We start from the raw sequence: 55,611 nt of genomic DNA on the forward strand, positions 1-55,611 counted from the left end.
AAGATGGGGGCGATCAAACTCTAGCTCGGCCCGGCATTCGCAAGAACGTCGACCTGCCATTTCACGATCCGTCCCCCATCGCCGGAGAAGGATGGCCGTCCTCTCCGGCGCTTCTTTATCTCAACAAAAAGCGTGGAAATCATAAGACAAGCTTTTCCCTGAAAGCTCATATGTCGATTTCGGTCTCCAGCAGCCGTGCGCCTGGCCCCTCCTCGCCGAGCCGATCGAAGGGATTGCGCAACGGACAGCTTTCGATCGACAGGCAGCCGCAGCCGATGCAGCCGGTCAGGCGGTCTCGCAGCAGGCTCAGCCGCCTGATTCGCGCGTCGAGTTCATCCTTCCAGCGCGCCGACAGCGTCTGCCAGTCGGCAACCGTCGGCGTGCGTCCCTGCGGCAGGGAGGCAAATGCCGTCTGGATTTCCGAAAGCGGTATGCCAACACGTTGCGCCACCTTGATGATGCCGAGCCGGCGAAGCACATCGCGTCCGTATCGCCGCTGATTGCCGCGCGTGCGGATACTCGAAATCAGCCCCTTGGCTTCGTAGAAATGCAGTGCCGAGACGGCAAGACCACTGCGTTGCGCCACTTCGCCGACTGTCAGAAGCCTGCCGAGCGGCGTCGCAGAAATCCTATTCATCGCCCATTGACCTCAATATTAGTTGAGGTTTTATAACCCCTGCTCCCCCGGCCGTAAAGCGCGAGGGCGCAGGAAGGAGCGACAGCGAGATCATCTGGTCGATACGAAGCTGAAATGATGGCATCGGCGCTTGTCCGCCCTGGTACCGATCGCCCCTGCCGATACAGCCGCCCGAGAGGCGAGCGCTCGGGTTCCGTTCCCGGCAGGTACGGAACCTCGGAAAACACCCGGACAGGACCTCGTCCGGGTGTTTTTTCATCTGCGCCCCGTCCCGGCCGGCCGGACGGGTTTGTAATTTTGCGGTTGCGGCAACAAAACCCCGATGATAGTTTTCGCCGAATGACAGGGGAGCTCTGTATCGCCGGGGCTGAGATGCGAGGCGCAAGCCTCCGGACCCTTCTAAGCTGATCTGGGTAATGCCAGCGGAGCGAGGTCCAAATGTGTTCCGGCGCGCAAGTGTCACTCTACCCGACGTCCGGCAATTCCGCCGGCATCCCTCTCGATGCCGTCAAGGCAACCGCCCCCAATCGCGGTAGGCTGCGCATCGAGACCGATGTCCTCGACAGGTTTGCGCTAACGGCCAGACGAAAGCCTGAAATCGAACGCCGATGACATCGCCACGACCATCGGATTCGCGCCTTGCGACGCTCTGTCTCGCCGTGTACCGGGCAATGCCCGCCTTGCTCGCAGGCTTTGCCTTTCTGGCGGCATGGGAACTCTATGTGGATCTTTCCGGCATCAAACCGTCCATTCTGCCGGCGCCTTCGCGTATTCTTATCCAGGGCTGGCTGAACCGAGAGGGGCTGATATCAAACACCTGGCCGACGCTCGGCGCGACACTCGGCGGCTTCGCCCTGTCGCTCGCCTTCGCCTTCGCCTCTTCGATCCTGATGGATTTCATGCCCTTCATGCGTCGGGCACTGCTGCCGATCTTCATCGCCAGCCAGACTCTGCCGCTGGTGGCGATCGCACCCCTCGTCGTTCTCTGGTTCGGTTTCGGCCTTTTGCCGAAGATATTGCTGGTGGCGCTCGTCACTTTCTTTCCGCTGCTCGTTGCCCTGCTTCAGGGTTATGAGGCGACCGATCGCGACATCGCCGAGCTCTTGAATTCGATGAAAGCGAGTCGCTGGCGCATTTTCCGCCTGGCGCGGCTTCCCTCGTCGCTGCCCTATTTCTTCGCCGGCCTTCGAATCTCGATCACCTATGCCGTCGTCGGCGCGATCTTTGCCGAATATGCCGGCGCTGCAAGCGGCCTCGGCATTTATATCCTCAACGCCAAGAACAATTTCCGTCCCGATCTCGTGCTCGCCGCCGTGATCGTCAGCGCTGTGTTGACGCTCTGCCTCTTCGCGCTGACGGTGGTTATCCAGCGTTTCGTCATGCCCTGGCAGCCATCCAAGGAACGGCGCCGATGACCGGTCAGATGCTTGAGCTGCGCAACATCTCGAAGTCCTTCGACGGCATGAAGGTCCTGGACGACATTTCGCTCGCGGTCGCAAACGGCGAGTTCGTCTCGATCGTCGGCCCATCCGGCTCGGGAAAATCGACCGTGCTGAGACTGCTGACTCAGGCGCTGCGGCCGGATTCCGGCAACATGCTTTTCAACGGTGCGGCGCTGGAACAGACGCCGCATTCCTTTGCCTTCATGCCGCAACGCGATGCGCTGATGCCCTGGCGCCGGATCATCGACAATGCCGTGCTCGGCCTGGAAGTGAGGGGCATGAATCGGCGGGCCGCCCGCGCCGCTGTCGCGCCCCTCTTCGAGCGGTTTGGCCTGGCCGGCTTCGAGCATCACTACCCCGCCTCTCTTTCCGGCGGCATGCGCCAGCGTGCTGCACTGCTGCGCACCGTCATCCAGAAGCAGGACATGCTGCTGCTCGACGAGCCCTTCGGCGCGCTCGATGCGCTGACTCGCATCCAGATCCAGGAGTGGCTGCAAGACATGTGGACCGAACATCGCTGGACGGCGCTGCTGATAACCCACGATGTTCGCGAGGCCGTTTTCCTCTCCGACCGGATCTACGTGCTGTCTGCCCGCCCGGCCCGCGTCATCCGCGAATTCCGCGTTTCCCTGCCCCGCCCGAGAAGCATCGCTGATCTCGGTTCGCCCGCGGCCCAGGCAATCGAGACTGAAATCCTGCAAACCCTGCTTCATCCGCAAGAACAGGATGATTTCAGGCCGGTCGGCCTGCAATCTGAATCCTGTTCCAATTTAAAGAGTTAGAGCACGATGTCGTCCGAAAACCGCTCACACTTTTCGGGATCCTGCTCTAATAGACCTGAGGAGGTCACCATGCTGCTTCTCACCCGTCGACAGACGATCCTCGCCGCTATCGCAACAAGCCTCGCCGGCCGCGCCGCCTTCGCTCAATCGGCGCCCGCAAAGGTTCGTATCGCGCTCGACTGGACGCCCAACACCAACCACATCGGCATCTATGTCGCCAAGGCGAAAGGCTTCTACACGGCCGCCGGCCTCGATGTTGAGATTCTGCCCTTTACCGACACCAGCGCCGGCACGCTGGTGTCGAACGGGGTCGCCGACTTCGGCATCAGCAGCGAGATCGAGGCTCTCACGCAGCGCGCTGGCGGCGGTGACGTGAAGATGGTCTACGGCGTCGTCCAGACGGAAACCGCACGCCTGATCTTCAAGGGCGGGCGCGACGACATCAAGAGTCCCAGAGATCTCGACGGCAAGACCTATGGCGGCTTCGGCGGCACCTGGGAAAGCGCGCTGGTCTCAGCGATGATCCGCAATGACGGCGGCAAGGGCGACGTCAAGACCGTCACCCTTGGCACCTCCGCCTATGAGGCGCTGGACAATGGCTCGATTGACTTCACGCTGGAGATCTACACCTGGGAAGGCATCGCCGCCGAGCTGGAGAAGCGGAAGATCAGCCGCTTCCACTATTCCGATTACGGCATTCCCGACGAGCAGACGACGGTCATCGTTTCCAGCGACGCCTATCTCTCGGCCACTCGAGAACACGCTCGCGCCTTCATCCAGGCCACACGTCAAGGCTATGTCTACTCCATCGACCATCCCGACGAAGCCTGCGAACTGCTGATATCGGGAAGCAACGGCGCACTGATGAACACGGAACTGGTAAAGGCTTCCCAGAAGGCATTGATCGAGGGCCACTTCCTGAGATCCGAGGCCGGCGTGATCGGCACCCTTGACCCGGCAAAGGCCGATGCCATCGGCGGCTTCCTGCTTGAGAACGGCATCCTGGTTGATGCGAATGGGGTCGTGCTCAGGGAGAAGCCGGACTTTTCCACCTATTACACCAACGAACTCCTCGGCTGATCCCGACCCGCCCTTGCCGACGCGGCCTTCCGCGGCAATGCTTTGAGCTTGGGCGGTTTGAGCCGAATCGAGCGGGGCGGGAACGACATGCGAGCACAGGACAGACTGGTCGGAGCCGACTTTCTGCGCGCGATGGCGTGCTTGTTGGTGCTCGCGCATCATCTCGCGCTCCGGCTGGATATGCGCAGAATTCCGGATGAATTGGCGCCGACGGCCAACGTCCTCCGCTTCGGCAATTTCGGCGTCGCCATCTTCTTCGTGCTCAGCGGCTTTCTGCTTGCCCGCCCTTTCTGGCACGCTCTCGACGCCGGCGGCGCCATGCCGAGCCTCGGGCACTACGCCATCCGCAGGTTGGCGCGCATCACTCCGGGCTTCTGGTTCGCCGCCAGCGTCGGCTTTATCCTCAGCCTGACGCTGCTTGCCCTGCCGCTGACGCCGGAGCTCGTCGTCCGCTATGTCTCGGGGCTGCTGTTCATGAGCCAGTGGCATTGGCGCACGTTCTTTCCCGTCGAAGCCGATGGGCCGCTCTGGTCCATTCCCTTCGAGGTCACCAGCTATGTGCTCCTGCCGGCCGCCTTTTTCCTGCTGTTTCGCTTGCCCCTGCTGCGGCAACGTCCGTTCTTCGCCCGCGCCGTATGGCTCTGCGTCATTGCCGTCGTCCTTCTTGCCCATCTGGTAATCCTGAGGCTCTTTGCGCTCGACGATATTGGGCGCGGCTGGGCATATGGCCTGCAGGGCGGGGCGAAGGAATGGATGCCCAACTATAATCCGATCGGTTTCTTTGCCGTCTTCGCGCTCGGTGCCTTTGCCGCTGGCATCGAAGTGATGTTGTCCGCAAGGCGCTCTTCCTGGTTCGACGCCGCGGCACTCCTGGCCCTTTCGGTTGCCGCTTACCGCCTCCTCATATCACCTGGCGGCTCGGCCGAAGGTTACGGCTGGCTTGACATCCCCTATGGATTTCCAGTCTTTCCACTGGCGGTCGCAACAGCGCTCGTTTCGCTCAGCCGTGCCCAGGGCCTGGGCAGGCTGCTTGATAACGCTCCTGTCCGCTACGTCGCCAAGATCTCCTTCGGCATTTACATCTGGCAGGAGATCATCCTGACATTGATCCAGAGACTCGACCCCGGCTCGTTCGGGGCCTCCTCGGAGAACGTGGTCACCGGTTGGCTGCAATCCTGCACACTGACGGCGGCGCTCGTTTTTCTGGTGGCAAGCCTCAGTTATTATCTGTTGGAACGACCGGTAATCGATTTCGGCAATCACCTCACATCGCGCCGCCTGATCGGGCTACTCCTTTAGAAGTATAATTTCGAACGCCACTCAACTAGAGGCATTAAGGTTAACGCGAAATACTCCCATTTTTGGCGTCTTTATGCTTACCGATTTCTTATTTATAACGATGACAAACCATACGTAAGCATGTATCTGTCTCCCCGCAGTTCAGTATCGCATCTAAACTTCTGGGCTTTGAGTAATGAATGCTTTTACTTCGAAGATAAGTTCACGCTTCGATTCGTCTCAGCGTCAGAACAAAATCCGGACTCTGGTTGTAGCGAACTCCAACATTCGCCAGCCGGACAGCTTTTCTGGTGTCGAAGGCAAGGCGGCTCTGCGATTGGCCGTAAAGCGGCTGATCGACATCGTCATCGCGGCCAGCGCTCTCCTCGTGCTGGCGCCGCTTTTCCTGGCAATCGCTATTTTCATCAAACTCGACGATGGCGGCCCCGTATTCTTCCGTCAGATCCGTTGGGGCCTGAACGGCCGAAAGATCACCGTCTTCAAGTTCCGCTCGATGCACACCGACGCTTGCGATCCCAGCGGCATCCAGCAGACCGTCAAGGGCGACAGGCGGGTGACCGGCATCGGCGCTCTGCTCCGCAGGACAAACATTGACGAGCTGCCGCAACTTCTGAACGTCCTCAGGGGCGACATGTCCCTGGTCGGTCCGCGCTGCCATGCCATCAACATGCGCGCAGCCGGCAGGCTTTACGAAGAATTGGTGCCGAACTACCACCATCGCCACGTCATGCGCCCCGGCATCACCGGCCTCGCGCAGACACGGGGCTGGCGCGGACCGACGGCACGGCCGCTGCAAGCCCGGGCCCGGATCGCCTGCGATATCTATTACGTCAGGAATTTCAGCCTGCTGCTCGACCTGAAAATCCTGTTCAAGACGCTGGTCATCGAGCTACGCGGCGGTACCGGCTTCTAATGAGAGTCTGCCCGGTTCCAAGCCTCGCGCGCACAATGTGCGGCCACGAAGATGCAGTCGTAAAACAAGGAAAGCACGATAGGCGTATCAAGGGCCGCAGCGCTTTTGCGCGCGCTTTGAAGTCGCGCGGCACTGCAAGTGTCGCCTCACCGTCGTAAACCGGCAAAAGCGGCTTTGATCGCCTGCTCTCTCTTCACTTTCGTTGATGCGCTTCGATCGTCGGGCTCAAAGACGGCAGAAACAAGAAAAGCGGCCTCGCGGCCGCCTTTCATTGATGCTGTCGCTGTGATCAATCCTGCTGGACGATGCCGCTAAGATGCGTCAGTTCCAGGATGAAGTGCTCAAGCTTGGACTTGTGCTCATGATGCACGGCATCCTCGAGTTCCTTCTTGGCAGCTTCGATGCGGCGGGTCAGCTCATCCTTGTTGAGCTCTTCAACCGGAACGGCGGACTCGGCAAGCAATGTGCAGCCTGTCGGCAGGATATCGGCAAAACCACCGAACACCACATAGTCCTGCTTTCTGCCGGAGCCGGAGCGGACGCTCACGATACCCGGCTTGATCGTTGTCATGGTCGGCGCATGATGCGCCATAACCGTCATCTCGCCTTCGGTTGCGGGAATGACGACTTCGGTCACCATCTCCGACAGCAGCAGGCGCTCCGGCGAAACGAGCTCAAAGTTGAAATTGTCAGCCATCAGTGACTTACCTTCTCGGCTATGGCTTTTGCAGCTTGCAATTTGGTCCCGCAGAACGGGCAGTGCAGTATCGCCTGATCGAGATATCCGAGGCCTTCCTCGGTCTGAACCAGCCCGACAACCATCATCGTCACGCCGTTATCGGCGCGGTAGACGGTCGGCGCGGCCGGCTCTGGCAGCTCCGCCACGACTCGCTTGAGGGAGTCGCAGCAGAATATCTCGTCCTGAGCGTCGCTCATCAAGCGGCGGCGAGCTTCTTGGCCTTCTCGACGGCTTCATCGATCGAGCCGACCATATAGAAGGCGGCTTCCGGCAGATTGTCGTATTCGCCGTTAACGAGGCCCTTGAAGCCCTTGATCGTGTCTTCGAGAGCAACGAGCTTGCCCGGCGAGCCGGTGAAGACTTCGGCAACGAAGAACGGCTGCGACAGGAAGCGCTCGATCTTGCGGGCACGGGCGACGGCAACCTTGTCCTCTTCGGACAGTTCATCCATGCCCAGAATGGCGATGATGTCCTGCAGGGCCTTGTATCGCTGCAGCGTCGACTGGACCTTACGGGCGACTTCGTAATGCTCTTCGCCGACGACCAACGGGTCGAGCATGCGCGAGGTGGAGTCGAGCGGGTCGACGGCCGGGTAGATGCCCTTTTCAGCAATCGAACGCGACAGAACCGTCGTTGCGTCAAGGTGGGCGAACGAGGTCGCCGGCGCCGGGTCGGTCAAGTCGTCGGCCGGAACGTAGATGGCCTGGACCGAGGTGATCGAGCCCGTGGTCGTGGTGGTGATGCGTTCCTGCATCTGACCCATGTCGGTTGCGAGCGTCGGCTGATAACCCACGGCCGAAGGAATACGGCCGAGCAGAGCCGACACTTCGGAACCCGCCTGCGTGAAACGGAAGATGTTGTCGACGAAGAACAGAACGTCCTGGCCCTGGTCGCGGAAATGTTCTGCGACGGTCAGACCGGTCAGAGCGACGCGAGCACGCGCGCCCGGCGGTTCGTTCATCTGGCCGTAAACGAGCGCAGCCTTCGAGCCCTCGCCACCGCCATGCTTGTTGACGCCTGATTCGATCATTTCGTGGTAGAGGTCGTTGCCTTCGCGGGTACGCTCACCCACGCCTGCGAAGACCGAGTAACCACCGTGCGCCTTGGCGACGTTGTTGATCAGTTCCATGATGAGAACCGTCTTGCCGACGCCGGCGCCGCCGAACAGGCCGATCTTGCCGCCCTTTGCGTAAGGGGCGAGAAGGTCGACGACCTTGATGCCGGTAACGAGGATCTGCGCTTCCGTCGACTGCTCGACGTAAGCCGGCGCGTCCTGGTGGATGGCGCGCTTGTGGGCGGTGTTGAGCGGGCCTGCTTCGTCGACCGGTTCGCCGATGACGTTCATAATGCGGCCAAGCGTCTCATCGCCGACAGGAACCGAGATCGGGGCACCGGTATCGACGACCTGCTGGCCGCGGACGAGACCCTCGCTCGAGTCCATGGCGATGGTACGGACTTCGTTTTCGCCCAGATGCTGAGCGACTTCGAGAACAAGGCGGTTGCCGTTGTTATCGGTTTCGAGCGCGTTCAGGATCGCCGGCAGTTCGCCTTCGAAAGCGACGTCGACGACGGCGCCGATAACCTGGGTGACTTTGCCGACAGAACGGGTAGCTGCCTCAGCCATTTTCTTACCCTCTTTTCCTAACTCAGAGCGCTTCCGCGCCCGAAATGATTTCAATCAGTTCCTTGGTGATCTGCGCCTGACGCTGGCGGTTGTAGCTCAGCGTCAGCTTGTTGATCATCTCACCAGCATTGCGCGTCGCATTGTCCATGGCGCTCATCTTGGCGCCCATTTCGCCCGCGACATTCTCGAGGAGAGCGCGGAAGATCTGGACCGAGATGTTGCGCGGGATCAGATCGTCGAGGATCGACGCCGGATCCGGCTCGTATTCGTAGACGGCGCCAGCATGCTCCTCATCCTCGACGACGGCTTCCGGGGCCTTGGCGGGGATGAGCTGCTGCGCGGTCGGAACCTGGCTTATCACCGACTTGAACTCGGAATAGAACAGCGTGCAGACGTCGAATTCGCCGGCCTCGAACATCTCGATGATGCGCTTGCCGATCTGGTCGGCATTCTCGAAACCGATCTTCTTGACCTCGCGCAATTCCTTGCGCTCGACAATCAGTGACGCGAATTCGCGGCGCAGAATGTCATAACCCTTCTTGCCGATCGTGAAGATCTTCACCGTCTTGCCTTCGGCGACCAATTTGCGGACATGGTCGCGGGCGAAGCGGGCAATCTGCGAGTTGAAACCGCCGCACAGGCCGCGTTCGGCCGTGCAGACCACGAGCAGGTGCACCTGGTCCTCGCCGGTGCCGGTCATCAAGACCGGCGCCCCGTCCGCATCGGTAACGGCCTTGGCGATATTCGCAAGGACCGCGTTCATACGCTGCGAGTAAGGCCGGGCGGCCTCGGCCGCCTCCTGCGCACGCCGAAGCTTCGCCGCGGCGACCATCTTCATCGCCTTGGTGATCTTCTGCGTCGCCTTGACGGAGGCGATCCGATTTTTCAGATCCTTAAGTGAAGGCATCCGTTATCCGTCCTAACCTGGCCCGATTACTGGAAAGACTTGGCGAAGCTGTCGAGAGCAGCGGTGAGCTTGCCCCTGGTGTCGTCGCTGATAGCCTTTTCCGTGCGGATTGCGTCGAGGATGGCGGAGCCTTCCGAACGCAGATAGGACAACAGGCCCTGTTCGAACTTGCCGACCGATGCGACCGGCAGCTTGTCGAGGTAACCATTGACGCCTGCGAAGATCACAGCGACCTGCTCTTCCGTCTTCAGCGGCGAGAACTGCGGCTGCTTCAGGAGCTCGGTCAGGCGAGCGCCACGGTTCAGCAGGCGCTGCGTCGCAGCGTCAAGATCCGAACCGAACTGGGCGAAGGCGGCCATTTCGCGGTACTGGGCGAGCTCGCCCTTGATCGAGCCTGCGACCTGCTTCATCGCCTTGATCTGAGCCGAGGAACCGACGCGGGAAACCGACAGGCCGACGTTCACGGCAGGACGGATACCCTGGTAGAACAGGTCGGTTTCAAGGAAGATCTGGCCGTCGGTGATCGAGATCACGTTGGTCGGAATGAAGGCCGAAACGTCGTTGCCCTGCGTTTCGATGACCGGAAGAGCGGTCAGCGAACCGGCACCCATGTCGTCGTTCATCTTCGCAGCGCGCTCGAGCAGGCGAGAGTGCAGATAGAAAACATCGCCCGGATAGGCTTCGCGGCCCGGCGGGCGACGCAGCAACAGCGACATCTGGCGGTAGGACACGGCCTGCTTCGACAGGTCGTCGTAACCAATCAGCGCATGCATGCCGTTGTCGCGGAAATATTCGCCCATGGCGCAGCCGGCAAACGGGGCCAGGTACTGCATCGGCGCCGGGTCGGAAGCGGTGGCGGCGACGATGATCGAGTATTTCAGCGCGCCGCGCTCTTCGAGCACCTTGACGAACTGGGCGACGGTCGAACGCTTCTGGCCGATAGCGACGTAAACGCAGTAAAGCTTTTCGCCCTCCGGACCATTGTCGTGAATGGCCTTCTGGTTGAGGAAGGCATCGAGAAGGATGGCGGTCTTGCCGGTCTGGCGGTCGCCGATGACGAGTTCGCGCTGGCCGCGGCCGACCGGAATCAGCGCATCGATGGCCTTGAGGCCGGTCGACATCGGCTCATGGACCGACTTGCGCGGGATGATGCCGGGAGCCTTGATGTCGACGCGCGAACGGCGCGTCGCATTGATCGGGCCTTTACCGTCGATCGGGTTGCCGAGCGCGTCGACGACACGGCCGAGCAGTTCGGGACCAACGGGAACGTCGACGATGGCACCGGTCCGCTTGACAGTGTCGCCTTCCTTGATGTCGCGGTCGTTACCGAAAATAACGACGCCGACATTGTCGGATTCAAGGTTCAGGGCCATGCCGCGGATGCCGCCGGGGAACTCGACCATTTCACCAGCCTGGACATTGTCCAGCCCGTAAACGCGAGCGATACCGTCACCGACGGAGAGAACCTGGCCGACTTCCGAGACTTCCGCCTCTTTGCCGAAATTTTTGATCTGGTCTTTGAGAATTGCGGAAATTTCCGCGGCGCGGATATCCATCAGCCAACCTCTTTCAATGCGAGCTTAAGGGTAGAGAGTTTGGTACGAAGAGACGTATCAATCTGACGGGACCCGACCTTCACGATCAGACCACCAAGAATTGACGGATCAACCGTGACGGCCATCGTCACGTCTTTGCCGGTGACGCTCTTGAGTGCCGCCTTCAATTCGGTTTCCTGCGCTTGGGAGAGCGCATGCGCCGAGGTGACCTCGGCGGAGATTTCACCGCGATTATTCGCCGCGATGAGGCGGAAGGCCCTGATCATCCCCGGCAGGGCAAACAGGCGGCGGTTGCGCGCCACGACCTTCAGAAAATTGGCGAAGAAGCCGCTGATGCCGGCTCTCTCGCTGATGGCGACAATCGCCTTCAGCTGATCTTCAGCGGAGAAAACCGGGCTTGCGACGAAGCGCTTCAGTTCAGCGCTCTCATCCAGCATCGCCTGGAAACGGTCAAGATCGGCGGCTACGCTGTCGACGGCGCCGTGTTCGAGCGTCAGCTCGAAAAGCGACGAGGCATAGCGCTCGGCAACACCAGAAGTAAGCTGGGACGTGTCTGCCACTGGCACAAATTTCCCTGATTTCAATCCAAAATCCGGCTCTCGGCGGGCGCCGAACCTATGATCTTGAATTCGTTTTGATTTCCCCCAGAAATCACAAGAGAAGCCTCTTGCTTCTTCCGAAATTCGGGGTCCGTCTAACATAGGATGTTCGGACTCGCAACACGCGTAATGCCCGAATACGCCTTTCGCATGAATTTCTGTTCGCAAAATTGCGCAATGGCCTGAAAGCGGGCCGCGCAAGCCGCCGCCGGCGGCGAAAATCATGTTTGGAAGAAGCCGAAAACATACAGCAGCGGCAGTGCCGCGATAACTGTTTGCACAACCAGAAGTAAATAGTTGAGATAAGTACTCCCCTTATCTGACAGGATGGAGACGATGCGGGCGAACGCGGCCATGGCGAACGCTGCGCCGAATGCCGTATAAATCAGCGGCTGCGCCAGCACGGCGGAACCGAGACCAAAACCGAGATAGAAGCCGCCTGTCGATCGGACCTCGCTGAAACCTTCACGCCGCTCGCCGCGCGGCGCCAGGCCGAAGATCCTCATCGCAAGACCGGGCGCAAACATGATGACGAAGCCGGCGATGGCCGTGAAGGCGGCTGCGCCGAAGGCAAGCTGCTCGCCAAATTCCGTGGGAAACTCAAATTCCATGCCTCGACCCCAAATCATCCGCTGATTCTGCGTTTATGCCATGATCGGCCGCATCCGGAAACGCAGTGTGCGGAACGATCTACAGAAAGCTCTGGGGATCGATGTCGAGCTGCACCTGCACTGATCCGCGCTCCTTCGGCGACTGCGACAGCATCGCCCGCAAAAACGCCTGGATGTCGGAGTTGCGCCGTCCGTGGACCAAAAGGCGGAAGCGGTGGCGGCCGCGCACCAAGGCGAGGGGCGCTTCCGCCGGGCCGAGCACTGAGATGCCGGAGACCTGGGGCGCTGCGTTGCGCATGCCGCGCGCATGGTTCTCGGCGTCGTGGCGCGTTTCTGCCGATACGATGATCGAAGCCAGCCGGCCGAAAGGCGGTAGTGCGGCGCGTTCGCGCTCGGTGATCTCGCGCTCGTAAAAGGCATCGGAATCGCCTGATACAATCGCCTGCATCACGGGATGCTGCGGCTGGTAGGTCTGCAGCAACCCGTGGCTTTTGAGACCGGTGCGTCCGGCGCGGCCCGTCACCTGCGACAGAAGTTGAAACGTGCGCTCGGCCGCGCGCGGGTCGCCATTGGCAAGGCCGAGATCGGCATCGACGATGCCGACCAGCGTCATCAGCGGAAAATTATGCCCCTTGGCGACGAGCTGTGTGCCGATGACGATATCGGCCTCGCCCTTGGCGATTGCATCAAGCTCCAGCCGCAGCCGCTTCACACCGCCCATGATATCCGAGGACAGAACGATTGTCCGCGCCTCTGGGAAATGTCGCTCCACCTCTTCGGCGATGCGTTCGACGCCAGGCCCGCAGGCGACGAGATGGTCGAGCGTGCCGCACTCCGGACAGGCCTCCGGGGTGCGCTCGGCATGGCCGCATTGATGGCACTGCAGCTGCTTGCGGAAGCGATGCTCGACCAGCCAGCTCGAACATTGCGGGCATTGGAAGCGGTGACCGCAGACCCGGCAGAGCGTCAGCGGTGCATAACCGCGCCGATTGAGAAAAAGCAGCGCCTGTTCGCGCCTCTCCACGGTCTTGCCGATCGCCCGGATCAGCACCGGCGACAGGAAGCCACCGCGCTCCGGCGCGTGCCTGCGCATATCGATGAGATGCAGATCGGGCAGCGCCGCGTCGCCGAAACGCGTGGGCAGGTGGACGGTGCTGTAGCGGCCGTTCTGCCCGTTGACCTGGCTTTCGACCGACGGCGTCGCCGACACCAGGATGACGGGAAAATCACCGATGCGGCCGCGCACCACGGCCATGTCGCGGGCATTATAGAAGACCCGATCTTCCTGCTTGTAGGCAGGATCATGCTCCTCGTCGACGATGATGAGACCAAGGTCTTCGAAAGGCAGGAAGAGCGCCGATCGGGCGCCGGCCACGACCCGCACTTCCCCGGTCACCGCCTGGCGCCAGACCTTTTCGCGCATGCGCGGGGCGAGGTCGGAATGCCATTCGGCCGGCTTTGCCCCGAAGCGATCCTGAAAACGCTCGAGGAAACTCGCCGTCAGCGCGATCTCCGGCAGCAAGATCAGCACTTGCCTGCCGCGCTTCAGCGTCTCGGCGATCGCCTCGAAATAGACTTCGGTCTTGCCGGAGCCGGTCACCCCGTCGATCAGCGACACCGAAAATTCGCCCCTGCGGACGTCGGAGACGATCTCCGCCGCCGCCTCTTTCTGCGGCCCTTCGAGGCGTGCGGCGGCAAAGCCGGGATCCGGCATCGCCACAACGGGCGGCGGCGGCAGGAACACCGTCTCGAAAATGCCGAGCGTGATCAGCCCATCGACGACGCTCGTCGAAACGCCGGCCGCATGCGCCAGACCGCTGCGCGTCCATGACAGGCCGTCGAAAGCGGCCGCAAGCACGCGAGCACGCGCCGGTGTCATCCGCTCAGGTTCGCCGCCGACGAATTTCAGCCCCTCCACCATCGGCTCAGGCTCGAAGGCATTCGGCGCCCTGAGCGCCATGCGTGCCACGAGGCCGGGCGGGGAGAGCGTGTAGCTCGCCACCCAATCGATGAAATCCCGCATCTCCTTGGAAAGCGGCGGGCAATCGAAGACATGGCTGATCGGCCGCAGCTTCTTCGGATCGACGCCATCTTCGCCGCCGTCCCAGACGACGCCGATCACCTGCCGCGGCCCGAGCGGTACCTGCACGACCGAGCCGGGCTCGACCGCCATGCCCTCCGGCACCGAGTAGGAATAGGGTTTCGGCGCCGGCATCGGCACCAGCACCGGCACCGTTCGGTTCACGGGCGGTGCTTCGAAAAGCGTGCCAAAGAGATCGGACGAATCTATGCTCATCGCGCGAGACCATGCCCGCAAATCGATGGAATTGGAACCGCAAAGAAGAGATGGCTCGACTGGCGACAATGTGGATAACGAAGGCTCGCCAAGATGAACCGCGCCTTGACGAAAAGGTTGCCGGGCAAGCAATTGGCCGCCTAGTTTGCCGGAAGATTGTTCGACAGCTGAATCGGAGAGCATGAATGGCCAGACTGAGCGAGAATGCCAAAGGCGTCTACGTTATCGCTGTAACTCCCTTTGCCGACGACGGCACGCTTGATCTCCAAAGCATCGACAGCATGGTCGAGTTTTATGAAGGCGCCGGCGTCACCGGCCTGACGGTGCTCGGCCAGCTCGGCGAGGCTCCGAAGCTGACCGCCGAGGAATCGCGGATCGTGGTCGAGCGTGTACTGAAGCGCCTTGACGGACGCCTGCCGGTGGTCGTCGGCGTGTCGGCGCCCGGGCTTGCCCCGATGAGCGAGCTCGCCAAGGTCGTCATGGGCGAAGGTGCCGCCGGCGTCATGGTTGCGCCGCCCTGGACCATCAGGACCGACGATCAGGTCTTCGCCTTCTACCAGTCGGTTGGTGAAACCCTGGGTGATACGCCTTTCGCGCTGCAGGACTATCCGCTTACCACCAATGTGACGATCGCACCCGCGGTCATCGAGCGCATCGTCAGAGAGGTGCCGAATTGCGTCATGCTTAAACACGAGGATTGGCCGGGCCTGTCGAAAATCACCGCGCTTCGCGCAGCCAGCGACAAGGGCGGCATGCGGCGCATCTCCATCCTCTGCGGCAATGGCGGGCTTTTCCTGCCGGAGGAGATGGGCCGCGGCGCCGACGGCGCCATGACCGGCTTCTGTTATCCCGAGATGATGGTCGGCGTCGTCGAAGCCTATAGCGCCGGCAATCCCGAGCGCGCCCACGAAATCTTCGATGCCTATCTGCCGCTCGCTCGCTATGAACAGCAGCAGGGCGTCGGTCTTGCCTGCCGCAAATACGTGCTTGCCAAGCGCGGCGTGATCAAATCCGCCGCCTTGCGCAAGCCGGGGCCCAGGCTTTCGGCGCTCGACATTGCCGATGTCGAGCGGCTCTTGGCCCGCCAGGCCGTCCGCCTCCAGGAGATCGGCGCATAATGGTGTGCGGTCTCGCCTCAACCGCGCAGGTCTAGGACAAGGGTATAGCCATCCTGGTCAAGGGGACGAAACTCGAGCGACTCCCAAAACCTCATCGCACCATCATTTCCCGCATGGACAGTGACACAGCGGCAGAAGCGCCGCGCGTGATCCAGAAGCGCCAGAGCAAGCATCCGCCCGACGCCGCGACCGCGCATTGCGGGGCTAACGTAGAAACGCCGCATCCGCAGCGCTTCCGGCCGGGCGGGTTCGATGGTCACGCCTCCGACAGCAACGAGTGTTTCGCCCTCAAAAGCGCCGAGCAGCCTTTCGCCGTCACGCGTGAAGCGGATGTCGCCAGCTGCCCAGTCATCGATAAGCCGGCCGATATGGAGATGGCCTTCCTGTTGGGCTTGGTGCGCAAGCCCCGCCATTGCCTCCGGCAACCCATCATGGAAGATGCGAATATCGATCGTCACGATTCTAGACGGCCAGAACCGACATCTCGCACGGCATCGCCGCAGCCGGCCCGCCGACCGGCACGAAGGTCGCGTCCCCATCGCGGGCCATGTCGTGGACCGTATGTTTCTCCAGCGCCTTCGTCACCTCGTTGACATCGCCGTCGAGATGTTCGGCGGGAATGAGATTGCCGATCACGAAATCGAAACGGTCGCCGCGTTTGTTCAAGAGTTCGTGGAAAACCGTCATGTCGCGAAGCTCCGTCGACCACTTTGCCAGCCAGTAGAACAGGCCGGAATTGCGCGCCGTCATGTGGACGGGGAGAATCGGCAGATTGTATTTGCGCGCCAGCCCGACCGCCGACGTCTTCCAGGGGCGTTCATTGAGCCGGCCATTGGCCCAATAGGCGATGCGGCCCGATGGAAAGAGCACCGTCGCCTTGCCTTCCCGTACTGCGTGGTTCGTCAATTGGAGCGTCTCGCGCGCCTTGAGCTTGCTCTTGTGCTCCTCCCGCCATTCGACGGGGATGACCATCTCGGCAAAACGCGGGTTGACGCGGATCGCATCGCGATTGGCAAAGAACATCATATCGGGTCGGCGCGTTTTCAGGAGGTCGAAAACGGCTACGCCGTCGGCAATGCCTGTGGGGTGATTGCTGACGAGGATGAAGCCGCCGCTATCAGGAATGCGTTCGCCATTGGCGACGCCGATGTCGAGCTTCAGCACGTCGCTCAGATATTCGAACGACTGGAACCCCGGCATCTTGGCCACCGCGTTGGCGAATTCGATCGCCTTGTTGTAGCGCAGAAGCGTGTATACGAACGGTCGCATGACCGGCCAGAGCGGATGTTTCACGATCCTCTGGCCGCGTTCGGCAATCAGCGTGTCGACGATGTGACCGGGCTTTCCCTGTGAAACGAGAGCGATCGCTTCCGCGAGTTGTCCGAAAGCCGTCATGGAATCGCGCCGTGCCATGAAAGATCCTGTCTATGGGCTGTAAGCTATCGCAGTACAATATGATCGAAGGATGACAAAGGCTTGGCCGGCATTAGCAATTCCATAACCGTTCCTGCTTCAAATTGGCGGACTTGAAGGCAAATTCAAGGCCAGCAACGTGAATGAACTGCTTGTAATCGCCGACCCGCGCCTGATGGCGGAACGCGCTGCGTGGCTCGAAAACCTCGCTCGTGAACGCCGCCTTTCCGAGCATACGCTCGATGCATATGAGCGCGACACCCGCCAGTTTCTGACCTTCCTGACCGGTCATCTTGCCGGCCCGGCGACCCTCGCCGACATCAGGGAATTGCGTCCCGCCGATTTCCGCGCCTTCCTGGCTGCCCGGCGCAGGCAAGGCTCCGGCGCCCGTTCGCTCGGCCGCAATCTCGCCGGCCTTCGTTCGCTGTTGCGTCACCTGGAAAAGAAGGGCTTGGTCAATGCCGCCGGCGCCGGTGCGATCCGTTCGCCGAAACAGCCGAAGTCGCTGCCCAAACCCCTGTCGGATACGCAAGCGATCACCATCGTCAGCGATGAAGCCCAACTGCATGACGAACCCTGGATCGCCGCGCGCGATGCGGCTGTCATGACTCTGCTCTACGGCTGTGGCCTGCGCATTTCCGAAGCGCTGGGTCTCGTTCCCGCCGACCTGCCGAAGGGCGCCACAGCGCTGCGCATCACCGGCAAAGGCAACAGGACACGGCTGGTGCCGCTTCTGCCCGTCGTTTTCGATGCGGTCGAAAAATATCGCGCCCTCTGTCCCTATTATCTCGAAAGCGGTGAGCCGCTGTTTCGCGGCGCCCGCGGCGGCAAGCTGCAGGCGGCGATCATCCAGCGCGCCATGCAGAAGCTGCGCGGCGCCTTCGGCCTGCCGGAGACGGCGACGCCGCATGCGCTCCGCCACTCCTTCGCCACCCATCTGCTTGCTGGCGGCGGCGATCTGCGCACCATCCAGGAACTGCTCGGCCACGCCAGCCTTTCGACAACGCAGGTCTATACCGGCGTCGATGCATCGCGGTTGCTTGAGGTGTATGATCGAGCCCATCCGCGCGCTTGATGGATCTCGTCCAGAATGCGCAGCGCTTGTGACGAGGGCATCCCATATTGTCGACAAGCTCAGCGCCCATGAATCCGGCCTGAATCGACGCGCTAATTTTTCGTTAACGCATTCTCTTAAAGGATTATGCGCAAGCTGAGCGTAGAGCAGAAGCGATAGGGCATGTGGGGAATACCATGATGACGACTTCAATCAGCCGCCGGGCTTTTTTCCTCTTAGCACCCGGCAATCTGCTGCTCTGGCTGATTGCGGCCTTCCACATGCTGCTTGTTGCGGCTCTGTTTGTCGCCCTCCTCGCCGCAAGGCCGGCGGCGGCCGAAGACACTGCCTGCACCGGCCGCAATCTGATGGTCGACTTGCAGCAGAGCGACCCCGCCCGATACGCCGAGGCGGTCAAGGAAGCCGAAGCAACGCCGAACGGCAAGGGCATCTTCTGGAAGATCGAAAAGCCCGGACTTGCCCCTTCATGGCTGCTCGGCAGCATGCATGTGACCGATCCCCGTGTGCTCGCCCTGCCGCCGCGCGCCCAGGCGGCCCACGACGCAGCCAACACGATCATCATCGAATCCGACGAGATCCTCGATGAACGAAAGGCAACCGCCGCCCTGCTCGCGCGGCCGGAACTGACGATGTTCACCGACGGCACGACGATCGACAAGCTGCTCTCTGCCGAGGACTACAAGCGCCTGGAGGCCGGCCTCAAGCAGCGCGGCATCCCGCTCAGCGCCGTCTCCCGCATGCGGCCATGGATGATCTCCAGCGCCGTTGCCCTTCCGGCCTGCGAACTCGCCCGCAAGGCCAGGGGCGTGCAGTTTCTCGACCAGAAAATCGCCACCGACGCCGTTGCCGAGGGCAAGGAGGTCAAGGGGCTGGAAACCCTTGCCGAGCAGATCCAGGCCATGGCTGATCTGCCGGTCGAATTCCATATGAAGTCGCTGATCGAGACGCTGGAACTCGGAGCCAAGATGAATGATGTGGTCGAAACGATGACCGATCTCTACCTCTCCGGCGATATCGGCCTGACCATGCCGATGCTGAAGACCGTGACACCGGAGACCGAAGGCGAAAGCAGCGACTATGCCGCCTTCGAACAGCGGGTCATCCTCGATCGAAACAAGGTCATGGCAGAACGCGCCGCACCCATTCTCGACGACGGAAACGTCTTCATGGCCGTCGGTGCCCTGCATCTGCCCGGCGAGGGCGGCGTCATCGAATTGCTGCGCAAGCAGGGCTTCACCGTTACCGCCGTGAACTGAACTCGTTGTCGGTCAGCCGAGCGTCATGCGGCGCAGCACATTGCTTTTATAATAGAACTGATGGACGAGCCCGCCTGCGACGTGGGCCGCGATCAGCCCCCAAAGAATGACCTTCAAGACATCCGCGTGAACGAAGCCGGCGGGATTGATGCCGAAATAGTAAGCGGCGATGCCCGAAAGCGGCATCGCGAAGAGCAGGATATAAAGCCCGGCATGGGCGAGTTTTGCCCCGAGACGAACGATCGCCGGCTCCTGCGAAGCCTCAGGCGGCGCACCCTGCATAAAGCGCAGACAGAGCCTGAGGACGGCAAGCAGCAGAATGGCGATGCCGACATAGGCATGGATATTGGCCGAGGCAATCTGCTCGGGCGTCGGCACCTCGCCCCTGCGAACGAGCCGGTGCCATATATTCATCCCGTCGGGAAACAGCAGATTGAAGAAGATCAGCAGCGCCACCGCCCAGTGGAGGAAACGCTGGCTGAGACTGTAACTCGGGATGGACGGCTGCTGCATTGCTGATCTCCCCCGGATGGTCGAACTCTGCGATCAACTAAAACAGCCGCTTGCCTCTCGGCAAGCGGCTGCGCGCTTCATTACGAAGATGTAAGATTACATATGGATCGGCTTGAAGAAGGTCGCGAGTGCAGCCTCCTTGACGGCTTCAGACATCGTCGGATGTGCATGGCAGCTGCGGCCGAGATCTTCCGACGAGCCGCCGAATTCCATCAGCACGGCGATCTCGTGGATCATCTCGCCGGCGCCGAAGCCGACGATATGGCCGCCGAGCACGCGGTCGGTCTCCTTGTCGGCGAGGATCTTGACGAAGCCGTCGGTCGCCAGCATCGCACGGGCGCGGCCGTTTGCGGTGAACGGGAACTTGCCGACCTTGTAGGCGATGCCTGCCGCCTTCAGTTCCTCCTCAGTCTTGCCGACCGAAGCGATCTCCGGCTGGGTATAAACGACGCTCGGGATGACCTCATAATTGACGTGGCCATGCTGACCGGCAAGGATTTCGGCAAGCGCCACGCCCTCGTCTTCGGCCTTGTGCGCCAGCATCGGCCCCTTCACCACGTCGCCGATCGCATAGATGCCGGCGACATTGGTCTTGAAGTGGCCGTCGATCTCGACGCGGCCGCGATTGTCGAGCACAACACCTGCCTCTTCTAGGCCGAGACCTGCGGTATAGGGCTTGCGGCCGGTGGCGATCAGCACGACTTCAGCGTCGAGCGTCACCGTGTCGCCGCCCTTGACCGGCTCGAACGTGACCTTGGCGCCCTTATCGCCCTTTTCGACGCCGGTGACCTTGGCGCTGAGGTTGAAATCGATGCCCTGCTTGGCGAGCATGCGCTGGAACTGCTTGGAGACCTCGCCGTCCATGCCGCCGAGAATGGTGTCGAGATATTCGACGACGGTGACCTTGGCGCCGAGACGCGACCAGACCGAGCCGAGTTCGAGGCCGATGACGCCACCGCCGACGACGATCAACGTTTCCGGCACCTTTTCCAACGCAATGCCGCCTGTCGACGAGATGATGGTCTTTTCATCGATTTCGACCTGCACGCCCGGAATGCCGGCGACATCCGAACCGGTCGCGATGACGATGTTCTTGCCTTCGATTTCCTGCGCGGTCCCGTCCTCGGCGGTGATGGAAACCTTGCCGGCCGAAACGATCTTGCCGGTACCCTTGAAAGCGTCGATCTTGTTCTTTTTGAACAGGAAGGCGACGCCGTCGACATTCGACTTCACCGTCGCATCCTTGTGCGCCATCATATTGGCGAGGTTGAGCGTCGGCGCCGACACGTCGATGCCAAGCGCGGTTAATCCATGGCCGGCCTGATGGAACATTTCGGAAGCATGCAGCAGCGCCTTCGACGGAATGCAGCCGACGTTCAGACAGGTGCCGCCATAGGTCGCGCGCTTTTCGACGACGGCGACCTTGAGGCCGAGCTGGGCTGCCTTGACGGCGCAGACATAGCCGCCCGGACCGGTTCCGATAATGATCACATCGTAGGACATTGCTTCTTTCCCTTTGGATTTTTCGTTTAGTCGGCTGCGCGCGACAGCGCGAGGCGGAAGCCGAAGGCGACGAGTGCCGCTCCGGTGATGCGGTTGAACCATTTGCCGCTGGCGATGAAGCGGTCTCGGATCGTCTTGACCGTGAAGAAATAGGAGACGCCGGCAAACCAGGCGACCAGCGCCGTCGCCATGCCGATACCATAGGAGAACTGGATCAGTGCTGGCGTGTCGTGGTGGACGAGCGTCGAAAACAAGGACAGGAAGAACAGCACCGGCTTCGGGTTCAGCGCATTGGTGATGAACCCCATGCCGAGGCATGACAGCATCGAGGCCGACTTGCGCTCGTCGGCCGTGACGGCGATCTCCTGCACATTGAATCCCGGTTCGCGGAACGACTTGATGCCGAGATAGACGAGATAGCCGACACCCGCCCATTTAATCATCGCAAACAGCATCAGCGACTTGGAGACGATCAGGCCGAGGCCAAGGATCGTGTAGCTGATATGAAAGAGCAGCGAGAAGCCCATGCCGAGCCCGGTCATGATGGCGGCGCGGCGCCCATGCATGATGCTTTGGCGCAGGATGACAGCGAAATCGGCGCCCGGCACGACGATGAAAATAGAGAAGACGGCCATCAGGCCGAGGAATTCGAAGATGTAGCTCATATTGATTCCGCCCTGTCTTTCTAACGGCCGCCGCTCACATTGAGGATCGATCCGGTGACATAGGACGCTGAAGGTGAAAGCAGATAGAGAATTGCATCCGCCACCTCCTCCGGCAGGCCGGCCCGCTGCATCGGGACCGATGGCGCCATTTCGCGCGCCCGGTCCGGCAAGCCACCCGATGCATGGAGATCGGTTTCGATGATGCCGGGCCTGACGGCATTGACGCGAATCCCTTCCCCGGCAACTTCGCGCGCAAGCCCGATGGTGAAGGTGTCGATCGCCGCTTTCGATGCCGCATAATCGACATACTGCGTCGCCGAACCGAGGACTGCCGCCATCGAGGAGACGTTGACGATCGCCCCACCCTGCCCACCATGTCGGCGCGACATGCGGCGCACGGCCTCGGCGGCGCAGAGGATCGAGCCGGTCACATTGACGCGGAGCATGCGCTCGATCCGCTCGACCGACATCTCGTCGACTCGTTGCGGATAATCGACGATGCCGGCATTGTTGACCAGCCCGTCGAGCCGCCCGAACTGACGATCAACCGCCGAAAACATCGCGGCGATATCCGCGGCCTTGCCGACATCGCCCTTAATTGCCACAGCCTCGCCGCCGCTTTCGATGATCGCGGTAACGACGGCATCCGCCGCTTCATGGCTCGTGGCGTAATTCACCGCGACGCGCCAACCCCCGCGCGCAGCAAGCCGGCAGACCGCCGCGCCGATGCCCCGGCTTCCGCCGGTGACGAGAACAACAGGTGTATCGCTCATGTCGCACACTCCTTGAATGTCAGCACGTCCCAAGGCGCCACCGAGGCCTTGCCCTCGCCCCAGGCGCTGGATTCGCGAATGGCGGGACCAAGACCGGGAAGCACCAGCTTTTCGGCGGCAGCAGCGCCCTCCGGCAGCAGGTTGTCGATCTCGCCCTTGGCGTCCATGCCATAGACGGCGCCCTGCCAGACCGTGCAGGCATCGAGATCGGCGCCGGTCACATCGCCTTCCGGACAGTTGAACATCAGGATGCCGATGGCGCGCACCGGATCCTCCGACGGCATGATATAGCCTTCCATCACCACGGCCGTCTTGAGGGCGCTGACCTTGAACTGGTTGCTGGTGGCCGCCGACGCCGAGTTCAGCGGCGCGAAGCGCAGTTCATAGGCGCCGTCACGGTCGACGTAGACGGCCTGCTCCTGTTTGCAGTCGACGGCGAACCCGGCAACCGGGACGGCGAAAACCGCCACGGCCGCAATTGCAGCCGCACCTCGCCGCCCTGCCATGATCCTGATCGTCCCGCTCATTGCACCTTCGGCTCTCTCCGCCCGTCGGCATTCTGGATTATGCCAAAATCCGTCAACAGCACCAGCGGGCAACCGTCCTTGTCGAGGCCCCAGAAGACAGGATAGACACCATCACCCCAGCCGCTCCAAAACACCGCAACATTGCCCTTCTTGCCGGCAACCGGCCGGTGCAATGCATAGTGGCGCTTGTTGGCGTCAAGCTCCGACGCCAGCACGTCATCGTAATAATTGATATCGGCGTCCGGCTTCTGCGCCTGGACCTGCGTTTCCCGCTCATCGATCAGCGCCAGCGTATCGGCGTCCATATAACAGCCGACGCCGGCATCGACGGGATAGCCGAAGATCTCGTCGTCCTTCAGTGTCGCCGGGTCTTGGCCGGGCACGACGGCCAGTTCCCAGTGATCGGGCCTGCCCTCGGCAAACCGCATGCTGGCCGCCGCGATGCGCCCGAAGGCATGGTAGAGCGTCACCGGATAGTCGCCCGGCGCCACCGTTCTTGCAAGCGCCGCACGATCCGGCTGGGCAAGCGGATCAGCGGCGACGATGCGACCCGAGGTCAGCTCGACATCGCCCATATGGACTACATCGATCGACCGGCTGGAGAGTTCGGCAGCATCAAGCGCCACGAGTCCGAAATTGCTGCTGGCCTTGCTGACATCCCAGCCGGCGGCCGATGCGGGGACCGGGGCATGCGCGGCGGCAGCGCAAAGAAGAAGCCGCGCCGCTCGCAATATCCGGTTCCGCATCGAAAGCGCTCCTTAGAGATCGAGAACCAGGCGTTCCGGATCTTCGAGGCTCTCCTTGACGCGGACGAGGAAGGTGACAGCCTCCTTGCCGTCGACGATGCGATGATCGTAGGACAGCGCCAGATACATCATCGGACGGATGACCACCTGGCCGCCGATCGCAACCGGCCGCTCCTGGATCTTGTGCATGCCGAGAATGCCGGACTGCGGCGCGTTGAGGATCGGTGAAGACATCAGCGAGCCGTAGACGCCGCCGTTGGTGATGGTGAAGGTGCCTCCCTGCATGTCGGCCATAGCAAGCGATCCGTCACGGGCTGCCTTGGCAAGACGGCCGAGTTCCTTCTCGACTTCGGCGATCGACATCTGGTCGGCGTCGCGGATAACAGGAACCACGAGGCCCTTGTCGGTGCCGACCGCCATGCCGACATGGCAGTAGTTCTTGTAGATGACGTCGGTCCCGTCGATTTCGGCATTGACTGCCGGCAGCTCCTTCAGCGCATGCGTCACCGCCTTGGTGAAGAAGCCCATGAAGCCGAGCTTGACGCCGTGTTTCTTCTCGAAAATGTCCTTGTACTTGTTGCGCAGGTCCATGACTGCCTTCATGTCCACCTCGTTATAGGTGGTCAGCATGGCGGCGGTGTTCTGGGCGTCCTTGAGGCGCTTGGCGATCGTCTGGCGCAGGCGCGTCATCTTCACGCGCTCTTCGCGCGAGGCATCCTCGACCGTCGACGGGCCGCGTGCAGCCGCAGGCGCTGCAGCCGGTGCCGCGGCGGGAGCGGAAATGCCCTTGGCAACGGCGGCAATGACGTCGCCCTTCAGCACCTGACCACGTTTGCCGCTGCCGTCGACCTGATCGGCGGAAAGATTGCTTTCGGCAAGCATCTTCGCAGCTGCCGGTGCCGGCGGCATGGTGGAGACGGAAGCGCTCGACGAGGATGCGGCGGTGGCAACCGGTGCGGCAGCAGCAGCAGGGGCCGGCTGAGCGGGAGCGGCGACCGGTGCGGCGGCAGCCTGCGCGGCGGCGGCAGCACCGGCGCCTTCGGCGATCTGGCCGAGCAGTGCACCGAGACCGACGGTCTCGCCGGCGGCGGCGACGATTTCCGACAGCGTACCGGAGGCGGGCGCGGGAACTTCGATGGTCACCTTGTCGGTTTCAAGCTCCAGAATCGGCTCGTCGGCCTTGATGGCGTCGCCGACCTTCTTGAACCAGGTGCCGACGGTTGCCTCGCTGACGGATTCACCGAGAGTTGGAACGCGGATTTCTGTGGCCATTGTTCAAATCCTGATTTCGTGTGTTTTCGTTTATGCGTTTCAGACGGCGGGCGGCCGCAAAATGATCGAGGGCATCGGCAAGACATCGAAACGGAAACCGAAACCGGAAGCGATGATCGGATCGCCGTCGACAAGAGCTTGCGCCGCCGGCTGATCCTCCACTTCGACGACTGCCATGCCGAAGGCGCCTTGACCCTCGAACACCGGACCGACGACAATTGCCGATCCCGCAAGGGCCTGCCGATGCCAATATTCGACATGGCGTTTCATCGCCGCCATTTCTTCCCCCGTCCCGTCATGCGGAAAAGTGGGGCGCGGCGGCAGCAGTCTCAAAAAGAAGTAAGCCATTGCGCCCCCCTTGATTTAGCCGCCCAATGCATCCTCGAGGAATGCGGCAAGCTGCGATAGATGCTTGGACATCAGGCCCGTCGCCGGCGAGGCGGCGGCCGGACGGCCGGTATAGCGGACGCGCTGATATTTGGCGTCGATATGGGCAAGCACCCACTCGAGGAACGGGTCGATGAACGACCATGCTCCCATGTTCTTCGGCTCTTCCTGGCACCAGACCATCTCGGCATTGCGGAAGCGCGACAGCTCGTTGATCAGCGCCTTTGCCGGGAACGGATAGAGCTGCTCGACGCGCAGCAGATAGATGTCGTCGATACCGCGCTTCTCACGCTCTTCCAGAAGGTCGTAATAGACCTTGCCGGAGCACATGACGACACGGCGGATCTTGTTGTCCTTCTGCAGCTTGATCGGGCCGTCCTTGATAACCTCGGCATCATCCCACAGCAGGCGGTGGAAGGCGGATTCGCCGGCCAGTTCGGCAAGCGTCGAAACGGCCCGCTTGTGACGCAGCAGCGACTTCGGCGTCATCAGGATCAGCGGCTTACGGAAGTCGCGCTTCAGCTGCCGGCGCAGGATATGGAAGTAGTTCGCCGGCGTCGTGACGTTGGCGACCTGCATGTTGTCTTCCGCGCAGAGCTGCAGGAAACGCTCCAGGCGAGCCGAGGAGTGCTCCGGACCCTGGCCTTCATAGCCGTGCGGCAGCAGGCAGACGAGTCCGGACATGCGCAGCCACTTGCGTTCGCCCGACGAGATGAACTGGTCGAAGACGACCTGCGCGCCGTTGGCGAAATCGCCGAACTGCGCTTCCCAGAGCGTCAGCGCATTCGGGCGGGCGAGCGAGTAGCCATATTCGAAACCGAGCACGGCCTCTTCCGAAAGCATCGAGTTGATGACTTCGTAGCGGGCCTGTGTCGGCGAAAGATTGGCGAGCGGAATGTAGCGTTCCTCGGTCTCCTGATCGTAGAGAACCGAATGACGCTGCGAGAAGGTGCCGCGTTCGCAATCCTGACCCGACAGGCGGATCTTGTGACCTTCCAAGCAGAGCGCGCCAAAGGCGAGCGCTTCGGCCATCGCCCAGTCGAGGCCTTCGCCGGTGGCGATCATGTTGGCCCGGTTTTCCATGAAACGCTGGATCGTGCGGTGCGCATTGAAGCCCGCCGGGATTTCCGAGAGCTTGCGGCCGATCTCCTTCAGCGTCTTCATCGGCACCGCGGTCTTGCCGCGGCGCTGTTCGTCGGCGTTGTCGGCCGTGCGCAGGCCCGACCACTCCCCATCCAGCCAGTCGGCCTTATTAGGCTTGTAGTGCTGGCCGGCGTCGAACTCCTGCTCGAGATGCGCGCGCCAGTCGGCCTTCATCTTCTCGACTTCGCCTTCGGTGAGCAGGCCCTCGGCGACAAGGCGCGCCGCATAGAGCTGCAGCACGGTCTTATGGGCGCGAATGACCTTGTACATCTTCGGCTGCGTGAAGGACGGCTCGTCGCCTTCATTGTGGCCGTAGCGGCGATAGCAGAACATGTCGAGCACGACAGGCTTGTGGAACTTCATGCGGAATTCGGTCGCGATCTTGGCTGCGTAGACGACCGCTTCCGGATCGTCGCCGTTGACGTGCAGGATCGGTGCTTCGATCATCTTGGCGACGTCGGACGGATAGGGCGACGAGCGCGAAAAGGCCGGGTTCGTCGTGAAACCGATCTGATTGTTGATGATCACGTGCATGGTGCCGGCAACACGGTGGCCGCGCAGACCGGAAAGACCGAGGATTTCGGCAATGACGCCCTGGCCGGCGAAGGCCGCATCGCCGTGGATCAGCAGCGGCAGAACCTTGGAGCGTTCGGAAAGCGGAATGATGTCGCCTTCCCACACCGTGGCGCTCATGTCCTGCTTGGCGCGAGCCTTGCCCATGACGACGGGATCGACGATTTCGAGATGCGACGGGTTTGCCGTCAGCGACACGTGTACCTTGTTGCCGTCGAATTCGCGGTCCGAGGATGCACCGAGATGGTACTTGACGTCGCCGGAGCCTTCGACTTCATCGGGTGCGTAGGAACCGCCTTTGAATTCGTGGAAGATGGCGCGGTGCGGCTTGCCCATGACCTGGGAGAGCACGTTGAGGCGGCCGCGATGGGCCATGCCGAACACGGCTTCCTTGAGGCCGAGATGACCGCCGCGCTTCAGGATCTGTTCCAGCGCCGGGATCAGCGATTCGCCGCCGTCGAGGCCGAAGCGCTTGGTGCCCTTGAACTTGACGTCGAGGAACTGTTCGTAGCCTTCGGCTTCGACGAGTTTGGAAAGGATCGCCTTCTTGCCCTCAGGCGTGAAGGCCACACCCTTGTCGGGGCCTTCGATGCGTTCCTGGATCCAGGCCTTCTCTTCCGGGTTGGAGATATGCATGAATTCGACGCCGAGCGTCGAGCAGTAGGTGCGCTCGAGGATCTCGATCATCTCGCGGATGGTGGCGTACTCCAGGCCGAGCACGTTGTCGATGAAGATCTTGCGATCGTAATCGGCTGATGTGAAGCCGTAATTTTCCGGCGACAGCTCGCGAAAATCGTCGACGGCGGCGGCGATTCCGAGCGGGTCGAGCTTGGCATGCAGGTGGCCGCGCATGCGGTAGGCGCGGATCATCATGATGGCGCGGACGGAATCGCGCGTCGCCTGCAACACGTCGGTGCCGTCGGCGGGCTTGCCCTCGGCTACGGCCTTGGCCTTCACCTTCGTCTCGATCACCTTCTCGACGATGCCCCAGTCGCCGTCGAGCGCCGATACCAGATCGCCGCCGGCTGCCAGAGGCCAGTTCTTCCTGCGCCAGGAGGCTCCCTTGGCCGCCTTTTTCACATCGGCAGGATCGTCTTCCAGCGCCTTGAAGAAAGCGCGCCATTGATCGTCGACCGACGCCGGATCCTCTTCGTAGCGCGCATAGAGCTGCTCGATATAGGCCGCGTTGGCGCCATCCAGAAACGAGGTGATCTGAAATTGCTCGTTGGCTTCTTGCCGTGCCATGGTGATATGCGGACGCTTCGGTCCGCCTCCTGACTTGATGAATTTGCCGGATCGATCGCCGGCTGCCGCATTCCGATCGCCGCCTGTCCGCGGCGCATCTGCTGCTCTCGCATGCGAGCCGGGCGGAAGGCGCAGATGCCGTTCCTCCGCCCGGTCTACAGGTGGCTTCAGCCCTTCAGGACTTCCACCAGCGTCTTGCCGAGGCGGGCCGGAGACGGAGACACCTTGATGCCAGCCGATTCCATCGCCGCGATCTTCGATTCAGCGTCGCCCTTGCCGCCGGATACCACGGCGCCGGCATGGCCCATGGTGCGGCCCTTCGGTGCCGTACGGCCTGCGATGAAGCCGGCCATCGGTTTCTTGCGGCCCTTCTTGGCCTCATCCTTCAGGAACTGGGCTGCGTCTTCTTCGGCGGAGCCGCCGATTTCGCCGATCATGATGATCGAAGTCGTGGCTTCGTCGGCGAGGAACATCTCCAGCACATCGATGAACTCGGTGCCCTTGACCGGGTCGCCGCCGATGCCGACGGCCGTCGTCTGGCCGAGGCCTTCATTGGAGGTCTGGAAGACGGCCTCATAGGTCAGCGTGCCCGAGCGGGACACGATGCCGACCGAACCCTTGCGGAAGATCGAGCCCGGCATGATGCCGATCTTGCATTCTTCCGGCGTCAGGATGCCCGGGCAGTTCGGCCCAAGCAGGCGCGACTTGGAGCGGTCGAGGCGAGCCTTCACGCGCACCATGTCCATGACCGGAATGCCTTCGGTGATGCAGGTGATGAACGGGATCTCGGCGTCGATCGCTTCGATGATCGCATCGGCAGCGCCCGCCGGCGGAACGTAGATGACGGTGGCGTCGGCGCCGGTCTTTTCCTTGCCCTCGGCAACGGTTGCAAAGATCGGCAGGCTTTCGCCCTTCGCGCCGGTCCAGGTTTCGCCGCCCTTCTTCGGGTGGATGCCGCCGACCATCTGGGTGCCGTAATAAGCGAGCGCCTGTTCGGTGTGGAACGTGCCGGTCTTGCCGGTCAGACCCTGAACGAGGACCTTGGTGTCTTTATTGACGAGAATAGACATTCTTTCCGATCCCTCAAAATTAGCCGTTGATCGCCGCGACGATCTTCTTGGCCGCATCGTCCAAGTCGTCAGCCGCCGTGATCGCGAGACCCGACTCGTTCAGGATCTTCTTGCCGAGCTCGACATTGGTGCCTTCAAGGCGCACGACGAGCGGAACCTTGAGACCGACTTCCTTGACCGCGGCAATGACGCCTTCAGCGATGACGTCGCACTTCATGATGCCGCCGAAGATGTTGACGAGAATGCCCTCGACCTTCGGGTCTGCGGTGATGATCTTGAACGCCGCAGCGACCTTCTCCTTGCCGGCGCCGCCGCCGACGTCGCAGAAGTTGGCCGGCTCCTTGCCGTATAGCTTGATGATGTCCATCGTCGCCATGGCGAGGCCCGCGCCGTTGACCATGCAGCCGATATTGCCGTCGAGCGCGACGTAAGCGAGGTCCCACTTGGAGGCCTCGATTTCCTTGGCATCTTCTTCGGTCTCGTCGCGCAGCGCCCGGACGTCGTCGTGACGGAAGAGCGCATTGCCGTCGAAGGACATCTTGGCGTCGAGAACGCGCAGATGGCCATTCTTCATGACGATCAGCGGATTGATTTCGAGAAGCGACATGTCCTTCTCGTTGAAGGCCTTGTAGAGCAGCGGGAAGAGCGACTTGGCGTCTTCTGCGGCAGCACCTTCGAGCTTGAGAGCGGCGGAGATCTTGGCGACGTCGGCAGCCGTCACGCCGGCTTCCGGATCGATGGCGATCGTCTGGATCTTCTCGGGCGTATCGTGGGCGACGGCCTCGATGTCCATGCCGCCTTCAGTGGAGACGACGAAGGCGACCTTGCCGACCGAGCGGTCGACCAGCAGCGAGCAGTAGAGTTCGCGCTCGATGTCGGCGCCGTCCTCGATATAGAGGCGATTGACCTGCTTGCCGGCTTCGCCGGTCTGCGCGGTCACCAGCGTGTTGCCGAGCATCTCCTTGACGTTGGCAACGACGTCTTCGATCGACTTGGCGAGACGTACGCCGCCCTTGGCTTCCGGCGACAGTTCCTTGAACTTGCCCTTGCCGCGGCCGCCCGCATGGATCTGGCTCTTGACCACGTAAAGCGGGCCGGGAAGCGACTTGGCAGCCGCCTCGGCTTCTTCAACCTTGAGAATTGCCACACCCTCGGCAACCGGCGCGCCATAGCCCTTCAGCAGAGCCTTGGCCTGATATTCATGAATGTTCATGGGTCTATCCCTGTTTCGATTACTTCAGCGCCGATTACTTCAGGGCAGGCGCGATGTTGATGCAGGCCTCGCAAAGACCGGCGACGGCGCCGACAGACTTGTCGAAGGCTTCCTTCTCGGTCTTGTTGAGGTCGATCTCGATGACGCGCTCGACGCCGCCGGCGCCGATGACGGTGGGTACACCGACATACATGTCCTTGACACCGTACTGGCCGGTCAGATGGGCGGCGCAAGGCAGGACGCGCTTCTTGTCCTTGAGGTAGGATTCGGCCATTTCGATTGCCGAGGCAGCCGGCGCATAATAAGCGGAACCTGTCTTCAGCAGGCCGACGATCTCGGCGCCGCCATCACGGGTGCGCTGGATGATCTCTTCGAGGCGCTCCTTGGTGACCCAGCCCATGGTGACGAGGTCGGTGAGCGGAATGCCGCCGACCGTGGAGTAGCGGGCGAGCGGCACCATCGTATCGCCGTGGCCGCCGAGAACGAAGGCGGTCACATCCTGAACGGAGACGTTGAATTCTCTGGCGAGGAAGAGACGGAAGCGCGAGGAGTCGAGAACACCGGCCATGCCGACGACCTTGTTGGCGGGAAGACCCGAAAACTTCTGCAGCGCCCAGACCATGGCGTCGAGCGGGTTGGTGATGCAGATGACGAAGGCGTTCGGCGCGTATTTCTTGATGCCGGCGCCGACCTGCTCCATGACCTTGAGGTTGATGCCGAGAAGATCGTCGCGGCTCATGCCCGGCTTGCGCGGAACGCCGGCAGTGACGATGCAGACGTCGGCACCCTCGATCGCCGAATAATCGCTGGCGCCGGTCAGATTGGCGTCGAAGCCTTCGACCGGAGAGGACTGTGCGATGTCGAGACCCTTGCCCTGGGGAATGCCATCGGCAATGTCGAAGAGGACGATATCGCCCAGTTCCTTCAGGCCGGCCAGATGCGCCAACGTGCCACCAATCATGCCAGAACCAATGAGTGCGATCTTATTACGCGCCATTTCGCTGTATCCTTTGCGATCAAATTCGTCGAACGACGCTGCAAGGCCGCTCAATGACGCAATCGCATAGACCTAAAGGCTAAAAATGGCAATCCATTAATTTTGATGCAGCGTTTTCAATCGTTTAGATACAAAAATTCTTACGTAAACGTAAGATGTTTTGTCACTGGATTGTTACTCCGCGGCCCGCTTTTCATGGTGCAGCGCAAGATATTCGGCGCTCCGCATCTCGAACAGTCGCGACGCCGTGCGATCGAATTCAAAGCCTTCGGTGCCCCGGCGATGGACGAGCAGGTTCTCCGGCAACGCCGCCGCGGATATGTAAAGCCGCACGGCATGATCATAGAGCGTATCGACCAGAATGATGAAACGCTTGATCTGGTTCCGCTTCTCCGGCCCGAGCAAGGGAACGTGATCGAGAAAGATCGTATCGAAGTGTTCGGCGATGGCCAGGAAGTCGGCGGCCCCGAGCGGCCTGTCGCAGAGATCCGCGAAAGAGAAGCGCGCCATGCGGTCGGCGGCAAGCGGCACATGGATGGAGCGGCCCTTCATCGGAATATCGAGCGGCTTCGCCTTGCGCCCATGCAGCGCCTGCGTCCAGGACGCCTCCATCGCCATGTCGTTATGTTCGCTGATCGGCACGAGATAGACCGGTTGGCTATTCTGCTTCTCCATCCGGTAGTCGGTCGGCGAATCCAGCGTGACGACATCGACATGCTGCTTGAGCAGAGCGACGAAGGGCAGGAACAGGCCGCGATTGAGCCCATCCTTGTAGAGATTGTCCGGCTCGACATTCGAGGTCGCGACCAGCACGCATCCCCGCGCGAAGAGTTCGGAAAACAACCGCGACAGGATCATCGCGTCGGCAATGTCGGTGACGGTGAATTCATCGAAGCAGAGCAGTTCCGCTTCCTCGTAGAGGGCTGCGGCGACCGGCGGCATCGGATCGGCCTGCTTCGTCTCGCCGTTCTTGAGCTTCAGCCGGTGTGCCGCGATACGGTTGTGCACATCCGCCATGAATTCGTGGAAATGCGCCCTGCGCTTCTTCCTGCACGGCGCCATGGCAAAGAACATGTCCATCAGCATGGTCTTGCCGCGTCCGACGCTGCCGTGAATGTAAAGCCCCTTGATGCCGTCGGCGGCTTTCTTCTTCTTGGCAAACAGCCAGCCGAGCGCGCTCGCTTTGGCCGCCGGCCGCAACTGCTTCAGCCCGGCAAGCACCCGATCCAGGCTTTTGGCCACGTCCATCTGGGCGGAATCGACCTGCAACGCACCGGCAAGCGTCAGCGATTTAAGCTGTTCGCAAACGCTGAGCGTATAATCTGGCATTGGCTGCATGAGGGCACGTCCGCCTGTCAGTCATCAGCGGCGCGCCGCCGGAGCGTTTACCGCGCGGTTGGTTTACCGGCTGAGGCTGATCTGCTGACCGGTATTTGTCTGGCCCTGGAAGCGATTGTCGGCTGTCTTGTAGACGCTGCCGATCTGGTTGCCCGAACGATCCTTGAGCAGCACCTGCTTGCCCGCGACCTCCCAGGAGCCCATCGCCGTCAGCTCGCCGACGCAACCGCGCGTGCCGCCACGCGACCCGCTGCCGAGATTGGTGAGCGTCAGGAACATATCGCAGCTGCCATTGACGCGCCAGCTTCCGACCATTGATTCCTTGGTGACGTCGAGCGCATTCGCAGCCATGGCGCCGGACTGTGCCCCAGGCATCGGTGCCGTCGCCGTCGGCGCGGCCGGGAACTGCGAGCTGCCGGTCGGCGGCGGAAGCTGACCGCCCTGGACGGACGGGACAGGCTGTGCCGTCAACGGCGCCGGTCCGGCGTTCGAGTTGGAGCTGTAATCATATGCCGTACGCTGACAACCGGCTAGCGCGAGAGCCACCACCAGACCTGTCATCGCATATCGCAACTGCATCATCATACTCCTGAATTCGGCTATCGCCGCAAAGAACGGGCGTGAGACAAGTTCGATTATCGTAATTCGCTTTGGTTAATCAAGTCGGGTTGCAGAAATTGCCCGTGACAACACCTAACCGAAAAACGATACAGTTCAACTGCCCTGCTGCAAAACTTCCTGCACATAGAATTTGTCAGCAAGGTGTTGCGCACGCTCATCTCTGTCAGGATTTCTGCCAAACTCCCGCAATGTCTCGGAATAGTGCTCGAACGAGCTGCGCACGAATAACCGCACCGGCTCCGGCGGCAGACCTTCACCCATCTCACGGGTCCGCTTCTTAACATGCACGAGATCGAGAATCGCCGCCCGAAATATAGATAAAGCGGCAATCATAATCGCTGTCGGGAGACGGAAAGCCCCAGGCGCGGCTGCCGCTTTCGATCGCCAGACCGATGCGGATGCCCTGCTCGCGAACCGAGGCGAGCCGCGACCTGATCTCCGCGACGGCTGCGGGATCGAAGCCGTCCAATCCGCCGGTGGCATGCATGCCGATCAGACCCGGCGCTCGACCATCATCTTCTTGATTTCGGCGATCGCCTTGGCGGGGTTTAGGCCCTTCGGGCAGGTCTGCGCGCAGTTCATGATCGTATGGCAGCGGTAGAGGCGGAACGGGTCCTCGAGATTGTCGAGACGTTCGCCGGTCGCCTCGTCTCTGGAGTCGATCAGCCAGCGATAGGCCTGCAGCAGAACGGCCGGACCGAGATAACGGTCGCCGTTCCACCAATAGCTCGGACAGGAGGTCGAGCAACAGGCGCAGAGGATGCATTCATAAAGGCCGTCAAGCTTCTGCCGGTCCTCATGGCTCTGCTTCCATTCCTTGGCCGGAGACGGCGACACCGTCTTCAGCCAGGGCTCGATTGAGCGATGCTGGGCGTAGAAGTTGCTGAGATCGGGCACCAGATCCTTGACGACGGGCAGATGCGGTAGCGGATAGATCTTCACCGCGCCGGTAATATCGTCGAGGCCCTTGGTGCAGGCAAGCGTGTTGGTGCCGTCGATGTTCATCGCGCAGGAACCGCAGATGCCCTCGCGACAGGAGCGGCGCAAGGTCAGCGTCGGGTCGATCTTGTTCTTGATGTAGAGCAGACCGTCGAGCACCATCGGGCCGCAATCGTCGACATCGATGTAGAAGGTGTCGATCGACGGGTTCTGGCCATCGTCCGGGCTCCAGCGGTAGACGCGGAACTCGCGGGTGTTGGTCGCACCCGCCGGCTTCGGCCAGACCTTGCCTTCGCGCATCTGAGAATTCTTGGGGAGAGCGAGTTCAACCATATCCGGTTCCTCTTGAAATCAGTACACGCGAGCTTTTGGCTCGATCTTATGCGGATCGATGCCTTCGGCGATGAGCTCGGTGTGAACAGGGCGATAGTCGAGCTTGACGTCGCCTGCCTCGTTCACCCAGGCAAGCGTATGCTTACGCCAGTTGACGTCGTCGCGGCCGGCGAATGCACCCTCGGTATAATCCTCGCGAGCGTGCGAACCGCGGCTCTCCTTGCGGGCCTCGGCGCCGTAGATCGTCGTGATGGCGTTGGCCATCAGGTTCTGCAGTTCGAGCGTTTCCACCAGGTCGGAGTTCCAGACCATCGAACGGTCGGTGACCTTGATGTCCTGCATCTCGCCCCAGATCGCCGAAATGCGCCGGCAACCGGATTCCAGCGATTCCTGCGTGCGGAACACGGCCGCATCTTCCTGCATGGCGCGCTGCATCTTCTCGCGCAGCACAGCCGTCGGCGTGCCGCCGCTGGCGTGACGCAGGCCGTCGAAGCGGTCCATGATCTTGTCGCAGGCCGCGACGTTGAGATGCGGGATGGGCGCCGCGCGGTCGATGACTTCGCCGGCGCGGATCGCGGCGGCGCGGCCGAAGACCACGAGGTCGATCAGCGAGTTGGAGCCGAGGCGGTTGGCGCCGTGCACCGAGGCGCAGCCGGCTTCACCGACCGCCATCAGGCCGGGAATGATCCGCTCCGGATTGGCGCCATCGGCGTTCAGCACTTCGCCCCAGTAATTGGTGGGAATGCCGCCCATATTGTAGTGAACGGTCGGCAGAACCGGGATGGGCTCGCGCGTGACGTCGACGCCGGCGAAGATCTTGGCGCTCTCGGAAATCCCCGGCAGGCGCTCATGCAGAACGGCCGGATCGAGGTGGTCGAGATGCAGGAAGATGTGATCCTTGTTCTTGCCGACGCCGCGGCCTTCGCGGATCTCCAGCGTCATGCAGCGCGAAACGACATCGCGCGAGGCAAGATCCTTGGCCGAAGGCGCATAACGCTCCATGAAGCGTTCACCCTCGGAGTTGACGAGGTAACCACCTTCGCCGCGCGCGCCTTCCGTGATCAGACAGCCCGAACCGTAGATTCCGGTCGGGTGGAACTGCACGAATTCCATGTCCTGCAGCGGCAGGCCGGCGCGTGCCACCATGCCGCCGCCGTCGCCGGTGCAGGTGTGGGCCGAGGTTGCCGAGAAATAGGCGCGGCCGTAGCCGCCGGTCGCCAGCACCACCATCTTGGCGGCGAAGCGATGGATCGTACCGTCATCGAGGCACCAGGCGACGACACCGGTGCAGCGGCTGCCGTCCTCAGACATGATCAGGTCGAGCGCGAAATATTCGATAAAGAATTCGGCATTGTTGCGCAGCGACTGACCGTAGAGCGTATGCAGGATGGCGTGGCCGGTGCGGTCGGCAACGGCGCAGGTGCGCTGGACTGGCGGGCCTTCGCCGTAATTCTGCATGTGGCCGCCGAAGGGGCGCTGGTAGATCTTGCCTTCCTCGTTGCGCGAGAACGGCACGCCGTAATGCTCGAGCTCATAGACCGCCTTCGGCGCTTCCATGGTGAGATACTGCATGGCGTCGACGTCGCCGAGCCAGTCGGAACCCTTGACCGTATCATAGAGATGCCACTGCCAGCTATCCGGTGTCATGTTGCGCAGCGAGGCGGCGATGCCGCCCTGGGCCGCAACCGTGTGCGAGCGGGTCGGGAACACCTTGGTGATGCAGGCGGTGCGGAAACCCTGCTCGGCCATGCCGAGGGTGGCGCGCAGACCCGCGCCGCCGGCGCCGACGACGATCACGTCATAGGAGTGGTCGACATATTTGTAGGCTTTGCCATTCTGGGCGGGTGAGGTCGGTGCCATATCGAGCTTATCCTACGAATGCGATTTTCAGAATGGCGAAGAGACAGAGGCTGGCGATCACGATCGCAAAGAAGGTGTTCAGCATCAGCAGAGCGATCTTGCCGAATTCGCCATGCACGTAGTCTTCGATGATGACCTGCATGCCGAGCTTCATATGGATGACGCCCGATATCACCATCAATCCCATGACAACGGCGACAAAGGGGTTCGACAGGGCGCGAACCACGTCCGCATAGGGCGCGCCGGCATAGGTGATCATGAAGATTACGAAGAAGAGGATCAACGGAATATTGGAGACCGCGGTCAGCCGCTGACGCCAGAAATGGCTCGTGCCTTCCTTGGCGGAGCCGAGCCCGCGAACCTTGCCGAGGGGGGTGCGCATATCCATGAGAGGACCTTCAGAAGCGAATGAGGAAGCCGATCACCCAGACCAGCACGGTCAGACAGAGCGACCCGATGATGTTGGCGATGGCGAGTTTGGTGGAGACTTCCTTCTCGAAGCCGTAGCCGAGATCCCACATGAGATGGCGCAAACCGCCGAGCATGTGGTGCAGCAGCGCCCAGGTATAACCGAGCAGCACCAGCTTGCCGAGAAGGCTTCCGAGCACCCAATTGGCCCAGTCATACGACGCTTGGCCGCTTGCCGCCGCGATCAGCCACCAGGCGACCAGCAGCGTGCCGACATAGAGCGCACCGCCCGTGATGCGGTGGACGATGGACATGACCATGGTGGGAATAAGTTTGTAGACTTGCAAATGCGGCGACAGGGGCCGGTTATTTGTCACGTTCGCCATCAGAACCTCGCGGCGGCTTCTCTGCGCTCCCGGATTTCGGAGCATGCTCAGTCAACCACACGAATGACAAAATTCTCTGTGTGCGTTGCATCAATTGCGACGTTTACTCACCGGAAAGCCCGACGACAAGCACAATCGCTGTGCGCTATTAATTTAATCGATTCGGGTTGCCGCGAAGTTTGCGGGCGGGAGAAGCTCCAGAAAGGTGCGAAGCGGCCTTCCACCCGGAATTCCGTAAGAACAAAAGGTTAAGGGCGGTTCTGCGCCTCGGCGAAGAGGCTGAACCGCCCCAACGAAACTCGGCTTAATATTTATGCCGTTCCTTCCAGGCGCATGGACAAGCAGCGGCTTTTGGCGCAATCTGGCATTAACGATTTGTTAACGATCGGGAATTCCGGAGGCCGACATCCATGTTTCGCAGTCTGTCTGCAGTCGCCCTGCTTGGGCTCTCCGCGCTTGTCGCCTTGCCTGCCGCCGCCGGCGAGCGCCGTTTCGATCATCGCTTTGCCGATCATCGCTTCCTTGGCCACCGCCACGTCTTGCACAATGGCTTGCTTCTCGGCCAACGCCTCGGCTGGCGCGATCGCGGCATCCGTTTCGACAGCGCCTATATTCGCCGACCCGGCAGGGAGCGTATGCCGTTCCTGAAGCAGTTTTCGTCCCCGGCGACAAATCGCGTTGCCCGCAGCAGCCTGGTTATCTTCGCGCCCCAGCCGCCGGGTGGCGGCAGCGGCGACACCTATGCCGGCTCCTATGCCTATCAGATCGATGGCGGGACTTATGTCGGCGGCAATGGCTATGGCTATGGGTATTATCCGGGCGCACGGCTCGCGCCCCAGGCGCCGAATGCGAAGGTCATCGACGTCGGCGTCCAGGACGATCCCTGCAGCTACGAGGCCAATGTCTGCGTGATCCGGCCTTAAGATCTTGAGCCGAAGCGCCAGACCGTCGTCTTCTTGATTTCGCTGTCCTCCAGCGCCCGCGTCACCGGCACCTGATAGGCCGCACAGAATTCCAGCTGTTCCCGTGGCAGATAGCTTCTCCCGGGATCGCCGACCAGAACCAATATGCCTTCCCCCGTCAGCCTCGTCAGCCAGGGAACGAGCGCATCGGCGAAGACACGGTCGTAGAAGACGTCGCCGGCAAGCACGACATCGCCGGCGATATCCTGTCCGATCAGATCGGCGCCGGTAAATCCGAGAAAAACGCCGTTGGCCCTGGCGTTCAGCCGGATCGCCGTCTCCGCCCAGGGATCGATATCGGCGGCCGTCACCTCACGCGCACCGGCCATCATCGCCGCAATCCCGACGAGGCCGGAGCCGCTGGCAAAATCCAGCACGCGCTTGCCGCGCACCATTTCCGGATAATCGAGAATGTAGCGCGCCAGTCCCTGCCCGCCCGCCCAGGCGAAAGCCCAGAAAGGCGGCGGCAGACCGATCGCTTCCAGCTCTTCCTCCGTCTTCAGCCAGAGCTCATGCGCCTCGCTGGCCAGATGGAGCGAAATTTCCGGCACATGCGGCGGCGCCATCAGACTGGTATTGGCGCGGATGAAGGCTTCCGGATCGGTTTTCAACGCGGGGGATTGTCGAGCCCGCCCATGCGGCAGACTTCGGCCCACTCATCGTCGGTGACCGGCTGCACGGAAAGGCGCATGGAGGTGACGAGCGACATCTTGGTGAGCTTCTCGTTCGCCTTGATATCCTTCAACGTCACCGGCTTCGGCATGTCCATGACGGCGCGGATATCGACGCAATCCCACTTCGGATCGCCTTTTGCGGTGGGGTCGGGATGCGACAGCGCTGCGACTTCGACGATGCCGACGATCTCCAGCCCGTCATTGGAATGGTAGAAGAACCCTTTGTCGCCGATCTGCATCGCCCGCATGTTGTTGCGCGCCAGATAGTTGCGCACGCCGGTCCATTCCGTGCCCTTTTCGCCGGCGGCCTTTTGCTGCTCCCAGGACCAGGAGGCAGGTTCGGATTTATAAAGCCAATGCGCCATGCTCACGCCTCCGGCTTGTTGAAGACCCAGTTGAAGGGCTTGATATCGACGCTTTCGAACAAACCGGCCATGGCGTAAGGGTCGGCGTCGGCCAGCGCCTTTGCCTCTTGCGCCGTCTCCGCCTTGACAAGCACCAGGCTGCCGCAGGCTTTGCCCTCGTCGTCAAGGAAAGGCCCGGCCATGGAAAGCTTGCCTTCGGCATTGAGCTTGTCGAGATAGGCAAGATGCGTCGGCCGCGTCTCCAAACGAACGTTCAGATGTCCCGGCTTGTCCTTGCAGAGCAGGGCGAAAAGCATGTCTATTCTCCTATTCGGTGGTGATTGGACGCGTCATCAACTGCTCGATGGCGTCCGATATATCGAGCCTGCCGTCGATGATGGCGGAAACGGCGTCGGTGATCGGCATGCTGATCGAAAGCTCCGCGGCAAGTCGCGAGGCGACCGAGGCGGCAAGCGCGCCTTCCACCAGCGCGCCCTGCAGCGGATCGGCCTTTTCCCCGCGCCCGAGCGCAATGCCGAAGCGCAGGTTGCGCGATTGATGGCTCGTTCCCGTCAGCACCAGATCGCCGAGACCGGATAGCCCGCGCACCGTATCCGCCTTCCCGCCTTTGGCGACGACGAAGCGTGACATTTCCGCGAGCCCGCGGGCAATCAGCGCCGCACGGGCGGATTCGCCGATGCCGCGGCCTTCGACGATGCCGCAGGCGATCGCCAGCACATTCTTGAGCGCACCGCCGAGCTGCACGCCGATGCGGTCGCTGGAGGCATAGAGCCGGAAGGTCCGACCTGATATCGCCTGGGCGAGCCGCTCGGCAGTCTCCATATCCGCCGCCGCGATTGCCATCGCCGTCGGCAGGCCCTTGGCGATATCGGCAGCAAAGCCCGGACCCGAGAGCACCGCGATCGGATGGTCCGGCAGTTCCCGCTCCAGCATGTCGGTCAACAGCTTGCCGGTCGCCCGCTCGATGCCCTTGGCACAGGTGACGACAATGGCGTCTTTCGACAGATATGGGCCATAATGCCGCGCCGCATCCGCCTGCGCCTGCGAGGGCATCGCAAAAAGCACGATGGAGGCGCCGGCGATCGCCTCCGCCTCGGCGGCAAATTCGAGCGATTCCGGCAGAACAATGCCGGGCAGCACGGCATCATGCAGACGTTCGCTCTTCAGATCGGCCATCAGCGGTGGATTGCGCCCGACGAGCGTCACTGTGCTGCGACCGGCAAGGGCGATGACGGCTGCAAGCGCCGTGCCGAAAGCGCCCGATCCGACGACGGCGATCCTTTCGCTCATGCCTTGGCTCCTCTCTTTCCAAAGCCGATCAGCCTTTCCGCATTGGCATCGAGCGGCCAGCGCGAGCGCGGCTGGACGTCGAGTGCATCCGGGACCGCACCCGTCGCCATCCGCTCCAGCCCTGCCCAGGCAATCATCACGGCATTGTCGGTGCAGAGGCTCAGCGGCGGCGCGATGAAGCGGAAGCCGTTCTTGTCGCAAAGACCCTGCAGCGTCGCCCGCAGTTCGAGATTGGCGGCGACACCGCCGGCAACGACGAGCGCCGGTTTTTCCTGGTTGACCGGAAACTCGGCCTTGAAACGCTGCAGGCCGCGGCCGATGCGGTCCTTCAGCGTGCGTGAAATCGCCCGCTGGAACGAAGCGCAGATATCCGCCACGTCCTGATCGCTGAGCGGCGCGATCTCCTGCGCCGCCTGCCGCACCGCCGTCTTCAGACCGGAGAAGGAGAAATCCAGCCGCGCGTCGCCGACCAGTGGCCGCGGAAAATCGAAGCGATCGGCGTTGCCGTCCCGCGCCATGCGTTCCACTGCCGGGCCGCCGGGATAGGGCAGGCCGAGCAGTTTTGCCGTCTTGTCGAAGGCTTCGCCGAGCGCGTCGTCGATCGTCGTGCCCCAGCGCTCATAATCTCCGACGCCGCGCACCAGGATGAGCTGGGTATGGCCGCCGGAGACGAGCAGCATCAGATAGGGAAAGGAAAGCCCGTCGGTCAGCCGCGCCGTCAGCGCATGGCCTTCGAGATGGTTGACCGCATAGAGCGGCTTGCCGGCCGCCCTTGCAATCGCCTTGCCGGTCATCAATCCCACAAGCAGCCCGCCGATCAGCCCCGGGCCTGACGTGGCGGCGATGGCGTCGACATCAGCCAGCGACACATTGGCGCGCTTCAGCGCCTCCTCGATCAACTCGTCCAGCGCCTCGACATGGGCGCGCGCGGCGATCTCCGGCACGACGCCGCCATAGGCGCTGTGCTCGTCGAGCTGGGAAAGCACGACGTCGGAGAGTATCCTGGAATGGCCCTCCGCATCGCGCTCGACGATCGCCGCGGCGGTCTCGTCGCAGCTCGTCTCGATGCCAAGGATGCGCAGAAAGGGAACCATAAGGCCTGTTCGTTCATTGCGATGGGGCCGAAACCCGTTTACGAGAACTCCGGTAACAACGGAACAGAGCGGATGCAAACAAAACCTTTCCGGATCGGCACGCGGGGCAGCCCGCTGGCGCTTGCCCAGGCGCATGAGGCCCGCGACAGGCTGATGGCGGCGCATCACCTGCCTGAAGAGATGTTCGAGATCGTCGTGCTGTCGACCAAGGGCGATCGCATCACCGACCGGTCGCTGGCTGAAATCGGCGGCAAAGGCCTCTTCACCGAGGAGCTCGAACAGAAGCTCGTCTCAGGCGAGCTGGATTTCGCCGTGCACTCCGCCAAGGACATGCCGACGCACCTGCCGGACGGCCTGCATCTGTCCGCCTTTCTGCCGCGCGAGGATATCCGCGACGCCGTCATCGGCCGCACCGCACCCAAACTGATCGACCTGCCGCATGGCGCCACCGTCGGCTCCTCGTCACTGCGCCGCCAGGCGCTGATCCGCCGCATGCGACCCGACATCAACGTCATAGTCTTCCGCGGTTCGGTCGAAACCCGGCTGCGCAAGCTCGAAGAAGGTCAGGTGGACGCGACGCTGCTGGCGCTTGCCGGCCTCAAGCGCCTCGGCAAGGTCGAAGCGCTGACCGATATCCTCGACTCCGACGCCTTCCCGCCGGCGCCCGCCCAAGGGGCAATCTGCATCGAGAGCCGGATCGGCGATACGAGGATCGACGAGCTGCTGGCATCGGTCAACGATGCCGCGACCTTCGACACCGTCTCCTGCGAGCGCGCCTTCCTCGCTGCTCTCGACGGCTCCTGCCGCACGCCGATCGCCGGCTATGCCGTCTGCGAGGGCGACCTGATCCGCTTCTCCGGCCTGATCCTCACGCCAGACGGCCGCAGCCAGCATGCGGTGACGACGGACGGCCACCGCCGCGATGCGGCCGCACTCGGCACCCGCGCCGGCCAGGATGTGCGCGCAAGAGCCGGCAGCACCTTCTTCGACGACTGGCACTGAAGCAGCCATGCGTGTGCTTGTCACCCGCCCCGCGCATTCAGCGACAAGAACAGCACAACGTCTGCGCGATATGGGCCACGAGCCTCTGCTGCTGCCGCTGCGCCGGCCACAGCACGACAGTGCCGCAGCCGCGGCCGCGCTCGAAGCCACCAGCGGCGCGATCGCGGTGACCAGCGCCGAAGCCGTCAGGGTCGCATCCGCGCTCGGCGAGAAACTTCGTCCGCATCTTGTCCGCCCGCTTTTTGCGGTCGGCGAGATGACGGCGCAAGAGGCGCGCGGACTCGGCTTCCGTTCGGTCGCCGCGTCCGCAGGCAACGGCCGCGATCTCGCCGATCTCATCGCCACGCAGGGAGCGGAGGAGTTGCTCTACCTCGCCGGACTGCCGCGCGCCGAAACCTTCGAAACAAGATTGCGCCAACTCGGCATCCGCTTTTCGGTCGCCGAATGCTATCGCATGACGCCGGTTGCTCCGAGCCCGGCCGAGATCGAAGCTGTCTTTTCCGGCGGCCGCCCTAACGCCGTTCTCTTCTATTCCCGGCAGACGGTGGAAGATTTTTTTCGCCTGGCGGAGCTGCGATCAGCCCTGTCGGGACACCGCGAAATCCGCCTTCTCTGCCTGAGCGAAACGGTGGCGCAGGCCATTCCGATGTCCCTGAAAAAAACTGTGGCGATTTCATCCATGCCGGATGAGCAAAGTCTTTTGTCGCTGCTTTGAAGGCTTTTGAGCCTTTCCTGGTCAGATTGAAGCATTCTGCCGGAGCAGGTTTTCGTCAGGGCAGAGGCGATTGGCGACGGGCATACCCCAAGGTACGTCCGAGCCGATCGCCTCTGATCCTGGCGGAAACATGCCCGGCCCACCGGCCGCACCGCTTCGCCGTGGCGAAGCGACAAGTGCGTCCGGCGATTCCAAAGTCTTGCAGATTTGCCACGCAAATCTGCGGGAGGGTTGGCTGAAACGGGCCGGCTGATCGACCGGCCGGCTTGGCCGTGGAGCTTGGCTACGACGCGCGCCGGCCGGTCGACCCTCCGACTCCGTTTGAGCCAACAGAATGCTTCAATCTGACCAGGAAAGGCCCAAACCGCCCAAATTTGATCTAACCTCTTCCCTTAATTGGCATCACTGTCTAGTTTCGTTGCAATGCAGGATAAAGAGGACCTCATGGTATCGGGAAACCCGCCACGCCATTCGAAGAGCGCCGATGAGCCGGTCACGATCGACCTCGATGCACAGGACTTCGCCTCCGAAGCCGATACCACAAAGCCGGTGAACAACGATGCCGGCGACGCCGACAGCCCCCCTGCGGATCTTGGCCCGGCGCCGGAAACCGAAGCGGCGTCGCAGCCTCAACCTGAAAGCAAGCCCGAATCGGAGCCGGAGGAGGAGACGCCGGCAGTCGCCGAACCTTCCTTCACGCCCCCTGCCGAACAGCCCGCGCCGCGGGGCGCCGGCACCTCCGGTCTTATCGCCGCCGGCATTTTCGGCGGCCTCGTGGCGCTGCTTGGCGCAGGCGTCATTCAATATGCCGGTTACCTCCCGGGTTCCTCCGCGCCTGAGACCACCTCGCCCGAGGTGGCCGATCTCTCCGGCGAGATCGACGGCTTGAAACAGACCGTCGCCAACCTTGCCGCCAATCCCGCAAACACGGGCGACGGCGCGCTTGAGACGCGGATCGCCGCGCTGGAAACGGCTGCGAAGAACTCCGCGGCGGGGCCATCGGCGGATCCGGCAAATGTCGAGGCTCTCAACCAGAAGGTTGCGGAGCTCAGCAGTCAGGTCGATCAGCTGCGCTCGATGCTTGCCCAGTCCTCCGACCAGCAGACGAGCAGCGATGCCGATATCGCCAAGCGCCTGGCCGAGGCCGAAAAGAAGCTCAACGAGCCGCGCGAGGATGTTGCCGTCGCGCGGGCGATCGCGGCAGCCGCCCTGAAGGCAGCGATCGATCGCGGCGGGCCGTTCCTGGCCGAGCTGGATACCTTCGCTGGCGTCGCACCCGACGATCCTGCCGTTACGGATCTGCGCGCTTTTGCCGAGACCGGCGTTCCCTCACGCGCCGAGCTGATGCGTCAGGTTCCCGACGTTGCCAACGCCATCATCGAATCGATCAATCAGCCGGATCCAAACCAGAGCTGGTCGGATCGGCTGATGGCGAGCGCAAAATCACTGGTGACGGTCCGACCCGTCGGCAATATCGAAGGCGAAAGCGTTGAGGCGATCGCCGCCCGCCTGGAGGACAAGGTGAAGAACGGCGATCTGCCCGGCGCTTCCGCCGAATGGAACAATCTGCCGGCTGCCGGCAAGCAGGCCTCCGCTGCCTTCAAGCAGTCTCTGGAGGCGCGCATCCGTGTCGAGGAGCTGGTTGGCGGGGCGCTGTCGAAGGCGGTCGCCGGCGCCGGCAAGGAAGGGTGAGACCATGACCAGGCTTGTCATCTTCGCCCTGCTCGTCCTGCTTCTCGCCTATGGCTTTTCCTGGTTCGCCGATCGTCCCGGCGACATCTCGCTGATCTGGGAAGGCCAGATCTACCAGACGAAACTGATCGTCGCCGTCAGCGCGATCATCGCCCTCATCGCCGCCGTGATGATCGCGTGGTGGTTCGTCCGGTTGATTTGGACTTCGCCGCATTCGGTGACCCGCTATTTCCGCGCCCGCAAGCGCGACCGCGGCTATCAGGCGCTGTCGACCGGCCTAATCGCTGCCGGCGCCGGCAATGCATTGCTCGCCCGCAAGATGGCGGCTCGTTCGCGTGGCCTCATCCGCGCCGATCAGGAGCCGCTGATCAATCTGCTCGAGGCCCAGGCCGCACTGATCGAAGGCCGCCATGATGAGGCGCGCGCCAAGTTCGAAGCCATGGCCAACGACCCGGAAACGCGGGAGCTTGGCCTGCGCGGCCTCTATCTCGAAGCCCGCCGCCTCGGAGCCAACGAGGCCGCCCGCCAATACGCCGAAAAGGCCGCCGACAATGCACCTTATCTGCCTTGGGCCGCCCAGGCGACCCTCGAATATCGCAGCCAGGCTGGCCGCTGGGACGATGCGATCCGACTGCTCGAACAGCAGAAGGCCGCCCGCGTCGTCGAAAAACCCGAGGCCAACCGCCTGCACGCCGTGCTCCTGACGGCACGCGCCGCCGAGAAGCTGGAAGGCAACCCGGCCGGCGCCCGCGACGACGCCCTGCAGGCGCTGAAGTTCGCCGCCGATTTCGTTCCGGCCGCTCTCATTGCCGCAAAGGCACTGTTCCGCGAAGGCGGTCTGCGCAAGGCCGCTTCGATCCTCGAACAGGTGTGGAAATCGGCGCCTCATCCCGAGATCGGCCAGACCTATGTCAGAGCCCGCAGCGGCGATTCCACGCTCGACCGGCTGAAGCGCGCCGAACGCCTGGAAGCGATGCGCCCGAACAATGTCGAATCTCTTCTCGTCGTCGCCCAGGCGGCGCTCGACGCGCAGGAATTCGCCAAGGCGCGCGCCAAGGCGGAAGCGGCGGCGCGTATTGAACCGCGAGAAGCCGCCTTTCTGCTGCTCGCCGACATAGAGGAAGCCGAGACCGGCGACCAGGGCCGCGTGCGCCACTGGCTGGCCCAGGCACTGAAAGCCCCGCGCGATCCCGCCTGGGTGGCGGATGGTTTCGTCTCCGACAAATGGCTGCCGGTGTCGCCGGTCACGGGTCGTCTCGACGCCTTCGAATGGAAGGCGCCCTTCGGTCAGATCGAGGGGCCGCTCGAAGAAGGGTCGGCGCCCGCCTCGATCGAAACGGCTCTGAAGACCCTGCCGCCGCTGCGTGACGTCAGGCCAGAGAGCCCGGTCAACGATCATCGCATCATCGAACTGGAACGCGCCGCGACGATCGCCGAGGCCGTGCGCCCGGCGCCGGCACAGTCACCGGCACCGGCAAAGCCGAAACCGGCCGAATCCACCGCCAGCGACAAAGCGCCAGCACCGAACGAAGCAAAGCCCTTTTTCGGCGGATTGCCGGATGATCCCGGCGTTCGCGATCCCAGGACGGAACCGGAACCCAAGACACGGCTTCGCCTTTTCTGACACGGAACGAAACCCGCATGTTCGAACGCTTTCAGGCATTCTTCCAGAAGCTCACCGCCGATCGTCCAAAGAAAGGTTTTGCCCCCGATGACCCGCGCATCGCAGTGGCAGCACTCTGCATGCAGGTGATGGAAGCCGACGGTCAGATCAAGGCTAGTGAAAAGAAGCGGCTGCGCAAGCTCTTGAAGGAGCAGTATTCGCTCGACAGCAAGCAGCTCGATGCTTTGATGGCCGCCGGCCTCGAAGCCGAAAGCTCCGCCGTCGACTATTATCGCTTCACCGCCGACCTGAAACGCCATCTCGATACCGAGCAACGGCTGGAGCTGATCGGCATTCTCTGGGACATCGTTTACGCCGATGGCGAGCGCAGCGAGATGGAAGACCATGTCATCTGGCGTATCGCCGATCTGCTCGGCGTCTCCTCACGCGAACGCATTCAGAAGCGGCAGGAGGCGGCCGCCAGGGTCACGGATATCCAGGTTGCGCAAGATGATGCCGACTGAGCAAAATCCGGGCCGCGACCGGCGCCCGATCCTTATCGTCCTGCATCAGGAGCGGTCTAGTGCCGGCCGTGTCGGGCAATTGCTGGTCGAAAAAGGCTACTGCCTCGATGTCCGTCGCCCGGTCCTCGGTGATCCGCTTCCGACGACGCTCGCAGACCATGCCGGCGCCGTCGTCTTCGGCGGACCGATGAGCGCAAACGATCCGGATGACTTCGTCAAGAAGGAGATCGACTGGATCGAGGTTCCGCTACGGGAAAAACGCCCTTTTCTCGGTATCTGCCTCGGGGCCCAGATGCTGGTGCGTCATCTCGGCGGCAAGGTACAGCCGAATGCCGACGGCTCGACGGAGATCGGCTGGTACCCGCTGCACCCGACCGAGAAAGGCCGCCTGCTGATGCACTGGCCGAAGATGGTCTATCATTTTCACCGCGAAGGTTTCGAGCTGCCACACGGCGCCGATCTGCTCGCCGAAGGCGATGCCTACCCGAACCAGGCCTTCCATTACGACGGCAACGCCTGGGGCCTGCAGTTCCATGCCGAACTCACCCGAGTGATGATGCATCGCTGGGTCGTGCACGGCGCGCATCGCTTCATTCTGCCGAACGCCCAGCAGGGCCGCGAACACCTCGAAGGCCGCATGCTGTTCGACGCGCCGCTGAGAGCCTGGCTGACAGAATTCCTCGATCTCGTCTTCGAGGGAAAGTCGGCGAAGGCGACACCGTCTATCGCTCTGCGAGCATAATCCCGTTTAGTGGTCAGGCGGGCGCGTCGAGCGTGTCGATCCTGCGCAGCTTCGGGAAACTTGAAGCCCAGATCGCCGCGACCGCCAGTGTTCCGAGCCCGCCGATGACGACTGCCGGCACCGCGCCGAAGACCGATGCCATCGTGCCCGCCCTGAACTCTCCAAGTTCGTTGGAAGCGCCGACGAAGACCATGTTGACCGCATTGACCCGCCCGCGCAGCTGATCCGGCGTCCAGAGCGCGATCAAGCTCTCGCGCACATAGACCGACACCATGTCGGCCGCGCCCATCAGCGCCAGCGCTGCGATCGAAATTTCTGTATTGGACGAGGCGCCGAAGATGATGGTGCCGACACCGAACAGAGCGACGCCGATGAACATATAGAGGCCGGCGCGGTGTTTCAGCGGATAGGCGGCGAGGAAGATCGCCATGACGATGGCGCCGAGCCCCGGTGCTGCCCGTAGCAGTCCAAGGCCCCAAGGGCCAAGCGTCAGAATATCGCGGGCGAAAATCGGCATCAGCGCCGTGGCGCCGCCGAGCAGAACGGCGAAGAGATCGAGCGAGATCGCGCCGAGCACGACTTTTTCGGCGCGGATGAAACTGAAGCCGCCGAGGATCATCGCCCAGCTCTTCGCCTCACCCGTCGTCTTCTGTTCCGGCTTCGGGATCATGAAGAGGAGAGCCGCCCCGAGGACGGAAAAGATGACCGCCACCGTATAGGCGGTCGTCGCACTGACCCCATAGAGCAGGCCGCCGATTACAGGCCCGGTGATCGCCGCAAGCTGCCAGGACGATGAATTCCAGGCGATCGCATTGGAAAGGGCGCGCTCGGGCACGAGGTTGGGTGCGAGAGACTGCACCGCCGGCGACATGAAGGCGCGCTCGATCCCGAAAATCAGAAGCACCGCAAAGACCGGCCAGGGCGCGAAGGTTCCCGTCGCCGTCATGACGAGCAGCGCCAGCGTGCAGAGCGCGCTCACCAGAGAGCAAAGAGCGGCGATGGCCCGGCGATTGTGCCGATCGGCGATCGAACCGGTCACGAGAATGAGCAGCAGCGACGGCAGGAACTGTACGAGCCCGATCAGGCCGAGATAGATCGCCTTGCCGGTCTGGTCGTACATCTGCCAGCCGACGGCAACGCTGACGATCTGTTGCGAGAAGGAAAGCAGAAAGCGCGCGAAGAAGAAACGCGTGTAGGACGAATGCCGAAACGCGGCGAAACGGTCTCCGGTAGGCGAAAACGACATGGGGCCCTGTCCGAGGAAGCGGGCGCGCCGGAATGGCTGCGAGGCCGCCCGTTAAACATGATCTGCCATGCGTTTCGACACGGCACTTGCCCGTTTAGTCGCCAATGTCTACATGTCTGTCAACAACCAATTGGAGACGACGATGTTTGCCTTGTTTCAAACCATTGATTTGGTTTTGAATATTTACACCTGGATCCTGATTGCCAGTGCCGTTTTCTCCTGGCTCTATGCGTTTAACGTCATCAATTCCAGCAACCAGTTCGTCAATTCGGTCGGCATGTTCCTCTACAATGTCACCGAACCCGCGCTGAAGCCGATCCGCCGTCTGCTTCCGAATCTCGGCGGCATCGATATTTCTCCGATCATCCTGCTGGTGATCATCTTCTTCCTGCGTACCTTCCTTTGGACTACGCTATACCCGCTGGTCGCTTGAGCCCTCCCTGGAGATTTTCCGGCGATCAGCTGCGCCTGGCCGTTCGGTTGACGCCGAATGGCGGGCGTGACGCGATCGATGGCGTCGAAGCGGATGGCGACGGCGAGACCCTGTTGAAGGCGCGCGTCACATCAGTGCCCGAGAAGGGCAAGGCCAACAAGGCGCTGATCCTTCTGATCGCCCGGTCGCTGCGCATTCCGAAATCCAGCATCAGCCTCGTCTCCGGCGAGACGGCGCGTAAAAAAATCCTCCGGATTGAGGGCGACCCGGAGGATTTGGTAAAAAAGCTCGAAGCGTTATTGGGCTGAGGGTTCAGCCCTTCGCCTTCTTGGCCCGCTCGACGGCCTCGATGATGAGCTGGCCGGCTTCCTTGGAATCGCCCCAGCCGAAGATCTTCACCCACTTGCCGGGCTCCAGGTCCTTGTAGTGCTCGAAGAAATGCTCGATCTGCTTCAGCGTGATCTCCGGAAGATCGGTAAAGTCCTTCACCTTCTCGTAGCGCAGCGTCAGCTTCGGCGACGGCACGGCAATGATCTTCTCGTCCTTGCCGGAATTGTCTTCCATCTTCAGGACGCCGATCGGACGCACGTTGATGACGCAGCCCGGAACCAGCGGTCGGGTGCTGGCGATCAGCACGTCGATCGGGTCGCCATCTTCAGACAGCGTGTGTGGTACGAAACCGTAATTGCCCGGATAGGTCATCGGCGTGTAGAGGAAACGATCAACGACCAGCGTGCCGGCATCCTTGTCCATTTCATACTTGATCGGATGACCGCCAACAGGAACCTCGACGATAACGTTGACGTCTTCAGGTGGATTATTACCGATTGAAATGGCGTCGATGCGCATAGGATACTCCCGCGGGGTTGAATTGCTCGAAGCCAGATAATCAGTTTCATCTCGCAACGCAACACGGCAGATCACCGATGCGTGATGACACAGGCGTGATGCCGCAAAAACTTTAGAGGAGAGGTGTGCGACGCTCGAGCAGGCCGATCAGTTCCAGATGAAACCGATCTTCTTCAACTGCTTGTGATCGAAATTTTCCATGCCTTCGCAGAAATCGGTCCCGCCATGATGGCGGTAGAAGCGGCTGGCGGCCTCGTTTTCTTCAAGGCACCAGACGACCAGCCCGTTGCAGCCGAGCGACTTCAACAGCCGGCGCGCCTCGCCGAACAGCATGTGGCCGAGACCGATTCCCTGATATTCGGGGCGAAGATAAAGCTCGTAGATTTCACCTTCCTGCGGCAGGGCGCGGGCACGGTTGAGACCGAGCGTCGCATAACCGGCGACTGTCCCTGCCACATCGAGAACCAGCAACGTCGCGGGTCCGCGTGTTGCCTTGCGCCACCAATTTTCGCCGCGTCGCTCGATCATCTGCGTCAGCGCGCGATGCGGAATGATGCCCGCATAGGTGTGTTGCCAGGCGAGCCTGTGCGTTTCCGAAATGGCTCGGGCATCGTGCGGTTCGGCCCGCCGGACATCGATCGACAACGTCTTCATAACGTTTACTCTGGTCCTGCCGCAGGCAATTAACCATATGCGGCGAGCGCATCGTGATCGTTTGCCCACAGACTTGATATGTGGACGACGGATAAAATTTAACGCTTTTTTAACGATTGTCACAAGTCGGAATCAGCGCAGCGCACAATAAAAAACCCCGGCTCGAAGGCCGGGGTTTGAAAGGGGGAACGACTGGGCTCTTAGAGAGCCGCCTTGGTCTTTTCGAACCGTTTGCGGTCGTTGGCGTCGAGATACATCTTCCGCAGGCGAATGGACTTCGGCGTGACCTCGACGAGTTCGTCTTCCTGGATCCATGAGAGCGCGCGCTCCAGCGTCATGCGGATCGGCGGGGTCAGCTTGACGGCTTCGTCCTTGCCGGCGGCGCGGATGTTGGTCAGCTTCTTGCCCTTCAGCACGTTGACTTCGAGGTCGTTGTCACGCGTGTGAATGCCGATGATCATGCCCATATAGACCTTTTCGCCGGCGTCGATGATCATCGGGCCGCGGTCTTCCAGGTTGAACAGGGCGTAAGCAACGGCTTCACCGGCTTCGTTGGCGAGCAGCACGCCGTTGACGCGGCCGCCGATCTCACCCTTGTAGGGCTGGTAGCTGTGGAACAGGCGGTTCATGATCGCCGTACCACGCGTATCCGTCAGCAGTTCCGACTGATAGCCGATCAGGCCGCGGGTCGGCGCGTAAAACACCAGACGGACGCGGTTGCCGCCCGACGGGCGAAGCTCGACCATCTCTGCCTTGCGCTCGGACATCTTCTGCACGACGACGCCGGAATGTTCTTCATCGACGTCGATCAGAACTTCCTCGATCGGCTCCAGGAGCTGGCCGCTCTCGTCCTTGTGCATGACGACGCGCGGACGCGAAACGGCAAGCTCGAAGCCTTCGCGGCGCATGTTTTCGATCAGAACGGCGAGCTGGAGTTCGCCACGGCCGGAGACGAAGAACGAATCTTTATCGGCGCTTTCCTCGATCTTGAGGGCGACGTTGCCTTCGGCTTCCTTGAACAGGCGGTCGCGGATGACACGGCTCGTCACCTTGTCGCCTTCGGTGCCGGCAAGCGGCGAGTCATTGACGATGAAGGACATGGTGACGGTCGGCGGGTCGATCGGCTGCGCCTTCAGGGCTTCCGTCACCGACGGATCGCAGAAGGTGTCGGCGACCGTACCCTTGGAAAGGCCGGCAATGGCGACGATGTCGCCCGCATGCGCTTCCTCGATCGGCTGGCGCTCGATGCCGCGGAAGGCGAGGATCTTGGAAATACGGCCCTGTTCGATCAGCTTGCCGTCCTGGCCGAGAACCTTGACGGCCTGGTTCGGCTTGATCGAACCGGACGCGATGCGGCCGGTGATGATGCGGCCGAGGAAGTTGTTGGCTTCGAGGATCGTGCCGATCATCCGGAACGGACCTTCCTCAACCTTCGGCTCGGGCACGTGCTTGACGACGAGGTCGAGCAGCGGTGCGAGGCCTTCGTCGCTCGGGCCTGCCGGATCGTAGTTCATCCAGCCGGCGCGGCCGGAACCGTAAAGGATCGGGAAGTCGAGCTGCTCGTCGGTCGCATCGAGGGCGGCGAAAAGGTCGAAGACTTCGTTGACGACTTCGTCGGCGCGGGCGTCGGGACGGTCGATCTTGTTGATGGCAACGATCGGACGCAGGCCGACCTTCAGGGCCTTGCCGACAACGAACTTGGTCTGCGGCATCGGGCCCTCGGCAGCGTCCACGAGAACGATCGCGCCGTCCACCATCGAGAGAATGCGCTCGACTTCACCACCGAAGTCGGCGTGGCCGGGCGTGTCGACGATGTTGATGCGCGTGTCCTTCCATTCGATGGAGGTCGCCTTGGCGAGAATGGTGATGCCGCGCTCTTTTTCGATGTCGTTGGAATCCATCACGCGTTCCATGACGCGCTGGTTCTCGCGGAAGGAGCCGGACTGTTTCAGAAGCTCGTCAACGAGAGTGGTCTTGCCATGGTCAACGTGCGCGATGATCGCGATGTTGCGAAGTGCCATATGTCATAATCTCTGAGGCTGGGGCGCTACGCCAAGTGGACGCGCCATTTACGTTTGGCGCGCTCTTACCGGTTTTTTCGCGATTGCGAAAGGGGGTCGCGCGCGAAAGCTGCGGCATGGCTGCCGCCATGCCGCTCGCTTCTCTGTCATCAAACTGTCTTAAGCGTCGCTGCCTGTCAATTCCTCGAAGGTGGCGAGTCCCTTTTTGACCAGCATAGCATCCGGCCTCGGCAGCTTGCCGCGGAAGCCCTTATAGGCATCCTCGGGATCAACCGAACCGCCGGTGGAATAGATATTTTCCTTGAGCTTGCGCGCCATCTCGCCGTTGAAAGCGTCGCCCGTCTCCTCGAAGGCGGCGAAGGCATCGGCGTCGAGAACTTCCGACCACATGTAGGAATAATAGCCGGCCGAATAACCGCCGGAGAAGATGTGCTGAAAGTGCGGTGTGGCATGGCGCATGACGATCGACTTCGGCATGCCGATCTCGGCCAGCACCTCCGCCTGCACCGCCATCGGATCGTCGACGGCCTGTCGCGTGTGAAACGCCATATCGACGAGCGCCGACGAGGTGAATTCGACGGTGTTGAAACCGGCATTGAAGGTGCGGGCCGCCAGCACCTTGTCGAGGAGCGCCTGCGGCATCGGCTCGCCTGTCTCGAAATGCACGGCATATTCCTTGAGGATGGCGGGAACCGTCAGCCAATGCTCGTAGAGCTGCGAGGGCAACTCCACGAAATCCCGCGAGACGCCGGTGCCGGAAACCGAGGGATAGGTGACGTTTGAAAGCATGCCGTGCAGCGCATGGCCGAATTCATGAAACAGCGTGCGGGCGTCGTCGAGCGACAGCAGCGCCGGCTTGCCCTCGGCGGGTTTGGCGAAATTGCAGACATTGTAGATGATCGGCAACTCGCCGCGGCGGCCGTTCTTCAGTTGCAGCTTGTGCTGCGATTGCAGTGAGCTCATCCAGGCGCCTGAGCGTTTCGAACTACGAGCGAAATAGTCGCCGAGGAAGAGGGCGACCAGCCTGTCGTCCCGATCCCTGATTTCGAACACCCTGACGTCGGGGTGATAGGCCGCGACACCCTTCTTCTCGACCGCGCGAATGCCGAACAGCCGGCCGGCCACATCGAAGCAGGCGTCGATGATCTTTTCGAGCTGCAGATAGGGCTTGAGCTCGGCCTCGGAAAAATCGAACTTCCGGGCTCGGATCTTTTCGGCGTAGTGGCGCCAGTCCCAGGGCATCACCTCGTGGTTCCGGCCCTTCTCGGCGATCAGCGCCGCGATGTCGATCTCTTCCTCGCCGGCGCGTTTGACCGCCCGCGCCCAGACGGCTTTCAAAAGGCCGTTCACCGCATCTGCCGTCTTCGCCATCGTGTTGTCGAGTTTCAGCTCGGCGAAATTGCCGTAGCCGAGCAGCTTCGCCACCTGATGGCGCAGCGCCAGCGTTTCCTTGATGACGGCGCGGTTGTCGGTTTCCCCGCCGTTTGCGCCGCGCGCCACCCACGCATTAAAAGCCTGTTCGCGCAGATCTCGGCGCTCCGAAAAGGTCAGGAACGGCTCGATGATCGAGCGCGACAGCGTCACAGCATATTTGCCCTCCTCGCCGCGTTCGCGCGCCGCCGCCGCCATCGCGTCGCGCAGGAATTCCGGCAGCCCGGCAAGCTCGGCGCCGTCGGAAAGCATGAGCGCCCAGGCCTTTTCGTCGGCCAGCACGTTCTGGCCGAATCGGGTGCCGAGGCCGGCAAGCCTTTCGTTGATCGCGGCAAGTTTCTCCTGCTCGGCCTTTTCGAGCTTGGCGCCCGACTTGACGAAGCCCTTCCAATGGCGTTCGAGCACGCGTGTCTGTTCGAGCGTCAGGCCGAGGCTTTCGCGCTTCTCCCAGAGCG

General features: G+C 62.0%; 56 protein-coding genes, 3 pseudogenes and 1 riboswitch (1 of these 60 only partly in view). Of the genes and pseudogenes, 18 read left to right on the forward strand and 41 right to left on the reverse strand.

The window, feature by feature from the left end:
• Positions 1-166: 166 nt before the first annotated feature.
• Complete coding sequence (gene soxR / locus HJC00_RS08035; protein ID WP_210632933.1) at positions 167-637, reverse strand: redox-sensitive transcriptional activator SoxR; 471 nt, start codon at positions 635-637, stop codon at positions 167-169.
• Between the two features lie 335 nt (positions 638-972).
• A riboswitch (TPP riboswitch) is annotated at positions 973-1,085 on the forward strand.
• On the opposite strand from soxR, the pseudogene HJC00_RS32980 reads away from it, so the two are divergent.
• From HJC00_RS32980 to HJC00_RS08060, 6 genes and pseudogenes are all read left to right on the forward strand, one after another.
• Positions 1,076-1,192: pseudogene (locus tag HJC00_RS32980) on the forward strand (HMP/thiamine-binding protein); the annotation flags it as partial. Its footprint overlaps the riboswitch before it by 10 nt.
• Positions 1,193-1,245: 53 nt before the next feature.
• Entirely contained in the window at positions 1,246-2,052 is an 807-nt protein-coding gene (locus HJC00_RS08040) for an ABC transporter permease (RefSeq protein ID WP_221146057.1), read from the forward strand.
• The gene (locus HJC00_RS08045; RefSeq protein ID WP_210632935.1) at positions 2,049-2,861 is read left to right on the forward strand and encodes an ABC transporter ATP-binding protein; all 813 of its coding nucleotides are present in this window, start codon (positions 2,049-2,051) and stop codon (positions 2,859-2,861) included. Before HJC00_RS08040 ends, HJC00_RS08045 begins: the two co-directional genes overlap by 4 nt.
• Before the next feature lie 69 nt (positions 2,862-2,930).
• Positions 2,931-3,941 (forward strand): ABC transporter substrate-binding protein, encoded by a 1,011-nt coding sequence (locus tag HJC00_RS08050; protein WP_221163835.1) that lies wholly within the window; start codon positions 2,931-2,933, stop codon positions 3,939-3,941.
• Positions 3,942-4,028: 87 nt separating this feature from the next.
• Positions 4,029-5,248: pseudogene (locus tag HJC00_RS08055) on the forward strand (acyltransferase family protein).
• 167 nt (positions 5,249-5,415) lie between these two features.
• On the forward strand, positions 5,416-6,153 hold the full coding sequence (locus tag HJC00_RS08060; protein WP_221146061.1) for a sugar transferase: 738 nt from the start codon (positions 5,416-5,418) through the stop codon (positions 6,151-6,153).
• Positions 6,154-6,442: 289 nt separating this feature from the next.
• Here HJC00_RS08060 and HJC00_RS08065 read toward each other — a convergent pair whose 3' ends face one another.
• The 8 genes from HJC00_RS08065 to HJC00_RS08100 form a co-directional block, all read right to left on the reverse strand.
• A complete protein-coding gene (locus tag HJC00_RS08065) occupies positions 6,443-6,850 on the reverse strand; it encodes a F0F1 ATP synthase subunit epsilon (RefSeq protein ID WP_210632939.1) in 408 nt (135 codons plus the stop codon).
• Positions 6,850-7,089, reverse strand: coding sequence for a hypothetical protein (locus HJC00_RS08070; RefSeq protein ID WP_210632940.1), 240 nt, complete (start codon positions 7,087-7,089; stop codon positions 6,850-6,852). Before HJC00_RS08070 ends, HJC00_RS08065 begins: the two co-directional genes overlap by 1 nt.
• Complete coding sequence (atpD, locus tag HJC00_RS08075; RefSeq protein ID WP_168296614.1) at positions 7,089-8,516, reverse strand: F0F1 ATP synthase subunit beta; 1,428 nt, start codon at positions 8,514-8,516, stop codon at positions 7,089-7,091. Before atpD ends, HJC00_RS08070 begins: the two co-directional genes overlap by 1 nt.
• 22 nt (positions 8,517-8,538) lie before the next feature.
• Positions 8,539-9,423 (reverse strand): F0F1 ATP synthase subunit gamma, encoded by an 885-nt coding sequence (locus tag HJC00_RS08080; protein ID WP_168296613.1) that lies wholly within the window; start codon positions 9,421-9,423, stop codon positions 8,539-8,541.
• A gap of 26 nt (positions 9,424-9,449) precedes the next feature.
• Positions 9,450-10,979 carry a F0F1 ATP synthase subunit alpha gene (gene atpA / locus HJC00_RS08085; protein ID WP_210632941.1) on the reverse strand — a complete coding sequence of 510 codons (1,530 nt, stop codon included), beginning with the start codon at positions 10,977-10,979 and terminating at the stop codon, positions 9,450-9,452.
• Positions 10,979-11,545, reverse strand: a complete 567-nt coding sequence (locus HJC00_RS08090; protein WP_221163904.1) for a F0F1 ATP synthase subunit delta — start codon at positions 11,543-11,545, stop codon at positions 10,979-10,981. Before HJC00_RS08090 ends, atpA begins: the two co-directional genes overlap by 1 nt.
• A gap of 254 nt (positions 11,546-11,799) precedes the next feature.
• On the reverse strand, positions 11,800-12,189 hold the full coding sequence (locus HJC00_RS08095; RefSeq protein ID WP_221163837.1) for a DUF4345 domain-containing protein: 390 nt from the start codon (positions 12,187-12,189) through the stop codon (positions 11,800-11,802).
• Positions 12,190-12,268: 79 nt separating this feature from the next.
• A complete protein-coding gene (locus tag HJC00_RS08100; RefSeq protein ID WP_210632943.1) occupies positions 12,269-14,485 on the reverse strand; it encodes a primosomal protein N' in 2,217 nt (738 codons plus the stop codon).
• Between the two features lie 185 nt (positions 14,486-14,670).
• Here HJC00_RS08100 and HJC00_RS08105 point away from each other — a divergent pair, with 185 nt between their 5' ends.
• Positions 14,671-15,603 carry a dihydrodipicolinate synthase family protein gene (locus tag HJC00_RS08105; protein ID WP_210632944.1) on the forward strand — a complete coding sequence of 311 codons (933 nt, stop codon included), beginning with the start codon at positions 14,671-14,673 and terminating at the stop codon, positions 15,601-15,603.
• A 17-nt stretch (positions 15,604-15,620) separates the two neighbouring features.
• Here the strand turns inward: HJC00_RS08105 and HJC00_RS08110 are convergent, their stop codons facing one another.
• Together HJC00_RS08110 and HJC00_RS08115 are read right to left on the reverse strand one after the other, a co-directional pair.
• Positions 15,621-16,061 carry a GNAT family N-acetyltransferase gene (locus HJC00_RS08110; RefSeq protein ID WP_221163838.1) on the reverse strand — a complete coding sequence of 147 codons (441 nt, stop codon included), beginning with the start codon at positions 16,059-16,061 and terminating at the stop codon, positions 15,621-15,623.
• A gap of 4 nt (positions 16,062-16,065) precedes the next feature.
• Entirely contained in the window at positions 16,066-17,016 is a 951-nt protein-coding gene (locus tag HJC00_RS08115; RefSeq protein WP_210632946.1) for a GNAT family N-acetyltransferase, read from the reverse strand.
• A 139-nt stretch (positions 17,017-17,155) separates the two neighbouring features.
• Between HJC00_RS08115 and HJC00_RS08120 the strand changes: the two genes are divergently transcribed.
• A complete protein-coding gene (locus tag HJC00_RS08120) occupies positions 17,156-18,091 on the forward strand; it encodes a tyrosine recombinase XerC (RefSeq protein WP_221163839.1) in 936 nt (311 codons plus the stop codon).
• A gap of 179 nt (positions 18,092-18,270) precedes the next feature.
• The gene (locus HJC00_RS08125) at positions 18,271-19,347 is read left to right on the forward strand and encodes a TraB/GumN family protein (protein ID WP_210633044.1); all 1,077 of its coding nucleotides are present in this window, start codon (positions 18,271-18,273) and stop codon (positions 19,345-19,347) included.
• Between the two features lie 12 nt (positions 19,348-19,359).
• On the opposite strand, the gene HJC00_RS08130 is transcribed toward HJC00_RS08125, so the two are convergent.
• From HJC00_RS08130 to sdhC, 20 genes and pseudogenes are all read right to left on the reverse strand, one after another.
• A complete protein-coding gene (locus HJC00_RS08130; RefSeq protein WP_221122943.1) occupies positions 19,360-19,860 on the reverse strand; it encodes a cytochrome b in 501 nt (166 codons plus the stop codon).
• A 96-nt stretch (positions 19,861-19,956) separates the two neighbouring features.
• On the reverse strand, positions 19,957-21,363 hold the full coding sequence (gene lpdA, locus HJC00_RS08135) for a dihydrolipoyl dehydrogenase (RefSeq protein ID WP_210632949.1): 1,407 nt from the start codon (positions 21,361-21,363) through the stop codon (positions 19,957-19,959).
• A 26-nt stretch (positions 21,364-21,389) separates the two neighbouring features.
• Positions 21,390-22,028 carry a LysE family translocator gene (locus tag HJC00_RS08140; protein WP_210632950.1) on the reverse strand — a complete coding sequence of 213 codons (639 nt, stop codon included), beginning with the start codon at positions 22,026-22,028 and terminating at the stop codon, positions 21,390-21,392.
• Between the two features lie 20 nt (positions 22,029-22,048).
• Positions 22,049-22,801 (reverse strand): SDR family oxidoreductase, encoded by a 753-nt coding sequence (locus HJC00_RS08145; RefSeq protein ID WP_210632951.1) that lies wholly within the window; start codon positions 22,799-22,801, stop codon positions 22,049-22,051.
• Complete coding sequence (locus HJC00_RS08150) at positions 22,798-23,328, reverse strand: hypothetical protein (protein WP_221163840.1); 531 nt, start codon at positions 23,326-23,328, stop codon at positions 22,798-22,800. The genes HJC00_RS08145 and HJC00_RS08150 overlap by 4 nt, the downstream gene beginning before the upstream one ends.
• The gene (locus HJC00_RS08155) at positions 23,325-24,074 is read right to left on the reverse strand and encodes a DUF4241 domain-containing protein (protein WP_221122940.1); all 750 of its coding nucleotides are present in this window, start codon (positions 24,072-24,074) and stop codon (positions 23,325-23,327) included. The genes HJC00_RS08150 and HJC00_RS08155 overlap by 4 nt, the downstream gene beginning before the upstream one ends.
• Positions 24,075-24,086: 12 nt before the next feature.
• Entirely contained in the window at positions 24,087-25,346 is a 1,260-nt protein-coding gene (gene odhB, locus HJC00_RS08160) for a 2-oxoglutarate dehydrogenase complex dihydrolipoyllysine-residue succinyltransferase (protein ID WP_210632954.1), read from the reverse strand.
• Positions 25,347-25,385: 39 nt separating this feature from the next.
• On the reverse strand, positions 25,386-25,694 hold the full coding sequence (locus HJC00_RS08165) for a YciI family protein (protein WP_210632955.1): 309 nt from the start codon (positions 25,692-25,694) through the stop codon (positions 25,386-25,388).
• A 15-nt stretch (positions 25,695-25,709) separates the two neighbouring features.
• Positions 25,710-28,694: a 2-oxoglutarate dehydrogenase E1 component gene (locus HJC00_RS08170; protein ID WP_210632956.1), complete on the reverse strand. Its 2,985-nt coding sequence runs from the start codon at positions 28,692-28,694 to the stop codon at positions 25,710-25,712.
• 167 nt (positions 28,695-28,861) lie between these two features.
• Positions 28,862-29,764 carry a succinate--CoA ligase subunit alpha gene (gene sucD / locus HJC00_RS08175; RefSeq protein ID WP_008528022.1) on the reverse strand — a complete coding sequence of 301 codons (903 nt, stop codon included), beginning with the start codon at positions 29,762-29,764 and terminating at the stop codon, positions 28,862-28,864.
• Between the two features lie 19 nt (positions 29,765-29,783).
• Positions 29,784-30,977, reverse strand: coding sequence for an ADP-forming succinate--CoA ligase subunit beta (gene sucC / locus HJC00_RS08180; RefSeq protein WP_097598164.1), 1,194 nt, complete (start codon positions 30,975-30,977; stop codon positions 29,784-29,786).
• A gap of 34 nt (positions 30,978-31,011) precedes the next feature.
• A complete protein-coding gene (mdh, locus tag HJC00_RS08185) occupies positions 31,012-31,974 on the reverse strand; it encodes a malate dehydrogenase (RefSeq protein ID WP_210632957.1) in 963 nt (320 codons plus the stop codon).
• Positions 31,975-32,148: 174 nt separating this feature from the next.
• Complete coding sequence (gene zapE, locus HJC00_RS08190; protein ID WP_221163841.1) at positions 32,149-33,312, reverse strand: cell division protein ZapE; 1,164 nt, start codon at positions 33,310-33,312, stop codon at positions 32,149-32,151.
• Between the two features lie 63 nt (positions 33,313-33,375).
• Positions 33,376-33,891: a protease inhibitor Inh/omp19 family protein gene (locus tag HJC00_RS08195; RefSeq protein ID WP_088391343.1), complete on the reverse strand. Its 516-nt coding sequence runs from the start codon at positions 33,889-33,891 to the stop codon at positions 33,376-33,378.
• 135 nt (positions 33,892-34,026) lie between these two features.
• Complete coding sequence (locus HJC00_RS32380) at positions 34,027-34,194, reverse strand: hypothetical protein (protein WP_259668845.1); 168 nt, start codon at positions 34,192-34,194, stop codon at positions 34,027-34,029.
• A gap of 49 nt (positions 34,195-34,243) precedes the next feature.
• Positions 34,244-34,420: pseudogene (locus HJC00_RS32385) on the reverse strand (DNA polymerase beta superfamily protein); the annotation flags it as partial.
• A 5-nt stretch (positions 34,421-34,425) separates the two neighbouring features.
• Positions 34,426-35,205, reverse strand: a complete 780-nt coding sequence (locus HJC00_RS08205) for a succinate dehydrogenase iron-sulfur subunit (protein ID WP_210632959.1) — start codon at positions 35,203-35,205, stop codon at positions 34,426-34,428.
• Positions 35,206-35,223: 18 nt separating this feature from the next.
• The gene (gene sdhA, locus HJC00_RS08210) at positions 35,224-37,065 is read right to left on the reverse strand and encodes a succinate dehydrogenase flavoprotein subunit (RefSeq protein WP_210632960.1); all 1,842 of its coding nucleotides are present in this window, start codon (positions 37,063-37,065) and stop codon (positions 35,224-35,226) included.
• A gap of 7 nt (positions 37,066-37,072) precedes the next feature.
• Positions 37,073-37,453, reverse strand: coding sequence for a succinate dehydrogenase, hydrophobic membrane anchor protein (gene sdhD / locus HJC00_RS08215; RefSeq protein ID WP_221102543.1), 381 nt, complete (start codon positions 37,451-37,453; stop codon positions 37,073-37,075).
• 10 nt (positions 37,454-37,463) lie between these two features.
• Positions 37,464-37,859, reverse strand: coding sequence for a succinate dehydrogenase, cytochrome b556 subunit (gene sdhC, locus HJC00_RS08220; RefSeq protein ID WP_168296584.1), 396 nt, complete (start codon positions 37,857-37,859; stop codon positions 37,464-37,466).
• Positions 37,860-38,269: 410 nt separating this feature from the next.
• On the opposite strand from sdhC, the gene HJC00_RS08225 reads away from it, so the two are divergent.
• A complete protein-coding gene (locus HJC00_RS08225; protein ID WP_210632962.1) occupies positions 38,270-38,782 on the forward strand; it encodes a hypothetical protein in 513 nt (170 codons plus the stop codon).
• Here HJC00_RS08225 and HJC00_RS08230 read toward each other — a convergent pair.
• The 5 genes from HJC00_RS08230 to tsaD are packed head-to-tail and all read right to left on the reverse strand — an operon-like array spanning position 38,779 to position 42,244.
• Complete coding sequence (locus HJC00_RS08230; RefSeq protein WP_221163842.1) at positions 38,779-39,432, reverse strand: methyltransferase; 654 nt, start codon at positions 39,430-39,432, stop codon at positions 38,779-38,781. The two genes, HJC00_RS08225 and HJC00_RS08230, sit on opposite strands and share 4 nt — an antisense overlap.
• On the reverse strand, positions 39,429-39,860 hold the full coding sequence (locus HJC00_RS08235) for an EVE domain-containing protein (RefSeq protein ID WP_210632964.1): 432 nt from the start codon (positions 39,858-39,860) through the stop codon (positions 39,429-39,431). Before HJC00_RS08235 ends, HJC00_RS08230 begins: the two co-directional genes overlap by 4 nt.
• A gap of 2 nt (positions 39,861-39,862) precedes the next feature.
• Positions 39,863-40,156 carry a YciI-like protein gene (locus HJC00_RS08240; RefSeq protein ID WP_210632965.1) on the reverse strand — a complete coding sequence of 98 codons (294 nt, stop codon included), beginning with the start codon at positions 40,154-40,156 and terminating at the stop codon, positions 39,863-39,865.
• Positions 40,157-40,166: 10 nt separating this feature from the next.
• Positions 40,167-41,150 carry an NAD(P)H-dependent glycerol-3-phosphate dehydrogenase gene (locus HJC00_RS08245; protein WP_221146076.1) on the reverse strand — a complete coding sequence of 328 codons (984 nt, stop codon included), beginning with the start codon at positions 41,148-41,150 and terminating at the stop codon, positions 40,167-40,169.
• Positions 41,147-42,244 (reverse strand): tRNA (adenosine(37)-N6)-threonylcarbamoyltransferase complex transferase subunit TsaD, encoded by a 1,098-nt coding sequence (tsaD, locus tag HJC00_RS08250; RefSeq protein ID WP_210632967.1) that lies wholly within the window; start codon positions 42,242-42,244, stop codon positions 41,147-41,149. Before tsaD ends, HJC00_RS08245 begins: the two co-directional genes overlap by 4 nt.
• Before the next feature lie 72 nt (positions 42,245-42,316).
• On the opposite strand from tsaD, the gene hemC reads away from it, so the two are divergent.
• The 6 genes from hemC to HJC00_RS08280 all read left to right on the forward strand — a co-directional run bounded on the left by hemC (position 42,317) and on the right by HJC00_RS08280 (position 48,522).
• Positions 42,317-43,246 (forward strand): hydroxymethylbilane synthase, encoded by a 930-nt coding sequence (gene hemC, locus HJC00_RS08255; protein WP_221163843.1) that lies wholly within the window; start codon positions 42,317-42,319, stop codon positions 43,244-43,246.
• 7 nt (positions 43,247-43,253) lie between these two features.
• Positions 43,254-43,961, forward strand: coding sequence for a uroporphyrinogen-III synthase (locus HJC00_RS08260; RefSeq protein ID WP_210632969.1), 708 nt, complete (start codon positions 43,254-43,256; stop codon positions 43,959-43,961).
• Positions 43,962-44,384: 423 nt separating this feature from the next.
• Positions 44,385-45,653: a COG4223 family protein gene (locus HJC00_RS08265; RefSeq protein WP_210632970.1), complete on the forward strand. Its 1,269-nt coding sequence runs from the start codon at positions 44,385-44,387 to the stop codon at positions 45,651-45,653.
• Positions 45,654-45,657: 4 nt separating this feature from the next.
• On the forward strand, positions 45,658-47,277 hold the full coding sequence (locus tag HJC00_RS08270) for a heme biosynthesis protein HemY (protein ID WP_221122934.1): 1,620 nt from the start codon (positions 45,658-45,660) through the stop codon (positions 47,275-47,277).
• Positions 47,278-47,294: 17 nt separating this feature from the next.
• Positions 47,295-47,780, forward strand: a complete 486-nt coding sequence (locus HJC00_RS08275) for a TerB family tellurite resistance protein (RefSeq protein ID WP_085860640.1) — start codon at positions 47,295-47,297, stop codon at positions 47,778-47,780.
• On the forward strand, positions 47,770-48,522 hold the full coding sequence (locus HJC00_RS08280) for a glutamine amidotransferase (protein WP_210633045.1): 753 nt from the start codon (positions 47,770-47,772) through the stop codon (positions 48,520-48,522). Before HJC00_RS08275 ends, HJC00_RS08280 begins: the two co-directional genes overlap by 11 nt.
• Positions 48,523-48,535: 13 nt before the next feature.
• Here HJC00_RS08280 and HJC00_RS08285 read toward each other — a convergent pair whose 3' ends face one another.
• A complete protein-coding gene (locus tag HJC00_RS08285; RefSeq protein WP_210632972.1) occupies positions 48,536-49,768 on the reverse strand; it encodes an MFS transporter in 1,233 nt (410 codons plus the stop codon).
• Between the two features lie 142 nt (positions 49,769-49,910).
• Between HJC00_RS08285 and HJC00_RS08290 the strand changes: the two genes are divergently transcribed.
• Positions 49,911-50,201, forward strand: coding sequence for a YggT family protein (locus HJC00_RS08290; RefSeq protein WP_011427104.1), 291 nt, complete (start codon positions 49,911-49,913; stop codon positions 50,199-50,201).
• Positions 50,198-50,509 carry a DUF167 domain-containing protein gene (locus HJC00_RS08295; protein WP_210632973.1) on the forward strand — a complete coding sequence of 104 codons (312 nt, stop codon included), beginning with the start codon at positions 50,198-50,200 and terminating at the stop codon, positions 50,507-50,509. Before HJC00_RS08290 ends, HJC00_RS08295 begins: the two co-directional genes overlap by 4 nt.
• A 4-nt stretch (positions 50,510-50,513) precedes the next feature.
• Here HJC00_RS08295 and ppa read toward each other — a convergent pair whose 3' ends face one another.
• The 4 genes from ppa to HJC00_RS08315 all read right to left on the reverse strand — a co-directional run.
• The gene (ppa, locus tag HJC00_RS08300) at positions 50,514-51,050 is read right to left on the reverse strand and encodes an inorganic diphosphatase (protein ID WP_210632974.1); all 537 of its coding nucleotides are present in this window, start codon (positions 51,048-51,050) and stop codon (positions 50,514-50,516) included.
• A 147-nt stretch (positions 51,051-51,197) separates the two neighbouring features.
• Positions 51,198-51,704: a GNAT family N-acetyltransferase gene (locus tag HJC00_RS08305; protein ID WP_011427107.1), complete on the reverse strand. Its 507-nt coding sequence runs from the start codon at positions 51,702-51,704 to the stop codon at positions 51,198-51,200.
• 200 nt (positions 51,705-51,904) lie between these two features.
• Entirely contained in the window at positions 51,905-53,725 is a 1,821-nt protein-coding gene (gene typA / locus HJC00_RS08310) for a translational GTPase TypA (protein WP_085779724.1), read from the reverse strand.
• Between the two features lie 159 nt (positions 53,726-53,884).
• Positions 53,885-55,611, reverse strand: the 3' portion of a protein-coding gene (locus HJC00_RS08315; RefSeq protein WP_221163844.1) for a M3 family metallopeptidase. Its footprint extends 361 nt past the window's final position; only the last 1,727 of its 2,088 coding nucleotides appear in the window; its start codon lies off the right edge, out of view — the gene reads right to left on this strand; the stop codon is at positions 53,885-53,887.

Source organism: Rhizobium sp. NLR22b (assembly GCF_019685295.1).
Taxonomy (GTDB): Bacteria; Pseudomonadota; Alphaproteobacteria; order Rhizobiales; family Rhizobiaceae; genus Rhizobium.

Bases quoted from the DNA above. Each gene is read 5' to 3' on its own strand.
- HJC00_RS08095 (WP_221163837.1), bottom strand. From the start codon at position 12,189: ATGGAATTTGAGTTTCCCACGGAATTTGGCGAGCAGCTTGCCTTCGGC.
- HJC00_RS08195 (WP_088391343.1), bottom strand. From the start codon at position 33,891: ATGCAGTTGCGATATGCGATGACAGGTCTGGTGGTGGCTCTCGCGCTA.
- HJC00_RS08130 (WP_221122943.1), bottom strand. From the start codon at position 19,860: ATGCAGCAGCCGTCCATCCCGAGTTACAGTCTCAGCCAGCGTTTCCTC.
- HJC00_RS08155 (WP_221122940.1), bottom strand. From the start codon at position 24,074: ATGCGGAACCGGATATTGCGAGCGGCGCGGCTTCTTCTTTGCGCTGCC.
- HJC00_RS08260 (WP_210632969.1), top strand. From the start codon at position 43,254: ATGCGTGTGCTTGTCACCCGCCCCGCGCATTCAGCGACAAGAACAGCA.
- sucD (WP_008528022.1), bottom strand. From the start codon at position 29,764: ATGTCTATTCTCGTCAATAAAGACACCAAGGTCCTCGTTCAGGGTCTG.
- HJC00_RS08245 (WP_221146076.1), bottom strand. From the start codon at position 41,150: ATGAGCGAAAGGATCGCCGTCGTCGGATCGGGCGCTTTCGGCACGGCG.
- HJC00_RS08150 (WP_221163840.1), bottom strand. From the start codon at position 23,328: ATGAGCGGGACGATCAGGATCATGGCAGGGCGGCGAGGTGCGGCTGCA.
- ppa (WP_210632974.1), bottom strand. From the start codon at position 51,050: ATGCGCATCGACGCCATTTCAATCGGTAATAATCCACCTGAAGACGTC.
- HJC00_RS08265 (WP_210632970.1), top strand. From the start codon at position 44,385: ATGCAGGATAAAGAGGACCTCATGGTATCGGGAAACCCGCCACGCCAT.
- HJC00_RS08070 (WP_210632940.1), bottom strand. From the start codon at position 7,089: ATGAGCGACGCTCAGGACGAGATATTCTGCTGCGACTCCCTCAAGCGA.
- HJC00_RS08290 (WP_011427104.1), top strand. From the start codon at position 49,911: ATGTTTGCCTTGTTTCAAACCATTGATTTGGTTTTGAATATTTACACC.
- HJC00_RS08125 (WP_210633044.1), top strand. From the start codon at position 18,271: ATGACGACTTCAATCAGCCGCCGGGCTTTTTTCCTCTTAGCACCCGGC.
- HJC00_RS08285 (WP_210632972.1), bottom strand. From the start codon at position 49,768: ATGTCGTTTTCGCCTACCGGAGACCGTTTCGCCGCGTTTCGGCATTCG.
- tsaD (WP_210632967.1), bottom strand. From the start codon at position 42,244: ATGGTTCCCTTTCTGCGCATCCTTGGCATCGAGACGAGCTGCGACGAG.
- HJC00_RS08105 (WP_210632944.1), top strand. From the start codon at position 14,671: ATGGCCAGACTGAGCGAGAATGCCAAAGGCGTCTACGTTATCGCTGTA.
- HJC00_RS08225 (WP_210632962.1), top strand. From the start codon at position 38,270: ATGTTTCGCAGTCTGTCTGCAGTCGCCCTGCTTGGGCTCTCCGCGCTT.
- HJC00_RS08280 (WP_210633045.1), top strand. From the start codon at position 47,770: ATGCCGACTGAGCAAAATCCGGGCCGCGACCGGCGCCCGATCCTTATC.
- HJC00_RS08080 (WP_168296613.1), bottom strand. From the start codon at position 9,423: ATGCCTTCACTTAAGGATCTGAAAAATCGGATCGCCTCCGTCAAGGCG.
- typA (WP_085779724.1), bottom strand. From the start codon at position 53,725: ATGGCACTTCGCAACATCGCGATCATCGCGCACGTTGACCATGGCAAG.
- HJC00_RS08170 (WP_210632956.1), bottom strand. From the start codon at position 28,694: ATGGCACGGCAAGAAGCCAACGAGCAATTTCAGATCACCTCGTTTCTG.
- sucC (WP_097598164.1), bottom strand. From the start codon at position 30,977: ATGAACATTCATGAATATCAGGCCAAGGCTCTGCTGAAGGGCTATGGC.
- HJC00_RS08045 (WP_210632935.1), top strand. From the start codon at position 2,049: ATGACCGGTCAGATGCTTGAGCTGCGCAACATCTCGAAGTCCTTCGAC.
- HJC00_RS08140 (WP_210632950.1), bottom strand. From the start codon at position 22,028: ATGAGCTACATCTTCGAATTCCTCGGCCTGATGGCCGTCTTCTCTATT.
- mdh (WP_210632957.1), bottom strand. From the start codon at position 31,974: ATGGCGCGTAATAAGATCGCACTCATTGGTTCTGGCATGATTGGTGGC.
- lpdA (WP_210632949.1), bottom strand. From the start codon at position 21,363: ATGTCCTACGATGTGATCATTATCGGAACCGGTCCGGGCGGCTATGTC.
- HJC00_RS08205 (WP_210632959.1), bottom strand. From the start codon at position 35,205: ATGGTTGAACTCGCTCTCCCCAAGAATTCTCAGATGCGCGAAGGCAAG.
- HJC00_RS08240 (WP_210632965.1), bottom strand. From the start codon at position 40,156: ATGCTTTTCGCCCTGCTCTGCAAGGACAAGCCGGGACATCTGAACGTT.
- atpA (WP_210632941.1), bottom strand. From the start codon at position 10,979: ATGGATATCCGCGCCGCGGAAATTTCCGCAATTCTCAAAGACCAGATC.
- HJC00_RS08115 (WP_210632946.1), bottom strand. From the start codon at position 17,016: ATGGCACGGCGCGATTCCATGACGGCTTTCGGACAACTCGCGGAAGCG.
- HJC00_RS08275 (WP_085860640.1), top strand. From the start codon at position 47,295: ATGTTCGAACGCTTTCAGGCATTCTTCCAGAAGCTCACCGCCGATCGT.
- HJC00_RS32380 (WP_259668845.1), bottom strand. From the start codon at position 34,194: ATGGGTGAAGGTCTGCCGCCGGAGCCGGTGCGGTTATTCGTGCGCAGC.
- HJC00_RS08305 (WP_011427107.1), bottom strand. From the start codon at position 51,704: ATGAAGACGTTGTCGATCGATGTCCGGCGGGCCGAACCGCACGATGCC.
- zapE (WP_221163841.1), bottom strand. From the start codon at position 33,312: ATGCAGCCAATGCCAGATTATACGCTCAGCGTTTGCGAACAGCTTAAA.
- atpD (WP_168296614.1), bottom strand. From the start codon at position 8,516: ATGGCTGAGGCAGCTACCCGTTCTGTCGGCAAAGTCACCCAGGTTATC.
- sdhA (WP_210632960.1), bottom strand. From the start codon at position 37,065: ATGGCACCGACCTCACCCGCCCAGAATGGCAAAGCCTACAAATATGTC.
- HJC00_RS08065 (WP_210632939.1), bottom strand. From the start codon at position 6,850: ATGGCTGACAATTTCAACTTTGAGCTCGTTTCGCCGGAGCGCCTGCTG.
- hemC (WP_221163843.1), top strand. From the start codon at position 42,317: ATGCAAACAAAACCTTTCCGGATCGGCACGCGGGGCAGCCCGCTGGCG.
- HJC00_RS08165 (WP_210632955.1), bottom strand. From the start codon at position 25,694: ATGGCTTACTTCTTTTTGAGACTGCTGCCGCCGCGCCCCACTTTTCCG.
- HJC00_RS08060 (WP_221146061.1), top strand. From the start codon at position 5,416: ATGAATGCTTTTACTTCGAAGATAAGTTCACGCTTCGATTCGTCTCAG.
- soxR (WP_210632933.1), bottom strand. From the start codon at position 637: ATGAATAGGATTTCTGCGACGCCGCTCGGCAGGCTTCTGACAGTCGGC.
- HJC00_RS08100 (WP_210632943.1), bottom strand. From the start codon at position 14,485: ATGAGCATAGATTCGTCCGATCTCTTTGGCACGCTTTTCGAAGCACCG.
- HJC00_RS08050 (WP_221163835.1), top strand. From the start codon at position 2,931: ATGCTGCTTCTCACCCGTCGACAGACGATCCTCGCCGCTATCGCAACA.
- HJC00_RS08040 (WP_221146057.1), top strand. From the start codon at position 1,246: ATGACATCGCCACGACCATCGGATTCGCGCCTTGCGACGCTCTGTCTC.
- sdhC (WP_168296584.1), bottom strand. From the start codon at position 37,859: ATGGCGAACGTGACAAATAACCGGCCCCTGTCGCCGCATTTGCAAGTC.
- HJC00_RS08270 (WP_221122934.1), top strand. From the start codon at position 45,658: ATGACCAGGCTTGTCATCTTCGCCCTGCTCGTCCTGCTTCTCGCCTAT.
- odhB (WP_210632954.1), bottom strand. From the start codon at position 25,346: ATGGCCACAGAAATCCGCGTTCCAACTCTCGGTGAATCCGTCAGCGAG.
- HJC00_RS08145 (WP_210632951.1), bottom strand. From the start codon at position 22,801: ATGAGCGATACACCTGTTGTTCTCGTCACCGGCGGAAGCCGGGGCATC.
- HJC00_RS08235 (WP_210632964.1), bottom strand. From the start codon at position 39,860: ATGGCGCATTGGCTTTATAAATCCGAACCTGCCTCCTGGTCCTGGGAG.
- sdhD (WP_221102543.1), bottom strand. From the start codon at position 37,453: ATGGATATGCGCACCCCCCTCGGCAAGGTTCGCGGGCTCGGCTCCGCC.